The following is a 57,671-nucleotide window of genomic DNA, read 5'->3' on the forward strand; positions in this document are numbered from 1 at the left end:
AAGATTCGCGCCAATATACACTAATGAGTTATTTCTCGGAGACAAACACCGGAGCATCGTTCCTTGGTAGTTATTCGTCCGCACCTCTTCTAGACGACATCTCCGCAATTCAGCGCCTCTACGGCGCCAACATGGCGACTCGCACCGGCGATACAGTCTACGGCTTCAACTCCAACACCGGCGCGGCCTGGTACGGGCCCGGCAGTCAGGATCGAATGATCTTCGCCGTATGGGACGCAGGCGGCGTCGATACGCTTGATTTCTCCGGCTATGCCGGACCCCAGACCATCGATCTTCGACAAGGGCACTTTTCGAGTGTTGTCGGCCTGACAGGCAACGTCTCGATAGCCTTGGGCGCGGTGATCGAAAACGCGATAGGCGGCACGGGCGCCGACACGATATACGGCAATGCGGTCGACAACGTCATCACCGGGAACGGCGGGTCTGACACCATCGACGGCGGACTGGGGACGGACACCGTCGTGTTCTCGGGCGCCCGCAACACCTATCAAATTAACTGGGACGGCCAAGTCGGCACGATTACCGGAAATGGATGGACGTCCACCGTCCGCAATGTCGAGTTCCTGAGATTCTCGGATCAGACCGTCACCCTGACACCCAATGGTCCGCTGACCGTCACCGGTGACGTGACCGACAACCGGATCGACGGCACGAACTTCGCGGACAGCCTGGGCGGCGCGGGCGGCAACGACGTGTTGAACGGCTTCGGCGGCGCCGACTATCTGAACGGCGGATCCGGCAACGACACGCTGGACGGCGGGGATGGCGACGACACGCTGATCGGCGGGACGGGCGACGACACACTGACCGGCGGTGCGGGCTGGGACGTCGCGGATTACACGACGACCTCGTCGGGCTTGAACGCAAACCTCGCGACCGGCGTCGTCACCAGCGGGTTTGATACCGATCGGCTGTCTGGCGTGGAACAGGTGAACGGCACGACGGCGAACGACATCATTCGCGGCGACGCCGGGGCGAACATCATTCGCGGTGGGGGCGGCGCGGACCGCCTTTACGGCGGCGATGGCGACGATCAGCTGTTCGCCGGCGGCGGCGGCGTGAGCGACGCCTCCGACATCTTCAAGGCGCGTTCGCTCGTCAACTCGGGCACTGGCTCTGCGGTCAATCTGGACGACGGCTTCGATCTTGTCACACGCGAAGGCGTGCCCGACAACGTCATGCCGCACGCGACAGTTCTGGCTCAGACCCATGGCGGACTGGAATATTACAGTGTGACGTTGGCCGCCGGAGCAATCCTGCGTGTCGACATCGACAACGCGTCGTTTGACTCGACGGTGCGCATCTTCGACGCCAACGGAACCGAGATCGCCCAGAACGATGACACGCCGGCCTCGAATTCCGAGGGCTCGTCCCAGGATTCATACATCAACATCACCGTACAGACGGCTGGCATCTACTATATCCAGGTCGGACAGTTTGCGAACGGGACAGGCGTGGGTGGTTTCGCGACGTCCAGCCCGCCATCCGGTAATCAATACACGATGCACGTCTCCGTCAGCAGCCACAGCTATGCCAGCGGCGTCGCGACCGGAAGCGTGCTCGATGGCGGCGAGGGCGCGGACATTCTGAACGGCAACTCCGCAAACGACACCCTCTTGGGGGGCAATGGAGACGATCGTCTGTATGGCGGTGGCGGAAACGATACGCTTGACGGTGGAGCAGGCGTGGATACCGCCGTCTATGTCGGCGCGCGCTCGACATACACGATCTCCACGACCAACGGCGTCACAACGGTAACGGGGCCGGACGGCGAGGATCGCGTGACCAACGTCGAGCGATTGCAGTTCGACGACATGACGATTTCGCTGAACGACCCGGGCGTCAACCTCTCCGGCACGGCGGCCGCCGACACGCTCACGGGCTCCGCGTCGGACGATATCCTGTCCGGCCTGGGCGGAAACGACATGCTGAACGGGCTGGACGGCAACGACATCCTGTTTGGCGGCGCGGGAGCCGATCAACTCAACGGCGGCAACGGCATCGATACCGCCTGGTACGAAAACACCGCCGGCGGAGTTCTGGTCGTCGATCTTCTGAACACGTCGCAGAACACGGGCGAAGCGGTAGGAGACACCTACAATTCCATCGAACGGGTCGTTGGCTCGACGGGCGACGACATCATTCGCGGCACCGCCGGCACTGATTATTTCGTCGGACGCGAAGGCAACGACGTCTTCCTGGGCCGTGGCGGCGGTGATCTGTTCGACGGCGGCGCGGGCGTAGACACCGTCTGGTACGATCAGCAAGCTGTCGTTGATCTCGTGTTGTCATCGACAAACAGCGGCGCTGCGGCAGGGGATCGCTACACATCGATTGAACGGGTTGTGGGGTCCAACGCCGACGATGTCATGCGTGGCACCGGCAACACCGACTACTTCGTTGGACGTGACGGCAATGACATCTTCGAAGGCCGCGGCGGCGGCGACTGGTTCGACGGCGGCGAAGGAATCGACACTGTCTGGTACAACACCCAGGCGACGGTCGATTTGCTGGACTCAACCACAAACAGCGGCGCGGCCGCTGGCGACCATTATCAATCGATTGAGCGCATATACGGCTCCGAAGTGGGCAATGACATCATGAGAGGAACCGCCGCCACGGAGTACTTCCTCGGTAGAGCCGGTCACGACATCTTCCAGGGTCGCGGTGGAGGCGACTGGTTCGATGGCGACATAGGCATAGATACCGTCTGGTACGATACGGCCGCGACGGTCGATCTGGCCGGCCTGACTCAAAACGGCGGGGCGGCGACCGGAGATCGCTATGTCTCCATCGAGCGCGTCGTCGGGTCCAATGACGTCGACATCATCCGCGGTACGGACAACGCCGACTATATGCTGGGCCGTGGCGGCGACGACATCTTCCTCGGGCGTGGCGGCGCCGACACCTTCGACGGCGGCGATGGCGTGGATACGGTCTGGTATGATCAGGGTGTGACCGGCGGAACGCTGCTGATCGACCTGATCAGTTCTGGGAGAAACACAGGTGAAGCCGCCGGCGACACCTATGTTTCGATCGAGCGCGTCGTCTCGTCCAACAGCGCTGACTATGTGCTGGGTTCACAGAGCCGCGACTTCATTCTCGCTCGAGATGGTGACGATGTTGTCGAAGGACGTGGAGGCGACGACGTCATCGACGCCGGAGCGGGATCAGACCGGATCGCCGGCGGCCTAGGCGCCGATTTGCTCACCGGCGGAGGGGGTCGTGACGCCTTCGTCTATTTCGCTGCCGCAGAAGGCGGCGATGTCATCACCGACTTCCAATCGGGCGAAGACGTGCTGGAGTTCCGTGGGTTTGGCCTGACGGGCAACGACTGGTTCGTGAACGGCCTGACGGCGACCGGAAACGGGCCCCAGATCCTTTGGGATGCGGCCACAGGACGTGTGCTCTGGGATCCGGACGGCGCGGGCGCAGGAGGTGCGGCTCTGATCGCCACCCTTCAGGCTGGAGCCTCTCTGAAAGCCAGCGACATCATGCGGATCGATCCGGCCTCTTCGATGTCAAGCAAGATGATTTTGAACGAGGACGCACAGACCTTGCCGGGATCGACCGACTTCGACGCGGTTAAGAGCCATGACATGTTCACGTTGCCTGTGGAGTGGATGGTCTCGCCGATCGAGCTCGATCCGTCGCCTGCGTTGTCACATCGTGTGTGGATGCCTGTCGCTGATCATGACTGGATGATGTAAAGGCCGTTTCCCGTCGCAGTTCGCGGCGGCGAAGCAGAGAGATTGCATGGCTCGGGCCTGTATCGACGGTTGGAACCTTTCGTTAGCGAAAGGCTCGGGCATCGCCACTTATGGACGAAATCTGGCTGAGGCCCTCGCGGGCCTTGGCACAGATGTCGAACTCCTGCATGGGCCGACGGCTCCGTCCACCGCCAGCCCGCTGCTCAACGAAATCACGCTGACGGATGCACGCCGTTCGAGCCGAAAAGCCAGCGCCGCCAGGGCTGTTTCGACAATCCTGTCGCGCTTCGGCCGCTCCGCTCGCCTGGTTGAACAGAGCGGTATGATTGTCAGCCGCGACGATGCCTTGCCCATTAGTAGACATTGGGCGGCGCATGACCTCTTCGCCACCGCTAACCGCGCACACAATGTCTATGGAACTTTCACCCCCCTGATCTTCCAGAAGTCCTTAGACGGTTACGGTTCGCCTGACATCATGCATTGGACGACGCCATTGCCGATCCATGCCCTTCGGGCTGCCAATGTGTACACGGTTCACGATCTGATACCGCTGAAGTTGCCGCACACGACCTTGGACGACAAAAGGCGGTATCATGAGTTGATGACGTCGGTTGTGCGCAGGGCCGATCTGTTGCTGGCCGTGTCGGAGACAACTCGTCAAGATCTGATCGCCATGCTCGGCGCTGACGAGCGCAAGGTGATCACCACCTACCAGGCCGTTGCTACGCCGAGGGGTGAACAGAAATCGACAGACGATCTCGCGAATGAATTGGCGACGCTTCATGGCTTGGAACTCAAAGGGTATTTCTTATTCTTTGGCGCCATCGAGCCCAAGAAGAACGTATCGCGTCTGATCCAGGCCTATCTGGATAGTCGCGTGTCCACGCCCCTCGTCGTCGTGGCGGGACGTGACTGGCTAGCGCAAGAAGATCTCGCCCTGCTCAATCACGCTTCGGAAAGCACCAGCGGCGTGAGACGCATCGAGTACCTGCCCGTCGCCCTTCTGCAGAATCTGATCCGTGGCGCGAAGGCGACGCTGTTTCCCTCTCTGTACGAGGGATTTGGCCTGCCGATCCTGGAATCGATGATGGCTGGAACCGCCGTCATCACATCAAACGTCTCTGCTGCGGCAGAAATCGCAGGCGACGCAGCGGTGACTGTTGACCCCCGCAGCATCGAGGCGATCCGCTCCGCCATCATTGCGCTGGATAGCGACCAGGACAAACGCCTCGCCCTAGAGGCTGCAGGACGACGACGCGCAGACGCCTTCTCTGTAGACGCCTATAAAGACCGGTTGAAACTGGCCTACCGCACGCTTGGAATTTCATGACGGCTATCGAAACTCGGCTTGAGCCGGCGTCCTCCGTCGGCATCCTTGTCACGCCAGGCGCCGACAGCGACGCTTGGCTCTCGAAAGCGCGCGCCTTTCAGCAACAGTCAGCCGATCCGATCGTTCAGATCAGCATGTCTGTCGATGAGGCTTTGATGATGGGCGTCGACGACTGGCTTGTGGTGCTCACCGAAGCGCCGAATACCCGGCCTGAGTTTCGCGCAGATCAGGCACGCGACCTGTCGAGGCTATTCTCTCAGTGCGCCGAGAGAGGCGGCAACTGCAAGGTGTTCGGAGAGGGCGCCGATGTTGCGTCCGTCAGGATTGCAGAAGCCGCTCTCATTCGCGACAGTCAGGCGCCGATCGGCCCGACACATGGCCCGCTTCAGTCCCTGGCCGTGTTTCGGGCAGACGCGCCGGCGACGCCGATCGACGTCGCGCTGCTCAGGATGAACGATCGACGCTTGGTCCCTGGCGCGCCCCTTGCGACCTTCGACCTGACGGGAAGACCGGAGGTCCTGGTCTGGGGCCCTCACATTACCCTGCCTCCTGGCAAATGGCGTTTGTCCATCGGCTTCGAGGTCGACCGAGCCGCTTCGGCTCAGAGCCTTGCATTCGAGTGGGGCGATCTGGATGGGCATGAACGCCACGAAGTATCGCTAGGCCGTGCGGGTCGATACGACATTGTCCTGGACAGGGATTGGGACGTCGCGAAGATCGCTGAGTTGCGCGTGTCCGCAGCACATGCTGTGTTTGCTGGCTGTCTGCGAGTGATTTCCGTCTTGATTGGCCGAGCGCCGACCGAACAGCCTCAGGCAGCTCTCAACCAGCTGTAGACATCTATGGCCTCAGCGACGTCATCGAAGAACTTCACCTGCCCGCTTTCGATTATGAGGGCGCTGGAACAGACGCCGGCGACGGAGTTCATATCGTGGGACGCCATTATGAAAGACCTGTCCGCGCGGCGCGTGAATAGCTCATCCGCGCATTTCGCGGCGAAACGCGCGTCTCCAACCGCAATGAGTTCGTCGATTAGATAACAGTCGAAGTCGATCGCGAGGGACAGTCCGAAAGCCAGACGCGCGCGCATACCCGACGAATAGTGTTTCACCGGTTGCTTCAAAGCCAAGCCTAACTCGGCAAAGTTCTCGACCCGTTCGAGCACCGCCTCGTATTCACTGGCGTAAACACGCGAAAGGAATCGGATGTTGTCCAACCCGCTGAGGCTGCCCTGAAAACCGCCACCAAACCCGATGGGCCAAGACGGCCGAACCTTCCAGGTCAACTCGCCTTCGGACATAGGCAACACCCCGCCTAGGATCTTGATGAAGGTCGATTTGCCTTGGCCGTTGCGACCCAAGATCGCCAAGCGGTCGCCCTGCACAAGAGAAAAGTCCAGGTTGCGGAACAGCCAGCGCTCTCCAGCGCCGTGACTAGCGGGAAAAGCCTTTCCTAATCCGCGCACGTCAAGCGCCGTCGGCAGAGGCGCTGAGGTCGCGTCTTCGAGCGGAACGGATGTCATCCCTGATTGTGTTCTCTGAGACCGGCGACGACAAGGTAAGCCGTGCCGTAAAGGATCAGAAGACTGGCGAACACGGTCAATATAGCAAGCAGTCGCTTGGGCTGCGACGCATCGGTTGGCAGATTGGGGCGTACGACACGTTCCAGATAAAGACGCTGGCTACGGGCCTCCGACTCCGAGCGATCCAGCATCGCCCTGGCGGAACCCAGCGCCTTGTCCGCATATTCCCGATCCAATGCGAGGGCTTCGTATGTTTCGAGCTTGGGCGCCAACGAATCAGCCGCCCCCGCCATCTTGGCCTGCTCGGCAGCGATCTGGCGCTCAAAGGCGGCGATCCGGCTGTCGAGCGCGGCAAGTTGTGGACTTTGCGGCGCTTCAGAAGACAGTTGGGACCGTTCCGCGCGAAGGTTTGCCACCGTCCCACGCAGATTGCCGATCAACTCCATATTTTCAACCGCCGCCTTGGCCGGATCCAGCAGGCCTTCTCGGTTTCTGAAAGTCGTCAGACGCACTTGCGCGGCCGTCAGTCGGGCTTCCGCCTCGGCGACGTCACGACGGGCGTCCCGCACAGCGCCTTCATCGGCGCGAGTGTTGAGCTGATTGACAAGGCGCTCACCACCATCGAGCAGCGCGTCGGCCAAAGCCTGGGAGTCTTGCGGTCGGAAAGCTCTGACGCGAAGGGTGCTCAAGCCGGTGGACGAGTCGTATCCCACAGTCACGAACCGCTTCAGACCGTCGTGAAGACTGTCGAACGACTGGCCATCCCAAGGGCGTGGGTACCGCGATAGGGCATCCACGCCAGGACGTGCCAGGATGGCGCGTACATCCAGCTTGCCACGAAGATCCTCCAGCGCGTTGCGAGAGCGTATATACTCATGAACCGCATAGGCGTCCGTCTGGTTGGACGAAAGCCCGACACCTTGCAGGGCGACGCCCAGGCTCGATGGCTGCTCTTGCGACTTGGATCGCACGACGAAGCGAGCTTCCGAGGTGTACTGCGGAGACGCGATCAACAAATAGTAGATTGCGACCAGAACTGTGGGAGCGACCACCACGATGAGAAACGACAAGGGAACTTTTCTCAACAGTCGCTGCCAAGCGGGAGTCGTGTCGGCCTTTTCGGCGTAGTCGCCGACGCCACGGTAGGTCAAAATTGGCTTGTTCATTTCGAGTTCCAGAAACGGTTGCGCCGCTTCATTCCATTTCCAGATGATGCTTGGCGCGCGCCAAAAGCACCAGACCGATAAAGTTCAGGGCGACGGCCCAGGCGAAGGCGTACCCGGCGTCGTAATAGGTCGGGGTGAACTCGCCGAACATGCCGGCGCGGACCATCTCCACCGTGTGCGGGATCGGCACCTTTAATAGGATGTCTCGATAATGTTGGGGCAGCCAGGCCATCATGGTGAAAACGCCGGAAAGCGGAATCATCGCATACTGAAGCACTGGCGAAACGCGTTCGAACAACTCGTAACGCAGCGCCAAGCCGGCGAAGACGAAACTGATCCCGCACCCCATGAAGGCGAGCAGAAACCATCCAGAGTAAAAGAGCAGCAGGTCATGAGGCAAATCCACCTGGCGGATCGCCAGCATCGCCAGATAGACGACGAAGAACGCCATCGTATTGCCGGCGATCTCAAGGCCACACCGCGAAAGATAGAGGTGCATCACTTTGACCGGGCGATGATAGAGCAGGCCGCCGTTCGCCTGCAGCGCATTCATGTTCGCACCGACCAAATGCCGAAGCAGAAGCAGGCACATGTAACCGGTCATGATAAATGGGGCGATCCGCACGCCATGCTCGTAAGCCGGCTTGATCAGCGACCACATGATGATGACGCCGAAGCAGAACAGCAACGGCTCGCCAATCAACCACAACAGCCCCAATCCCTGACGGCCATAACGCGTGACCGTCTCACGCATCATCAGGGCGCCGATGATGCGGATGTGCGACCCAAACGAATTGTCAGTCGCGATCAAGACGCATCTCGCAACTCGAACAAGGCGTCAGGATTCTCGGGCCAGTAACGCAGCGCACGGCGATAATGAACATGGGCGCCTTCGATGTTCCCGGCGAGCTTGGCCGCATGGCCGAGATGCAGATAGGCGTCGCTGTTCAGTGGTTCCTGATCGATCGCTCTTTGGTACATATGCGCAGCTTCGTCGACCTTGCCCTGTTCTTTCAGCGCATGACCGATCTGGATCATCAAGCGCGCATCCCAAGGCCGGTCCTGAAGCAGGCCGCGATACTGCCCCTCCGCAGAGCGCCAGTGTCTAGCGGAGAACGCCTTTTGGGCAGACCGCAACCTCCTGCCATAAAGCCAGCGCTGCAGCTTCGTACCAGCCTTTTGCGATTTGGGGCGCACTGGGCCTGGCTCAGGCAAGGCGAAGCCCAGATCGCCGAGACCGTCCTTGGCCGCGCCGAAGTCGGGGTCCATCGCCAAGGCCCCGCGGAAGATGTCCGCAGCCAGATCGCGTTCGCCGGTATTTTTCAGCAGATGTCCGAGATGCAGGCATGTGTCCACGTCAGATGGCGAAAGGGCGAGGGACCGAAAATAGGCGACCTTCGCTTCTTCGAACTGACCGTTTTCTTTTAGCATGTGTCCGTATTGCTTCCATGCGGACGCTTTTCGGGGCTTCACGGCGAGGTAGGCGGCGTAAGCGTCACGCGCGCCTTGCCAGTCACGTGCGGACTTCGCCCGACGAGCTTCCGCCAACAGTGCAGCGCCGTCCGTCAAGCTTGCTGGTACGCTGGGGATGGCGACCGGGGCCGATGTTTCGCTTTCAGACCCAGAGGTCTCGGCGAACTTCGGCGCTTGGGCGCCGAGCGCCGGCGGTTCTGGCTTCGCTTCGGGCGAAGCGCTCCGTAGCGCCCGTCGATGGCGCGTCGCCGCTGCCTGCAACTCGATCTCAAGCGCGTCGCGCTCAGCACTCAGAGCCTGAATGCGAGTGATGTCCTCAAGACGCCTTCGCTGGATCGCGCTCGTTTTTCTCTGCTCGTTTTGGAGCGCATCGCGAACTTTGCCGAGTTCAGCCATTTCGGCTGCGACAGCATCCAGCGCTTCAATCAAGCCAGAGAACGTCTTTTCCTGACGTTCGCCCAAGGTTTCGACAGCTTTGCTCAGCGCCTCGGTGTCCTGCGCGCTCTTGTTGGCAAGACGCACAAGAGCTTCTCGGGACATGTCAGCATTGTCAGCGATAGCGGCGCTCAAGGTTTCTAGGCGCTCATGTGTCTTCGCGTGAATCGCATCAAAGTTGTTGTATAAGGTCTTAACTTGCTCATCCGCTTTCGTCTGACCAGCGTCGACCGTCGCAGACAGGGATTCGAGACGCTCAAGAGATGCGAGTTGTCTGGCTTCAGCCTGCCCACCAAACGTGTCCAAACGCTCCTGCATCGTGGCGTGCGCCGCATCCACGCTTTCCGACAAGGCTGTTAGACGGTGCTGAGAGGAGGTATGGCGCGTCTCCGCGTCAGCCATCATGTTTTCAAGTGCGCGCAGACGGGTGTCGAGGAGCGCTAGCCGATCGTCCATCTGGCCCAAGGCTATGGACAACCCGGCCTGAGAACCCGCCACGCGACGCATCGTATCCACAGGGGTTGCGCCAGCGGCGGATTTTGTGTCGACCATATTTATCCCGCAAACCTGACGACGCTATTACGCTTCACCGCGCACCTTGGAAAGCTCTGCTTTTGCAGAACTTCCAGGCTTAGCGAGAAGAATGTTCGCCGTTTCCATTCCCAGCAATGAGACGACATCGCAGTCTGACAACTCACCTGTGTTGTCGTCGATCAAGGCAACTTCCGACAGGCCGTGACGCGAGAAATCGCCGAACCAATCCTGCGGCGAGACACCCGTCCGCGCCAAATGACTTGCGGCGAATTCTGCAACGACCAGCAAGTCCGGAGAGTCTCGACAGACACGAGACATGCCCTTTGCGACCTCATTTTCCCAGCCTTCGGCATCGATCTTGATCAGGGAAACGACCTGCCCTGGAGTCACGATGTCATCCAAAGCGAGAACGCAGACCTCGATCTCACCAAACTGAGTTCCGTCCTGCACCGCCAAACTGCCGAGCATGCTATTAGAGCCAAGGAAATAGCTGGAACGCCCCGCTTGAGCGCCGCACGCCACGACATGAAGACTGATGCGGTCACCAAACCCGTTCGAAACGAGGGTTCGACGCGCAGCCTCGGCCGAGCGCGGATTCGGTTCAACGAGAACGACATGACCTTCAGCGCCGACATGGCGGGCCAACTCCACCCCAATCAAGCCGATGTGCGCTCCGACATCGACGACCAGGTCGCCCGCCTTCACTGCCCGCTGTAAAAGCGTTTGAACGCCGGGTTCATGACCGCTGACCCCATCGGCCAAATGCAGAATAGAGCGGAACTCTTCTGCCCCCGCGACGGCCCAACCATTCGAGCGACGGATTGCGACAAAGTCGTCATCCAACGGAACGACTTGCCTCTGAAGGCCAGCCAGGACCATATCCTGCAACTGGGCGATGCGGCTTTCAATCAAAAAAAGCCGTGCGTCCAAAGCAGAACCGTCCGTCGTCATGTCGCAACCTTCCCTGAAATTGCCGCCTCGGAATAGGCCGCCGCCACCTGGCTCCATCCGTAGGTGGCGATACGGTTGAGACAAGCTTTCTGAAGGGTAAGCACCGAGTCGCGATCATGAAGCGTCGCTAGGATCAGACTCCGCAGCTTGCGACTGTCATTCGGATCAAAAACGAACCGGGCCAACTCAGGCTCGTCAGCGACGAGTTCACGCAAGTGCGGCCCATCAGCCATGAGACAGGGCGTTTCCACGCTCACAGCCTCGTAAAACGGGAACGGCCCTAGCCCGCCTTCAAAGATGGACGGGTGCACCGCGACCGCCGCGCAATGATAAAAGGCGGCGTGAACGTCTCGAGGCAGGTCAGTCATGGACGCGACGTCGCCCGCCATCTGATCGTGTTCGAGCTGATTGGGCAGAGGCGTCCAAGTCGCGCCGAAATGCAACGGAGCGGTCATGAACAGCTTCAAGCCGAGCCGGTCTTCTCGCACGAGCGCCCGAACGGCTTCCGCGACGAGCCGGATGTTTTTGGTCACACGATCCTGCGTCGAGACAGCGACATAGTCGACTTCCTCGAAAGGAAAGTCCGCCAGCTGGGACCAGCCACGCTCGCGCGCATGCGACCTCAAAAGGTCGGCGGCCACGGAGCGGCTGGCCTGCGTCGCGCCATGCTTGGCGTAGGGCGCCAAGTGAGAAAGATTGGGCGGCGCGTGCGGCACGACGTGGATCTTGTCTCTCGGCACCCCGAACAACCGCCCGGCCTGATCGTCCGCAACGTGGTTCGAGAAGGTGACGACCCGATCAGAGCCATCCAGCAAGGACTGGACCTGCTGGCGCCACCTGAGGTGATACCCGTTGGGGCCCCAGGCGCCTGCATCAGGGACAGGGAAGGCGACCGGTATCCCGTCGGGGAAGATGGTGGCGACCGGAGCATCCAGCAGCAGAGCGTGACGGAAATATGGGAAAAGCACCATCCATCCGTCGACCCTGACGGAGGCATTGGCGAACCGGGCCTGGCCCTCGAAATCGTCAGCGGCAAGCTTCATTTCTGGCGGAGGAGAATGCAGCACATAGTCCACACCCTCCACGGCTTGCAGCGCGGTCAAATCTTCACGCGCCTCGGCGCGGACGCCATCGGGTAGGACGATGTGAAAGATGTAGGTCTTTCCCTTGGCCACCCCCTCGATCATGAAACCGAGAAGCCGGGTCATACCCTCATTGGCCCAACGTGCGCCGACCGGCCACTCCGTCCAAACGCCGACCGGAATGCGCGAGACGCTCTTGGCCGATTTCAACGTGGCGCTCATGCGGCGCCGGGCCCATCAAAGCCGGCGGCCGCGTCCGCATAGGCTTGGGCGACGGCGGCCCAACCGCGTTTACGTCGACGTTCATACGCCGGCCGCTGAAGGTCCACCGCCGCCTCGGGGTCCTTCAAGACATCGAGAACAAGCGTACGCATCGCGGAAAGGTCGTAAGGATCAAAGGTCAGCGGCTCCAGCTCGGGGGCCGTCTCCATCAACTCTCTGACGTGCGGCCCCACCCCCATGATGCATGGAGTGCCGACACTGACGGCCTCATAGAAGGTCAGGGTGCCGACGATACCTTCATAGAAGGTCGGATGTATGGTGAGAGCAGCGCAATGGAAGAGCGCCGCATGGACGTCGCGCGGCACGTCAGGCATCGAGACGATGTCGTGCTGCATCTGGTGACCCGCGACCAAGCCGGGGAAAAGAGTCCAGTTGGCGCCGTGATGCAGGGGCGCCGTTGTGAACAGCTTCAGATTTTTGCGCTCATCACGCACCAGGCGTCGCACGACCTCGGCCGCTCGACCGACATTCTTCGTGACGCGATCCTGAGTCGCCACCATGACGAAGGGCGTTTCCTCGAACGGGAAGGCGCGCAGATAGTCTAACCCCTTGGTAGCGGCGTAGTCGCGAAGAATATTGGCCGCCAGACGCAACGTCTCAGGCGTCTTCTTGCGATCCTTGATGAACGGCAAAATGGGCGCCAAATCCGGAGGTGCGTGCGGCACGACCCGGATAAGGCTTTCATCCAAACCCAAAAGTTTCACGCCGTGACGACGCGCTACGTGTTTCGAGTGAGCGATGACGGCCTGACCGTCCGAAAGCGTTTCGCGGGCGATCTGCTTCCATTGAACCCACTCGCCTTGCGGGCCCCAATAGTGGTTGTAGTCCCAGCCGATCGGGAAGTCGTAGGGAATCGCATCCGGGAGCAGCACAGCCTTGCGGCCATTCAGAAGACGCGACCCCGTGAAATGGGGGAAGGTGTTGATCCAGCCCGCAACATCGATCTGGCTATTGGCATAGGCCGCCATGGACGCGGCGATGGCGGACTTGCCGGAGATCGGCCCGTTCTGCTTGATCCACTCAGCCTCAAAAGCGGCAGTGGGTTCATCGACGATCCAGTCTACGCCCTCCTTCGCAATCAGTGTGCGCAAGTCGTCTCGCACCGTTTCAGCCATGCCTCGCGGCACAAGCACGCGAAACGTGTAATCGCCCGTTTCCGCCCCGCCCTCGATCAGGAAACCGACGATTCGAGAAATGCCTTCATTGGCCCAGCGCGCGCCAGGAGGCAGCTCGCTCCAGACGCCGATTTCAGTCCGATTGCCTTCACTCACCGGAACGCCTCCAGAGACGTTCGACGACAGACGACCAGTCATCAGCTTCGTCTTTCGGCGACGAGGACGAGCGTGGAGCCGAGTGTTCGCTCGACAGCGCCAGCTTTAGGGCGTCAGCGATCAGGCCCGCTTCCGAATGATCGTAGAAGAACGCCTTCACCCCCAACGCTTCAACAAGCCGTTCTGCCTGCGGATAGCGCAGCCCGACAAAAGGAACGCCGACCTGCGCCGCCCGCAAGACGCCTTCCGGTTCTCCATCCGCCAAGGCGCTGGACCAGACGATTTTCGCTCGCGACAAGACGCGAACCAACTCCCGCTCGTCTGACACCGTCTCGCACGCGATCGACTCGGCGGCGCGACGGGCGCGTGCCGGCGTCGCAGACAAGGTCAGTTGCCCATCTTCGGGATCGAAACCATAGGCCTGTTCGCCGCAGACCGTAATTTGGGCGTCTTCGCCTTCCGACCTCAAGATCCGAATGGCTTCCAAAGCGACCGCTGGGTCGTGGCCAGCGTAGGGCTCAGCCATCCACAATAGATCAATCGGAGCACCGGATGAGTGCTTGGACGAATCACGGAAGTCTAGCTTCAACTGAGGAGACAGGACGATGCGGTCTCGGCGCACCCCCGCATAGCCTGAGATGTCGTCGTTCGTCGCCGCTTGCGAAGAGAATACGCAATCGGCCTGACGCCAGAGACGGAAGGCGTGGTCTTGCCGCCGCCAGAAAATATGATCGAGTCCTGAAGCAAACGCTGTCGGCACATAGCGCTGCGCCAGATCGCGGACATAATAGGCAACGGGTTTCAGGGGAGCGACGGCGCCTTGAGCTGCGTCAGCGCAGATGATCCACGCGTCGCAATCAACAAAGTTCCAGCCCCAGTCCCTGGGAAGCGCAACGTCGGGGATATCATCAAGACTGGCCTTCAGATCCGGGAACATCCGTTCAGCCATTGCGGGTTCGACCCGCTCCCAACCGAGATGGCGGACGACGATACCGTCATCGCCCGTCAGCATTTCGGCTTCTTTCCTGCGCCAATCAGCCTCGGATTCGCGCGGCAATCCGATAGCGACTGTGATCTCGCTGCCGTCAGGCGCGCCGGTTTGGCGCAGAGATCGAGCCAACTCCTTTGCGCGCCAACGCCACCCCAGATCAGGACGCTCGGGAAGAAGTATCGCGATTTTCAAGGGTTGAACCTCGTACAAATGGGACCACCCGAATACGGTCCCCTCTGCAGCAAAGCAACGCCAATTGCCGATCTGGTCTCGCCCGCGCTTGGCGTAGGCGTCGCCAGCAGCTAGTAAGACCCCGCTTTCATGGAGGGCTTGCGTGCCAAGAGCGTTTATCACCGGGATCACGGGTCAGGATGGGGCCTATTTGGCTGAGTTCCTCCTGGACAAGGGCTATCAAGTCTGGGGTCTGGCGCGACGCTCCAGTTCGGGCGGCCTGCATCTGGACCGTCTGGAATGGCTTGGCGTTCTCGACCGGATCAATCTGGTGGAAGGCGACTTGGGCGACCTGTCCAGCCTGATGCGCATCATCGCCGATGTCGATCCTGACGAGGTCTACAACCTGGCGGCCCAGTCCTTCGTCGCCACGTCCTGGCAGCAGCCGCACCTGACCGCCAACGTCACCGGCGTCGGTGTGCTGAACGTGCTGGAAGCCCTGCGTCTGCTCAAGAGCGAAGCCCGTTTCTATCAGGCCTCCTCGTCGGAAATGTTCGGGCTGATCCAGCACGAGAAGCAGAGCGAGACCACGCCCTTCTACCCGCGTTCGCCCTATGCCGTCGCCAAGCTCTACGGCCACTGGATCACAGTGAACTATCGCGAGAGCTTCGGGATGCACGCCAGCTCGGGCATTCTGTTCAACCATGAATCTCCGCTGCGCGGGCAGGAGTTCGTCACCCGCAAGGTCACCGACGGCGTCGCCCGGATCAAACTGGGTCTGGCCAAGGAACTGCGTCTCGGCAACATCGAGGCCAAGCGCGACTGGGGTCATGCGCGCGACTACGTCCGCGCCATGTGGATGATGCTGCAGCAGGAGACCGCCGACGACTACGTCGTTGCAACCGGCCAGACCTGGACCGTCAAACATATGGTGGACATCGCCTTCAAGCACGCTGGCCTGTCCGTCGAAGACCACCTGGTCATCGATCAGGCGCTGTTCCGCCCGGCCGAGGTCGACATTCTTCTGGGCGATCCCGCCAAGGCGGAGCGGCAACTTGGCTGGACGCCGACGATCACTTTGGAAGAGATGATCTGCGAAATGGTCGACGCCGACGTCGCGCGGCTGACCCAGAAGCACCGATAAGGGGCCTCTTATTTCCCGATTGGTGGTCATCGGCGCGGGCGGACACGCCAAGATCGTGGTCGAACTGGCGAGGTCCTGCGGGTTCGAGGTCGTGGGTTGCTTGGACGCCGACGACACGCCTCGGTTCGTTGTCGGCGCGCCTGTGATCGGTAGGGACGACATGGCGTCGTCCCTGCTGTCGAACGGCGTGCGTTTCGCCGCCCTAGGCATCGGGAACAATCGCGTGCGGGAACGTATCGGGGTCGAGTTGGAAGCCCTGGGTTTCAGCCTGCCCGCCTTGATCAGTCCGAACGCCGTAGTGTCGCCGTCCGCCGAGGTCGAGCGCGGCGCCATTGTCATGCCGGGCGCCGTCCTGAACGCCGAATGCCGCATCGGGCCGTTCGGCATCGTCAATACCAGCGCGTCCGTTGATCACGACTGCCGCCTTGGCATTGCGGTCCATATCGCGCCCGGCAGCCGTTTGGCCGGCTCCGTCATCGTCGGCGACCGCGCCATGATCGGCGTGGGCTCGGCCGTCGCACCGGGCGTTTCGATCGGAGCCGACGCCGTCCTAGGCGCCGGCGCCACCGCTATTCACGATATTCCATCTAATACTGTCGCCGTCGGGACCCCCGCCCGCGCAAGAGCAACAAGGTAATCTCATGGACCGCATCGCCGTCGCCGTTCCTCGCCTGTCGGACCGCGAGAAGGCCTACGTCAACGAGGCGCTGGACAGCACCTGGATCTCGTCGCGAGGCCCCTTCATCGAGCGTTTCGAGGCCCAAGTCGCCGAAATGGCCGGGACGAAACACGCAATCGCCTGCAACAACGGCACGACGTCGCTGCATCTGGCGATGGTTGGGCTGGGTCTGGAGGCAGGCGACGAGGTCATCATGCCATCGCTGACCTATATCGCCACCGCCAACTGCGTCCATTACTGCAACGCCACGCCCGTCTTCGTCGACAACGATCCCCGCACCTTCAACATCGATGCCGCCCGGATCGAAGAAGCCATTACGCCCCGGACCAAGGGCATCGTCGTGGTCCACCTTTACGGTCATTCGGCAGACATGGGGCCGATCATGGAGATCGCCGACCGCCACGGCCTGTGGGTGATCGAGGATGCGGCGGAGGCGCACGGCGCCCGCTATCGCGGCCGTCCCGTCGGCGGGATCGGCCAATGCGGCAGCTTCAGCTTCTTCGGCAACAAGATCATCACTACCGGAGAGGGTGGTGCGGTCACCACTAACGATGACGCGCTGGCCGCACGGATGCGCCTGTTGCGCAGCCAGGGCATGAGCGCTGAGCGCCGCTACTGGCACCCGATGGTCGGCTTCAACTATCGCATGACCAACCTGACGGCCGCCATCGGGGTGGCGCAGATGGAGCGGATCGAAGACGCCCTTAAACGCCGCGCCGAGATTGCTGCCGCCTATAATGACGCACTGAGCGGACTGACCGACCTGATCGATCTACCGTTCACGGCGGACGACTGCGTGCATTCCTTCTGGATGTACACGATCCAGCTGAAGCCGAACGGCAAGGTCTCGCGCGACGAAGTGATGGCCCGACTGGATGCGGAAGGGATCGAAACCCGTCCGGTCTTCTATCCGGTAAACGACATGCCGCCCTATTACGATGCGGACGTGGACGCCCCGAACGCGCGCCTCTGCGCCGCCCAGGGCATCAACCTGCCCACCCACGAACTGCTGTCGTCCGACGACATCCTCCGTGTCGCTGAGGCGCTGAAGCGCGCGCTGAACGCCTAAAGGTTCAGCAGCGCCGGGTCACCACCCTGTGCCGCGATATTGACGCTGATCGCCTTCTCGGCCGCATAACGAATCAAGCTGTTGGGGCCGCCGGCCTTCGGGCCGGTGCCTGACAGGCCCTCGCCGCCGAAGGGTTGGACGCCGACGACCGCGCCTGTGATCGAGCGGTTGACGTAGACGTTGCCGGCGGGGACCAGGTCGACGACTTCGGCAGCGAACGCTTCGATGCGGCTGTGGACGCCCAGGGTCAATCCGTAGCCGCGCGCGGCGAGCTTGCCGGCGACCGACTTCAGGTCGGACGGGGCGTAGCGGTAGATGTGCAGGATGGGGCCGAAGACCTCACGCTCCAGGAAGTCGGGCGTGGGGATTTCGGCGATGGTAGGGGCGAACAGGTCGCCCTTTTCGGCGCCCATCGGCAGGGCGGCGCGGGCGATGATCTTCGCCTCTTTTGACAGACGCTCGACGTGGGCTTCGAGGGCCCGGCGGGATTCGGGGTCGATAACGGGGCCGATGTCGGTCTTGGGATCGGCGGGGTCGGCGACGGTCTGGACCGCCAGAGCGCCCTTCAGGCCCTCGATCAGGGCGTCGGCCGAATCCTTGGGCACATAGAGGACGCGTAGGGCCGAGCAGCGCTGGCCGGCCGAGCCGAAGGCCGACTGGATCACGTCGTCGATGACCTGTTCCTTCAACGCCGTGGTGTCGATGAACATGCCGTTCAGGCCACCGGTCTCGGCGATGAAGGGGATAATGGCGCCGGGCCGGGCGGCGATGGCGCGGTTAATGGCGGCGGCTGTGTCGGTGCCGCCGGTGAAGGCGACGCCGTCGATGCCCGGATGGGTGACCAGCGTTGCGCCGACCGTCTCGCCGCGCCCGGGGACCAGGGCCAGCAGGTCGGGGTTCAGACCGGCTTTGTGATACAGGCGTACGGCCTCGGCGGCGATCAGCGGCGTCTGTTCGGCGGGCTTGGCCAGCACGGCGTTGCCGGCGGCGAGGGCCGCGGCGATCTGGCCGGTGAAGATGGCCAGGGGGAAGTTCCACGGCGAGATGCAGGCGAAGACGCCGCGTCCGTGCAGGAACAGCTGGTTGGTCTCGCCGGTCGGGCCCTTCAGCGTTTCCGGGGCGGTGAAGTCGCGCTCGGCCAGCAGGGCGTAATAGCGGCAGAAGTCGGCGGCCTCGCGCACCTCGGCCACGCCGTCGTTCAGGGTCTTGCCCGCCTCGCGGCTGAGCAGGGCGACCAGCCGGTCCAGATCGGCCTCCAGCGCATCGGCCATGGCGCGCAGGACGATGGCGCGCTTGGCGCCGCCCTGGCGGTCCCATTTGACCTGAGCCTCAGCGGCGGCCTGGACCGCGGCGTCGATGTCGGACGTCTCGGCTTCCGAGACATGGCCCAGCACCTGTGATCGGTCGAAGGGATTGGTCACGTCCTGGGCGTCGATGCCGGCCCGCAGCTTGCCGCCGATGATGGGACCGCTGGTCAACTTCTCGCGGTCGACCAGTTCCAGCGCCTTGGCGTGGGCTTCACGGTCGGCGGCCTGGGAGTAGTCGCGGCCGAGGGAGTTCTGACGATCGCCGTACATGTCTTTCGGAACCGGAATCTTGGGGTGACGGTCAGGCGACTGCTCGACCAGGGAAATGGGATCGGCCGCGACAGCCGAGGCGGGCACGCGCTCATCCAGCAGGGCGTGGACGAAGGAGGAATTGGCGCCGTTTTCCAGCAGGCGCCGCACGAGATAGGGCAGAAGTTCCTCATGCCCGCCGACGGGGGCGTATGCGCGGACGATGACGGTCTCATCGGCCCAGGCTTCATGAGCAGCGTCGTAAAGGGCCTCGCCCATGCCGTGCAGGCGCTGGTGCTCGACTACAACGCCGTGATCACGCGCCATGCGGCGGACGGCGGCCAAGGTGTGGGCGTTGTGGCTGGCGAACTGGCTGTAAATCGCCGGCGCGGCCTCGATCATGGCCTTGGCGCAGACGAGGTAGTTCAGGTCGGTCGCCGCCTTGGTCGTATAAACCGGATAGTCGGTGCGGCCGAAGACCTGGGCGCGCTTGATCTCGGTGTCCCAATAGGCGCCCTTGACCAGGCGCACCATCAGCCGGCGGCCCGAGCGACGCGCCAGGTCTGCGACCCGTTCGATCGTCTCCAGGCCGCGCTTCTGATAGGCCTGAACCGCCAGACCCAAGCCGGTCCAGCCGCCCAGGCTGGGTTCGTGCGCCAGCCGGTCCAGCAGTTTCAGCGACAGGGCCAGACGGTCGGCTTCCTCGGCGTCCATCGTATAGTTGATGTCGTATTTCGCCGCGATCTGGGCCAGGCGCAGGATGCGGGGATACAGGGTCGCCCAGACGTCATCCTCGTGCGTCGCCTCATAGCGGGGCGACAGGGCCGACAGTTTCACCGAAACGCCGTGGCCGTGCTCCGGTCCCTGACCCTTGGATGTCTGGCCCACCGCCTCGATGGCGTCGGCGTAGATATTCTCATAGCGGTCGGCGTCGGCCATGGTCCGGGCGCCCTCGCCCAGCATGTCGAAGCTGCACAGCCAGCCTTCCTTGTTCGACCGCTTCAGCGCCGCCTGGATGGTGCGGCCGACCACGAACTGCTCGCCCATGATCTTGACGGCGGTGGCCACCGCCTGGCGGATGACCGGCTCGCCCAGTCGGCCGGCGATCCGCTTGAGGAAGCCGGGCAGATCGGTGCGCGCCTCGTCGTCCACATCGACCAGCTTGCCGGTCAGCATCAGACCCCAGGTCGAGGCGTTGACGAACAGGCTGTCGGACTGGCCCAGGTGCGAAGCCCAGTCGGCGGAACCGATCTTCTCGGCGATCAGCCGATCGCGCGTCTCCTCGTCCGGCACGCGCAGCAGGGCCTCGGCCAGACACATCAGGGCCAGGCCCTCGCGAGTGCCCAGGCTGAATTGCTGAAGGAAGCTTTCGACCACCCCCTGCTTCTTCTGGCTGCGCCGGGCGTGTTCGACCAGGGCGGTGGCCTCCGCGACGACATCCGCGCGTTCGTTCGCATCCAGAGGCATGCGCGCCAGATTGGCGGCGACGGCCTCACGCTCGTCGCGGAACTTGTGCGTATCCAGACCGTCCCAGGCGGCCAGGCTCGAAGGCATGAAGGCGGGCGTGGTCATCGGCGACAAATCCTGTGGATTTCAGCCGTATATGCCGGAGTTCATTGAAGGTGCTTCGTATGATACATGGCTGGACCGAAGTTCATTCGGTGCGAGGCCGTGATTTCCGATGATCGATATCGACGCCGTTGATCGCCGCATCCTGCGGGTGCTTCAGACCGACGCCCGCATCTCCAACGCCGAACTGGCGCGGCGCTGCAATTTGTCGCCCGCCGCCTGTTTCGAACGAGTCAAACGGCTGCGCGAAAAGAAGATCATCACCGGCTACGCCGCCATGATCGACCCGGCTCAGGTTGGCCGGGACCTGCTGATCTTTGTCGAGGTCCTGCTGGACCGCACCACCGGCGACGTCTTCGAAGCCTTCGCCGCCGCCGTTCGTAGTCAGCCGGAGGTGCTTGAGTGCCACATGGTCGCCGGCGGCTTCGACTACCTGATCAAGGCCCGCGTCGGCGACATGGACGCCTACCGCGCCTTCCTCGGCGACGTGCTGGTGCGGATGCCGGGCGTCCGCGAAACCCGAACCTATGCGGTGCTGGAAGAGGTGAAATCGACGACGGTGCTGCCGCTTTAGGCGGACATTGCATTCGAACGGGTGACGCGTGAGAAGGGCTCGTCTAGTAGATACGTCCCGACAACTGCTGCGTTTTTCAGATGCCCCCCATCTATCCGGTAATCATGTGCGGCGGTTCAGGCACTCGGCTTTGGCCCGCTTCTCGCCCGTCGCGACCCAAACAGTTCATCCCGCTGGCCGGAAACCGGTCTCTGTTTCAGGAAACAGTAGCGCGGGTCGCTGGACTTGCCGAGGGTGGCGGGCAGCTTGTGGTGGTCGCCGGTGTCTCACACAGGTCGGCGATCCTGCAACAGCTCGAAGAAGTCGGTATCGACGCCGTCGTGCTGCTGGAGCCGGAAGGTCGGGACTCATCGGCCGCAATGGCTGCCGCAGCGCTGTGGACCTCCGAGCGCAGCCCGACGGCCGTCAATCTCTTCGTCGCATCCGATCATCATATTCCCGACGCCGAGGCGTTTCGAACCTCGGTCGGTGAAGCCGTCGCTGCGGCGTCCGCCGGACGAATCGTCACACTTGGAGTCGTTCCCACGGCGCCCTCGTCCGCCTATGGATATATCGCGCCCTCCAACTCTGGCTTGTCCGAGGTGTCGGCCTTTGTCGAGAAGCCGGATGCAGCCACGGCTGAGCGCTACATTTCAGAAGGCTATCTCTGGAACAGCGGCAACTTCATCGTGCGCGCCGACGTGCTGGCGGCAGAGATCGGGCAGCGCGCCCCTGCCGTAGCGGAAGCTGTGCGGTCGGCCGTGGACCATGCCGTGATGGACGGCCCCTGCCTCACTTTGGGATCGGCCTTTTTGTCCGCACCCAAGATTTCCATCGACTATGCCGTGATGGAAAACACGACGCGCGCATCTGTGCTTCCCGTTCGCTTTGAATGGTCGGATCTCGGCGCGTGGGACTCCGTGCACGCATCAGGGGAAGGCGATGTGGGCCTGCACGTGCTCGAAGACTCTGAAAATTGCCTGATCCGCGCCTGTGATGGCGTGATGGTGGCGGCCATAGGTCTTCGGGACATCGGCATTGTTGTGGAACATGACGCGGTTCTGGTGACGGACTTGAGGAGGAGTCAGGACGTCAAGGCGGTTGTCGAAAGATTGCGCAAGCTCTCGCCGCAGCATCTCGATTTTCCATCGCCTGAACCCCAGGAGACGCTTGAGGCTGGAGCCGCGCGGCTGACCAATTGGTTGAGACAGGCTGCTCTGCCCATGTGGTCCAGTTTGGGACAGGGCGATGACGGCGGCTTTGAAGAGGTGCTGGCGCTCGACGGTCGCAGGGTCGCCACATCACGCCGCGCTCGTGTTCAGGCTCGTCAATTGCAGGTCTACGCAGATGCCGGACGACAGGGTTGGGAAGGCCCCTGGCGATCTGTGACGGCAAAAGGCGTGGATCGCTTGACTGCGGTGTTCCTTCGACCTGACGGCCGCATGCGGACCTTGCTGGCCGCCGACGGCGGCCCATTGGACGAAACGGCGATGATTTACGATCAGGCCTTCCTGATCTTCGCTCTCGCGGTGATCGCCGACGCCAAGGGCGACGCGGCGCTTGAACAACAGGCCGCGGCAGTCCGCGACATTCTGCTGGAGAGCGCTGATGCCGAAGGCGGATTGAAGGAGGCGGGCGACCATCCCTATCAGTCCAACGCCCACATGCATCTCCTCGAAGCCGCCCTTGCCTGGGAAGAAGCGGGTGGAGGTCCGAACTGGTCGAGCCTATCCGACCAGATCGTTCGTCTTGCTCGCACCCATTTTATTGACAAAGACACAGGATGCCTGCGCGAATTCTTTAAGTCCGACTGGTCGCCCGCTGAAGGCAAGGACGGCGCCTTGGTCGAGCCCGGCCATCAGTTCGAATGGGCATGGCTTCTCGCCAGATATGGTCGCAAGCGCCAAGATGCCGAGGCCTTGGCCGATGCTTGGCGTTTGTATGAGGCCGGACTAAGGGGGATCGACACCAAACGCGGTGTCGCCATCGACGCGATGAACATCGATGGCGCCGTGCGTAGCGCGCGCTCGCGTCTTTGGCCCCAGACGGAGTGGTTGAAGGCGTCGCTGATTTTGGCGTCGCTTGCCGATGATGGAAAACGCAAAGTCTGCCTCGAGCAGGCTGCTGCGGCGCTACGGGCTCTGTGGCTTTATCTGACGCCGCAAGGTCTATGGCGTGACAAGCTGCTCGAACAGGGCTCTTTCATCGATGAACCTGCTCCGGCCAGCTCATTCTACCACATCATGGCCGCATACAGTCAAATGAGACAGACCCTGAACGAACTGCGCCTGGTGCAAGCCTCAGAAGTCGATCTGGCCTGATCCGTCACCGAGGCTCGAGCGGATGCCGTCTTGCGACGACCAGATCGCAAGACGGCAGGTTCGTCAGGGCGTCATTGTCGACAAGAACCAACTCGCTTTGCGTGGTTATGCGCCAGAATTTGAACCCGCAGCCGACAAGCTGGTCGACCAGTATTTGCGGGTCTTGGCGTGATCGCATCTGAATGACATCCCACTCGATGCACAAGACGATATCCGGCTGCTGGAGTAAGGTCTTCGCGCCTGCGAGTATGAGGGGCTCGGACCCTTCCGCATCAATGCGCAGCAACCGGATATTGGACAGACCAAGGCTGTCTAGGCGCACCGACTCGACCTCGAGCACCTGGGTGTCGTCGCCCAATGCATCATCCAACACATAGACGTGCCCGCCACCGCCGTATTGGCGCGAAACAGAGAATTTGATCCATCCTTCTGTGTCGCTTACCGCCTGCCGCACGATCCGCACCCATGGCGAATAGCCGTTGAAGCGGACGGAGCGTGTGGCCAAAGCGGCCAATCTAGGGTTGGCTTCGAACGTAAGCACCGAACCTTGCGGCCCGACTTTCTGCGCCATCAACAAGGTGTAGAATCCGACATGACCGCCGACCTCGACCACCTTGTCGCCGGGCTGCAAGAGATCAAGCACGACCTTGGCGATCCAGGCCTCCCACGTTCCCTGCGCGATCAGATGCGGACAGACGCTCTCTTCGAGCGGATCCACGTAGACAAAGGGCCCGGCCATCAACTGCGTCAGAGCGAGACCTTCGCCGAGATAGAAATACGGTCGTTGGGGCTCGATCGTCGGTCGCAGAAATCTGGAAACCGATGTTGGCCATTTCGGCATTTTGGCTATCCAATAAGACGCGGCTCTGAGCCGTAAGATCGCCGAACCCCCGAAGGCGCCCTTTCAGGCCGCTTATCCTATCGAACTTCCCCAAACAACCGCAGCCGTCTCGCCTTCGTCATTCGAACCGTCTAGAAGTTCGCCCCTTATCAACGGCTCAGGGTCCGCCCGCCTCAATGCGCATCGTTCTGGCCACCGACGCCTGGGAGCCGCAGGTCAATGGCGTCGTCCGCACCCTGACCCGCACGGTCGCGGAATGCCGCGGCATGGGCCACGAGGTCGAGGTCATCGAGCCCAGTCTGTTCAAGACCATCCCGTGTCCCACATATCCGGAGATCCGGCTGGCGCTGGGAGCGGAAGAAGAAATCCGCGAGATGCTGCGGGCCTTCGAACCCGAGGCCGTCCATATCGCCACGGAGGGTCCGATCGGCATCGCCACACGACGCATTTGCGTGGAATGGAAGCTGCCGTTCACAACCAGCTATCACACCAAATTCCCCGAATACGTCTCGGCCCGTTTCCCGATCCCGGTTCAGGTCGGCTACGCCTATATGAAGTGGTTCCACAAGCCGTCAGGACGCCTGATGGTGGCGACACCGACCCTGCGCGACGAGCTGGTCGAGCATGGGTTCAAGAATGTCTCCCCTTGGTCGCGGGGCGTGGACACGGATGTGTTCAATCCCGACCTGGAGCGCATCTACGAAGAATTTGGCGGCAAGGACTGGCCGCGGCCCTTCTTTTTGAACGTCGGTCGTGTTGCGGTCGAGAAGAATATCGAGGCCTTCCTGCAGCTCGACCTGCCCGGCACAAAGATCGTCGTGGGCGATGGCCCGGCCCGCGCCGAGCTCGAAGAGAAATATCCGGATGCCAAGTTCCTCGGCGCCAAGTTTGGCGACGATCTGGCCCGCTGTTTCCGCGATGCCGACGTCTTCGTGTTCCCAAGCTGGACCGACACTTTCGGTCTGGTGATTCTGGAAGCCATGGCCGCCGGTACGCCGGTCGCGGCCTATCCGGCTCACGGCCCGATCGACATCATCCCCGGCTCGAACGCCGGCGCGATTGACAAAGACCTCAGGTCCGCCTGCCTGGAATGTCTCGACCTGGATCGCAAAGCCGTCCGAACCTATGCGGAGAAGTTCAGCTGGCGTGCTTCGGCTGAGCAGTTTGTCGAAAACCTGCAACCCTATCCCGAACCAGAGCGCGGCCGCTTCTGGCGTCGCCTTCGGCGCATCGCCCGCATCCGCAAACGCGCCGCAGCCTGACCTAAACCATGGATCGACGCGTCCTGCGACGCGTTTGGCCGAGACATCGAAGGACAGCCAATGCTCAAGCCCCGCCAGGATCTCAAGCCAAACACGGCCGCGTACGAAACGCAGGCCCTCGTCAAGCCGACGGGCTTTCGCGAATATGATGCGCGTTGGATACTGGAGAAGGAAATAAACCTCCTCGGCATTCAGGCGCTGGGCTTGGGCTTGGCGACCTATGTGCATGAAATCGGCGTCGCCCCGAGGATCGTCACCGGCCATGACTTTCGCGGCTACAGCCTCAGCGTCAAACAGGCCCTGATCCTGGGCTTGCTGGAAGGCGGGATGGAGGTTCTGGACGTGGGTCTGGCCCTGTCGCCCATGGCCTATTTCGGTCAGTTCGAACTGGACGCGCCCTGCGTGGCCATGGTCACCGCGAGCCATAACGAGAACGGCTGGACCGGGGTGAAGATGGGAGCGAACAAACCCCTGACCTTCGGCCCTGACGAGATGGGCCGACTGAAAGAAATCGTTCTCAACGGAGAGGGCGTGGCCCGCTCGGGCGGCAAGCTGGTGCGGGTCGAAGACTTCCGCGAAACCTATGTCGCCGACGTGGCCTCAAAGGTGCAGATCAAACGCCCGCTGAAGGTGGTCTGCGCCTGCGGCAACGGCACGGCCGGCGCTTTCGCCCCCGACGCCCTTCGGCGGATGGGGGTCGAGGTGATCGAGATGGACACCGACCTCGACTACACCTTCCCCAAATACAACCCGAACCCCGAAGATCATGCCATGCTGGTGCAGATGGCCCAGCGGGTGAAGGAGACGGGCGCCGATCTGGCCTTGGGCTTCGACGGCGACGGCGACCGCTGCGGCGTTGTGGACGACACAGGCGAGGAAATTTTCGCGGACAAGATCGGCCTGATGTTGGCGCGCGACCTGTCCAAGGTCTATCCGGACAGCACCTTCGTGGTCGATGTGAAGTCGACGGGCCTCTACAAAACCGACGAAATCCTGAAGGCGAATGGGGCCGAGGTCGTCTACTGGAAGACGGGCCACTCCTACATCAAGCGCAAGACCGCCGAACTGGGCGCCCTGGCCGGGTTCGAGAAATCGGGCCACTTCTTCATGGCCGGCGATCTGGGTCACGGCTACGACGACGGTCTGGTCGCGGCTGGCGCGGTGCTGGCCATGCTGGACCGCAATCCTGACAAGAAACTCAGTGAACTGAAGACCGCTCTGCCGGACGCCTGGACCAGCCTGACCATGTCGCCCCACTGCGACGACGAGCTGAAATACGATGTGCTGGAGCGGATCGTGACGGAATATTCCGATCTGGCCGAAGCCGGTGGCGAAATCCTGGGCCGCAAGATCGTCGAGGCCATCACCGTCAACGGCGTTCGCGTACACCTGGAAGACGGCTCATGGGTTCTGGTCCGCGCCTCGTCCAACAAGCCGGAACTGGTCGTCGTGGTCGAGAGCATGCGCTCCGAAGACGACATGCGTGATCTGTTCCGCAAGGAGATCAAGCCTCGCCTGGCCGCCTATCCTGAAATCGGGGCCTTCAACCAGGAAATCTGAAAGATCACAGCGGACTGAACCAATCGCGCCCGTGACCGCTTCCCTCTCGGCTGAGGCCAGGAGGGAAGATTGCCGCGCTATTTTTTCCATACCCAGAATGGCGATTGTGTCCGCGACGAGCAGGGCGAGGAACTGAGGAGCGTTGACGCGGCCCGCGAGGAAGCCGTGGCCGTTCTGGGCGAAATCCTGCGCTACAGGGGCGCGTCCTTCTGGACGACCGGCGCCTTCAGCGTCATCGTCACGGATGCGGAGGGTCAAACCGTGGTCAGCGTGACGGCGGCCGCGTCTGACCAGGCGCCTGAGGGTTGGACGCTGGCGGGAGAGGTTTGATGCACAAGGCCGTCGGCCCCGCCAAGATCACCACATTGGTCGACAAGCTGTCGCTGAGAGACCGTCTCGACGAAGAGGAGATCGCCGCCTTACGAGATGTTCTCGATGCCCCAAAGACAGCGCCCGCCGGGTCCGACATCGTTCGCGAGCACACCCGGCCAATGCACAGCACCCTTCTGATCTCGGGCTTTTCCGCGCGGTATTCCACGTTGGAAGACGGGTCTCGGCAGATCACCGAAATCAATGTGTCGGGCGACTTCATCGACCTGCACAGCCTGTTGATGAAGCAGATGGATCACGGCGTGGTCGCCCTAACCGACTGCGTGATCGCAGAGGCGCCCCACAGCAGTCTGATCGACATCACGGAGCGTCACCCGCATCTGGGCCGACTGCTTTGGCTGGACACCATCATCGACGCCGCCATTCATCGGCAGTGGCTGGTGGCTATGGGCCGACGGAGCGGCCTTGGCCATCTGGCACATCTGGTGTGCGAGCTTTACCTGCGCCTCCAAGCTGTCGGCCAGACAGGCGATCTGTCATTCGATCTTCCGCTGACGCAAACGACGCTGGGCGACGCGCTCGGCCTTTCGACTGTCCATGTCAGCCGTCTGATTTCCGAGCTCCGCAGCGAGGGCGTCGTCGCCTGGGCGGGCGGGCGGATCGATATTCTGGACTGGCGTCGCCTGGCCGAAATCGCCGAGTTCGATCCGACCTATCTTCGTCTGCAATCAGAGCCCGTCTGATGGCTTAACGCATGTTATCGCGAAAAACGGCGATCGGCCCTCTAGACGAGGCATGTCAACGTCGAACCTCGCACACACCTTGTTGTCCGGCCTTGCACTCCAAGGCCTGGACGCAGGCGACGCGTTCTTCGCCGAGGCCGGCGCACGGACCGCACCCACCGACAATGGCCACCCCATCGTCACCTTTGTGCTTTCCGGTGTCGTGGCTCGGATCGGGCTCGACGGCTTCCTTTCAAGGGGGCTCGCCTCCAGCGACGACGTAATCAACTTCGATGCCGTGCTAGGCGGCGGCGAAACCGAATCCGCCCTTTGGTTGACAGCGGGTCGGTTCCTGACAGTATCGGCAGCAAAACTCGCGCAAATACTCCCTCGCGACAGCTTGGTCGAGGCGTCATTGACGGACCTGATGCGTCGCAACAGCGCCCTTCAAGCCGAGCTTTCTCGGCATGCGGCCCTGAAGGTCAGCCAGCGCCTGGCCGCTCTGCTACTCGATGTTCATGACCGAGAAGGGGGCAACGTCCTTGCTCTGCGTCAAACCGAGTTGTCGGACCTGATGGCCGTGCGGCGCGCCAGCATATCGACCGCCTGCACGGAACTGAGCGCCGCCGGGGCGGTGCGGCTCCGGCGCGGCGCAATCCAGATCATCGACCCGGACACGCTACGCCGGCTGGCAGGCGAGCCTCACTCGACCGTGACGGACTTGGCCAGGTTGCGGGGCTGATCGACGTCGGTGCCCTTCTGGACGGCGGTATAATAGGCCAGCAGTTGCACCGGCACCGCATAGACCAGAGGCGCGATCAGCGGGTGGCAGTCGGGGGCGTGGATGCGGCGAATGCCAGCGCCGTGCGGATCGGGGGCCTTTTCCGGCGCGATCATGATGACCGGGCCGCCCCGCGCGGCAACCTCCTGGAGGTTGGACGCGGTCTTTTCGAACACGTCGTCGAGCGGAGCCAGGGCGATGGTCGGGGTCTCTTCGTCGATCAGAGCGATGGGGCCGTGTTTCAACTCTCCGGCGGCATAGCCCTCGGCGTGGATATAGCTGATCTCCTTCAGCTTCAGCGCGCCTTCCATCGCCAGCGGGAACATGGCGCCCCGGCCCAGGAAAAGGACATCGTCGGCCTTTGACAGGTCATGAGTCACGGCGCGGATGCTGTCGCCCATCGTCAGGGCCTCGGCGATCAAGCGCGGGCTTTCGAACAGAGCCTTCACCAGTTCGGCCTCGTGAGCCGCATCGATCCGGCCGCGCGACACGCCAGCCGCCACGGCCAGGGCCAAGAGAGCCGCGACTTGGGCGGTGAACGCCTTGGTGGAGGCGACGCCGATCTCGGGCCCGGCGTGGGTGGGCCACAGGACGGCGGCCTCGCGCGCCATGGAAGACGAATGGACATTGACGACGGCGGCCGTCTGCAACCCTTGCGCCTTGCACCAGGTCAGGCTGGCCAGGGTGTCGGCCGTCTCGCCCGACTGGCTGACGGCGACGGCCAGGGTGGATTTCGACACCGCAGGCGAGCGATAGCGGAACTCCGATGCGATCTCGACGTCGCAGGGCAGGCCGGCCAGGCGCTCGAAGGCGTAACGGCCGATCTGGCCGGCGTAGAAGGCGGTGCCGCAGGCCACGATCTGGATCCGGTCCACGGCGCCGAAGTCGATGGCGTTGGCCTTGGCCTTGCCGGTCACCAAGTCGAGATATTCCGACAGGGTGTGCTGGACGCTGTCGGGCTGCTCATGGATCTCCTTCTCCATGAAGTGGCGATATTCACCCTTCTCGACCAGGGCCGAGGAGGCCGAGACCTGGACCACGGCCCGCTCGACCGCCGCGCCCGTGAGGTCGAACATCTGAGCGCCGGTCTTGGTCACCGCGACATAGTCGCCCTCTTCCAGATAGGAAATCTTCTGCGTGAACGGACCGACGGCCAGCGCGTCCGAGCCCAGATACATCTCGTCCTCGCCCCAGCCGACGACCAGTGGGCTGCCTCTACGGGCGCCCAGGATCAGATCGTCCTCGCCATCGATCAGCACCGCCAGCGCATAGGCGCCGGTCAGCCGATCGAGCACCGACTTGAAGGCCTCCAGAGGCGCCCATCCATGCCCCAGTTCCGCATCCAGCAGATGGGCGATGACCTCGGTGTCGGTCTGGCTCTCGAAGACATGGCCCTCTGCGGCCAGTTCGGCCTTCAGCTCGGCGAAATTCTCGATGATGCCGTTGTGGACCAAGGTGACGCGCCCAGCCTTGTGCGGGTGGGCGTTGGCTGTCGTCGGCGCGCCGTGGGTGGCCCAGCGCGTATGGCCGATGCCGACCATCGCCGTCATCGGATCCTCGGCCAAGACGGCTTCCAGATTGCGTATCTTGCCCTTGGCGCGGCGGCGCTCGACCGAGCCGTCCACGACTGCGGCGACGCCGGCGGAATCATAGCCGCGGTACTCCAGTCGTTTCAGGCTGTCGATCAGCCGGGGAACGACAGGACCATTGCCGGTGACGCCGATGATGCCGCACATGAGCGAAGGCTCCGAGAAGTCAGGAAAAGGGCGCCGCTTTGCACTGGCGGCGATCCGGGGCTAAGCCACACATCAAGCCCCACCGGCCGTCTATGCAATCTTAAGACAGGCCGCATCAAAAAAGGGGTTTCGGAACGTTACCCGAACCAAAGGACCTTGCCTTGGGCGACAGAAAATACTTCGGCACCGACGGCATTCGCGGGCGCGCCAATACCTATCCGATGACGGCCGAGGTCGCGTTGCGCGTCGGTCTGGCCGCCGGGAAACTGTTCCGCACCGACGACGATCGCCGCCATCTGGTGGTGATCGGCAAGGACACCCGCCTGTCCGGCTATACGATCGAGCCCGCCCTGGTCGCCGGGTTTGCTTCGGTGGGCATGGACGTTCGCACCTTCGGGCCCGTGCCGACGCCCGGAGTGGCCATGCTGACCCGCTCGATGCGCGCCGATCTGGGCGTCATGATCTCGGCCTCGCACAACGACTATGCCGATAACGGAATCAAGCTGTTCGGGCCGGACGGCTACAAGCTGTCGGACGAGATCGAACTGAAAATCGAGGCCATGATGGACGAAGGCCTGGATAAGGACTTGGCGCCGTCGAATAAGCTGGGCCGGGTCAAACGCATCGACGACGCCCAGGCCCGCTATATCGAGATCGCCAAACAGGCCTTCCCCAAACGGTTGACGCTGCAAGGGCTGCGCATCGCCGTCGATTGCGCCAACGGCGCCGGCTACAAGGTCGCGCCGACCACTCTTTTCGAACTGGGCGCCGAGGTCTTCCCCGTGGGCGTGACCCCGAACGGCACCAACATCAACGCCGAGTGCGGCTCGACCTATCCGGCGACCCTGGCCGATGCGGTCAAACGCTATCGCGCCGATATTGGCATCGCCCTGGACGGCGACGCCGACCGGCTGATCATCTGCGACGAGATGGGTCGGGTCGTGGACGGCGATCAGATCATGGCCCTGGTCGGGCTGGACTGGGCCAGGCGCGGCCTCCTGACCGGGGGCGGCGTGGTGGCCACCGTCATGTCCAATCTGGGGCTGGAGCGTAAACTGAAGTCCGAAGGCCTGACGCTGGAGCGGACCAAGGTCGGCGACCGCTATGTCATGGAACGGATGCGCGAAGGCGGCTTCAATATCGGCGGCGAGCAGTCGGGCCACATCATCCTGCACGACCACGCCACGACCGGAGACGGCCTGATGGCGGCGCTGCAGGTGCTGGCCGTCCTGGTGGAATCCGGCAAGCCGATGAGCGAACTGGCGCGCCAGTTCGATCCCGTTCCGCAAAAGCTGGAGAACGTCCGTTTCACCGCCGACAAGCCGCTGGAGACCGACACGGTCAAGGCCGCCATCGCCGAGGCCGAAGCGGCCCTGAGCGGTCAGGGACGGCTGCTGGTCCGTCCCTCGGGCACGGAAAAGCTGATCCGCGTCATGGCCGAGGGCGACGACGAGGCGCTGGTCAAGCGGGTGGTGGCCGATGTGGCGGGCGCGGTGCGCTCAGCCTGACCGTCGCTAGTTCCGGCACTCCGCCGGCGGATCACCGTCACCCTGCCATAGCTTACAAGACCGCTCGATCTCACCCTGGATGAGGGCGCAGGGGTTTGAGGCATTGCAGGGAGGGCGGGTCGCGGGGCTGACACGGATGCAGCGTTCAACCAGTCGCGCGGCGGCTGCGGAACCGATGGCGTCGCGACAGTTTTGCACCTCGCCGGCCTTCATGTCCCAAGCTTCCGGTATTGTGGTCCGCGATTGCTCTGGATCAGGCGCTGACGCAGCTTCAGCTGGCGGCTGTGCAGGCGCTGGCTGTGGCTCAGTCTTTTCTGAAACAGGTTTTTGAGCTTGCGTCGATGGCTCAGCGTCCGCCTGCAGCGGCACCGCGTCGATCACATCAGCGTTCGCCACTGGATCGTCGGACGCCGACTTCTGGTTCGGGCCGGCCGGCTGGCAGGCCGCCAGAAAGGCGCAGGCGGCGAGCGAAAGCCATTGAGGTCGACGCATGGGCATATCTCCGGTCAGGATCAACCGGGCGACGATGCCCGGCCGCGCCCCGAGGTGAAACCCCCTTATCGCTTCATCGCCGCCAGGGCCGCCTTCTGCAGGGCGAACAGTTCGGTGCAGCCGATCTCGGCCAGTGAGAAAAGCCGGTCGAACTCGGGGCGCGAGAAACCGCGCTTCTCGCCGGTGGCCTGGACCTCGACGATCTGGCCCGAACCGGTCAGGACGAAATTCGAATCCGCCTCGGCCTCGGAATCCTCTTCGTAATCGAGGTCCAGCACCGGCACGCCGTCACAGACACCGCACGACACAGCCGCTACCTGATCCGTGATCGGATCGGCCTTCAGCACGCCCTCGTCGCGCAGATAATTAAGCGCCAGGCTCATGGCGACCCAGGCGCCGGTGATCGACGCCGTGCGGGTGCCGCCGTCGGCCTGGATGACGTCGCAGTCGATCAGCACCTGACGTTCGCCAAGCGCCTTCAGGTCCACCACGGCGCGCAGGGAGCGACCGATCAATCGCTGAATCTCTTGTGTGCGGCCCGACTGTTTGCCCGCGGCGGCTTCACGACGGCCGCGCGTGTGGGTGGCGCGGGGCAGCATGCCGTATTCGGCGGTCACCCATCCCTGCCCCGAGTTGCGCATCCAGCCCGGCACCTTGTCCTCGATCGATGCGGTCACCAGCACCTTGGTGTTGCCGAAGCTGATCAGGCACGAGCCCTCGGCATAGCGGTTGACGCCGGTCTCGATGGTGACGGGACGCAGTTGATCGTCGGTGCGTTGCGAATGGCGCATGGGAAGGGTCCTTGGAAGTCTGACCTTGGAAGCTGTGGCGGCGGTGCTTATCCTGAAACCGTGAGCCTGTATGCCCCGAAAAACCCGCCGTTCGACGCCGGCCCATCCCCGAATCTGGCCCTCGCGGGTCTGGCGGGGCTGGATGCTCGGGCGCGCGACATCTTCCGTCGTATCGTGGAATCCTATTTGGAGACCGGCGAGCCGGTCGGGTCGCGGACCCTGTCGCTGGGCGGCATCGCCCTGTCGCCCGCCTCGATCCGCAACACCATGCAGGATCTGACCCTCGCGGGCCTTTTGGCGGCGCCCCACACCTCGGCCGGGCGCATCCCGACCCATGCGGGCCTTCGCCTGTTCGTGGACGGCCTGCTTGAGGTCGGCGACCTGACCAAGGAAGAGCGTCGCGAGATCGATGGGCGGCTCGCCGGGCGCGGCCGGAACTTCGAGGCGGCGCTGGATGAAGCCTCGAACCTGCTGTCGGGCCTGGCCGGCGGCGCAGGCGTCGTCTCCAGTCCGGTCCGTGATTCCGGCGTCAAACATGTCGAGTTCGTCGCCCTGGGCGGCGATCAGGCCCTGGCGGTCATCGTCGCTGACGACGGCACGGTCGAAAACCGCATCATGACCCTGTCGGCCGGCGTCACGCCCTCGACTCTAGTCGAGGCCTCCAACTTCCTGAACGCCCGCCTGCGCGGCCGCCCCTTCGCCGACGCCCGGCGCGAGATGACGCAAGAGCTGGAAATCGCACGGCGCGAACTGGACCAGACCGCCGCCCGCCTGGTCGAGGACGGATTCGCTGCGTGGTCCGGCGGGCAGGATCGGGAGCGCGCCCTGATCGTGCGGGGTCGCGCCAACCTGCTTCAGGACCGGGAAGGCCTGGCCGATCTAGAGCGGGTCCGCGTCCTTTTCGATGATCTGGAGCAAAAGGAACAGTTGATCGGCCTGCTGGACGGGGTCGACGCGGCGCAGGGCGTGCGCATTTTCATCGGCGCAGAGACACGGTTGTTTTCACTTTCGGGTTCCGCCGTGATCGCGGCGCCCTATATGAGCGGCCGACAGCGGGTTCTGGGCGCCATCGGCGTGATAGGCCCTGCAAGACTGAACTACGCCCGTGTCATTCCGTTGGTGGACTATACCGCCCGGGTGCTGGGCCGGATGCTGGACGGGAACGACAAGTGAGCGACAAGCCCTTTAACGACGAACTGAACGCCGTGGACGCCGACATGGCCGAAACCAACGCCGAACACGGCCTGGACGCCCATCCGTCAGACGATCTGGCGCCGCTGGACGCCGTGATCGCCGAGCGTGACGAATGGAAGGACCGCGCCCTGCGCGTCGCCGCCGAGATGGAGAATCTCAAGCGCCGCTCGGAGACGCAGCAGAACGACGCCCGCGCCTTCGCCATTCAACGATTCGCCAAGGACCTGCTGGGCGTCGCCGACAATCTGGAACGCGCCCTGATGGCTGCGCCCAAGGACGCCGAGGGCGCAACGGCCGGTCTGGTGACCGGGCTGGAGCTGACGCAGAAGGCTTTGCTGCAGGCCTTCGACGCCAACGGCCTGAAGCGCGTCGCGCCGGAGGCGGGCGAGGCCTTCAACCCGCATCTGCACCAGGCGATGATGGAACAGCCGTCCGAGACCGTGGCCGGCGGATCGGTGATCCAGACCATGCAGTCCGGTTTCGAACTGTTCGGCCGCACCGTCCGCCCCGCCATGGTCGTCGTCGCCGCCAAGGGATCCGGAGCGCAAGCCCCGAAGCCCTATGGCGCCGCCCCCGCCGCCGAGACCCACACCTTCGACGGCAAGGCCTGATCTACGCTTTTATAGTCTTCTCGAACGTCGCCAGCAGCTTGGACCAGCCGTCCTTGGCGTCCGCTTCCGCGTAGCTGGCGCGATAGTCGGCGTGGAAGCCATGCTGGGCGTCGGGATAGATTACGATCTGGCTGCCAGTCTGGCCGGCGCGCGCCAGGGCCTCGCGCATCCGTTCGACGCTGGCCAATGGAATGCCCTGATCCTTGCCGCCGTACAGGCCCAGCACCGGCGCCTTCAGGTCGTCGGCGATATCGACCGGCCAGGGTTGGCCCGACGACACCTGAACCGGGGTCGCATCGGCGGCGGGCGCCAGTCGGCCGTACCACGCCACGCCGGCGCCGATGGCGGCGAAGCGCGCCGCCGCCTGCCACACCACCTTGCCGCCCCAGCAGTAGCCGGTGATGCCGACCTTGCCGTCCTTGGACCACGACTGCTGGCTGGCCCATTCCAGCGTCGCTGACAGGTCGCCCATCACCTGCTCGTAGTTGGCCGCCCCGACGATCTGCATGATCCGCTGCATGTCCGACAGCGGCGCCGGATCCTCGACCCGGACGAAGAAGGCCGGCGCGATCGCGGCATAGCCCTGTTTGGCCAGACGACGGCAGATGTCCTTGATATAGTCGTGAACCCCGAAAATCTCGGACACTACGATCACGACGGGGAAGGGACCGTCTCCGGCCGGACGCGCCACATAGGCCGGCAGCTGGAACCCGTCCGGCGCCGGATAGGCGACCTCGGCCGTCTCCAGTCCGGTCGCGTCGGTGACGATCGGCTTGGCCTCCTTGGCCAGGGCGGCCACCGCATAGCCGCAGAAGAACAGGCCGCCCAGGGCACCCACGGCACGTCGGCTGAGCTTCAGATCATCGGCGGTCTGGCCTTCGGGACGGATCAGGGTGGTCATGGCGCGGCTCCAGAAGCGGGGGATCGGCAGGCCAGCACGAGGCGGTCCCGGCGTCCAGTCAACTTAGACGGAGGCGAATACGACCGGTTTGGCGAAGCAGATGGCTTCCGGGCAGCCGATGTAGCGGCCATAGGGCGGGCATTCGCGATAACCGGCGCGCCCATAGAAGCCGACGGCCGTGGTGTTGACGCGGCGCGTCTCCAGCCGGATTTCCTCATAGCCGAGGCTTTTCGCCCGCGCCTCCAGGGCCGCGAGCACCGCCGAGCCTATCCCCTGGCCCGAAACGGCGGCGTAAATGCGCTTGATTTCGGCGACGCCCGGCTGGAGCGGACGCAGGGCGCCGCAGCCAATGGGCCGACCCTGCTCGTCGCGCGCCAGCAGGAAGGCGGCGCCCGGACCGCGCACATCGTCCGCATCGAACGAGGCCTGGCCGCTGGAGCCTGTGATCGCCGCCAGTCGCTGGGACAGGGCGGCGATCAGGACGCTGGCGTCGGCATGATCCGGGTCGGCGTCCTCGACACGGATCATCCGGGGTCGATCCTCAGTGCCGGAAGACCCGCACGCCGGTGAAGGCCATCGCGATGCCCTTCTCGTCGGCGGCGGCGATGACCTCGGCGTCGCGCATGGAGCCGCCCGGCTGGATCACCGCCGTGGCGCCGGCCGCGACCGCTTCCAGCAGGCCGTCAGCGAAGGGGAAGAAGGCCTCGGAGGCGCAGGCCGAACCCTCGGCAAGCGACTGGGTCAGACCCTTGGCCTCTCCAGCCTCCTTGGCACGAATAGCGGCGATGCGGGCGCTGTCGCGACGGTTCATCTGGCCGGCGCCAATGCCGGCGGTCTGGCCGTCCTTGGCGTAGACGATGGCGTTGGACTTGACGTGTTTGGCCACGGTGAAGGCGAACAGCATGTCCTGAATCTCGGTCGGCGTCGGCTGGCGCTTCGTCACGATCTTCAGATCCGAAGGCTTGATCAGCGACCGGTCGCGGCTCTGGACCAGGAAGCCGCCGGCGACCGAGCGGAACACCTCGCCCGCGCCGTGGGGGTCGGGCAGGCCGTCCGTGATCAGCAGGCGCAGGTTCTTCTTGGCGGCGAAGACGGCCTTGGCTTCGTCGTCGGCGCCGGGGGCGATGACAACCTCGTTGAAGATGCCCGTGATGGCGCGGGCGTCCTCAGCCGTAAGCGGACGGTTGACCGCGATCACGCCGCCGAACGCCGAAACGGCGTCGCATTCCAGCGCGCGGGCGTAGGCTTCGGACAGATCCTTGCCGACTGCCACGCCGCAGGGGTTGGCGTGTTTGACGATGACCACGGCGGGCTGTTCGAACTCGGCCACCAGCTCATAGGCGGCGTCGGCGTCGGCGATATTGTTGTAGCCCAGTTCCTTGCCCTGAACCTGTTCGGCATAGGCCACGCCCGGACGGCGCTCGCCGGTGCGATAGAAGGCGCCCGTCTGATGCGGGTTCTCGCCATAGCGCAGGGTCTGGGCCAGGGCGCCCGCGATGGACTTGCGGGCCGGCGCGGCATCCTCGATCTGACCGGCGAACCAACCATAGACGGCGGCGTCATAGGCGGCGGTGCGGGCGAAGGCGCGGGCGGCCAGGCGCTTGCGCAGGGCCATATCGGTCGAGCCTTCGGCCTTCAGCGCCTCAAGGATCAGGCCGATGCTTTCGCCGTCGACTGCGACGGCGACATAGCCGTGGTTCTTGGAGCCCGAGCGGATCATGGCCGGGCCGCCGATGTCGATATTCTCGACCGCTGCCTCGAACGCGCCGCCGGCCGCGACGGTGCTTTCAAACGGATAAAGGTCGATCCAGACGATATCGATGGCGCCGATCCCGTGGTCCGTCATGGCCTGGGCATGGTCGGCCGCGTCACGCACGCCCAAGAGGCCGCCGTGGACGATGGGGTGCAGGGTCTTGACCCGGCCGTCCATCATCTCGGGGAAGCCGGTCAGATCAGCCACGTCCTTGACCGGAAGACCCAGTTTCTCGATCGCCGCGCGCGTCCCGCCGGTCGAGACCAGTTCGACGCCCAGATCGTGCAGGGTGCGGGCCGCATCCTCCAGCCCGGCCTTGTCGGACAGAGAGATCAGGGCGCGTTGCGGCTTGACCCGGTCGGGGGCGGGCGGAAAGTCGGGAGCGGCGGGCATGGGCGGCGTCCGTGATGGCAGGGGAGGATGGCGCGCCGTCTAGACCCAAACCGCTTCGCCGTCACCCCACGGACGGTTTCAGAGCCTGATCGGCAGAGGTCAAATCGCTACGCGATTTGTCGATGCCGTGAATCGGGCTCTTGCATCAGGTCGGTTCGCCGCTGGCGCCGGCTGGGCTCAGCTTCCAGCGGATCTTGGTCTCGCTGTCGGTGCGGGCCGAGCCGCGCACCACGATCTGCAGCGAACGGCGGGTCAGGCCGGCGTCGATATGGACGCTGGGCTCGATGGCCACATCCGGTCCATCGGTCCTGAACCACCAGCCCCGGCCCGAGGCGCCGCGCAGCAGGATCGACCGCCGGTCGCGCGCCAGCGAGGCCTGAACCCCCGGCTCCAGATGGAAGCGGATGGCGTAGGGCGCCGCAATCTGGCGCACCATCTCCTTGCGGCCTGGCGTGGGGAACAGCCTTTCTTCGGCCCGCAGTTCGTCCAGGCGCTGGTCCAGATACAGCCGGCGCTGATGATTCAGGCCGAACACTTCATTCCAGCCGTCGTGTTCCATCTCCAGCCAGACGGCGCCGTCGCCGTCGCGCAGGTCGGTGGTCACATGGATCGGCGGTCCGACCAGGCGCGGACCCAACAGGTCGCCCTTCCAGCCGCCCAGCGGTTCGTTCAGCGACCGCTCGCCCAGGGTCAGGGTAGAGTGGGCGGGCGTCAGGCGCAGGGCCTGGCGATCCGTCGAGGCCGGCGTCCACCCCGAGCCGGTCACCAGACGATCCTTGCCGCAGGCGATCTCCAGCGCCAGCGGCTGGGCGCAGGCGGCCGCCCCCCAGGCGTCGCGCGCCGGCGGAGCGGTGTCGGCGATGATGGTGAGCAGGGGGCTGGCGATGCGCGTCAGGCCGGCGACCGCACCGGTCGCTGCAGGCGCGTCGTCGCTTCTGGCCATCGCTTCGTCATCGTGGGCGCGGGCGGCCGCGACGCGTTCGAACGTGGAGGGGCCGCCGCCCTGGAAGCTGGCCAGCCGACCGTCGGGCAAGGTCAGCAGGCGCAGGCCCTGTGTCAGCCGGGCGATGGCGGCCGACACGCTCTCGGGCGTCGGTTCGGACAGTTGCGACAGGGCGTCGTCCAGCGTCAGCAGGTCGAGCAGCAGCTCAAGCCCCGCCTCAGGACTGCGCGAGGCGTGGCCGCCGTCAGCCTGCACCGTCGTCTTCAGGGCGCCGTCCAGCCGCGACAGTGCGCGGCGACGCAAGGCCTGCCCTGGCGCACCCGCCAGCACGCAGCCGCCGATGGCCGCCGCCGTCAACCGCTCGGCCCGGCTGGCCAGACCGCCGGGCGGACGCAGCAGTTGTCGGGTCTGGCGCGCCAGACTGTCGGCCAGTTTCAGCCGCTCGGCCTCGGTCGCGACGGCGCCCATCCGCCGTGCGCCGCACGCCAGATTGACGACCCGCCGCGCCAGGATTTCCGGTCCCCAGGCGAAGGGCGACCAACGGGCGAAGGCGTCGGCCCAGGCCAGCGTCAACCGCAGCGCCTCGCGCGCGCCCCGGTCGCCTTGAGCCATCAGGCCCGGCAGCCAGGCGAAGGCGTGAAGTTCGACCGCAAAGGGCCGCGACGGACTGGGCCGATTCCACGGATCGGACGGGGGCTCGACCTCCATCGCGGCGCCGGCCAGCATGAAACGTCCGGCCAGAACATTGCGGCCCGGCGCGGGATCGTGCGGGCGAAAATCGCGCGGCGTGGCGGCGAAAGCCGTCACCTTGCCCCCACCCACCGGAGCCCCAAGCGTCAGGCCGTAGCCGGGCAGACCGTAAAGCTCGATCCACAGCTGCCGCGTCGCCAACCGTCCGGCGATGGCGGGCCACAGGCCGGGTCCGGCGATCGTGTCGCCCGACCGCACGGGCGTGCGCACCGGCGCGCCAGGCAGGCCGGGAATCTGACCCGAGGCGACGTCCAGCGTCGTTTCCTGGCCCCGCGGGGCGAAGGGGCCGAGCGGGCTCACGAGAGGCTCTGAGCAGCCGGCGCGGCCTTCAGGGCGGCGATATTGGTCGCGTAATCGCCCTTGAACACGAACGCGCCGGCGACCAGCGCATCCGCGCCGGCGGCGACGCAGGCGGCGGCGTTGGCGGAGGTCACGCCGCCGTCCACCTGAAGGTGAGCCGACGAACCGGCGCGGTCGAGAATGGCCCGCGCGCCCGCGATCTTCTTCAGCGAACTGTCGATGAACTTCTGACCGCCGAAGCCCGGATTGACCGACATGATCAGCACCAGATCGACCAGATCGACCACCTCTTCAAGGATCGACAGCGGCGTCGCCGGATTGAACACGACGCCCGCCTTGGCGCCCAGCTGGCGAATGCGACCCAGGGTGCGGTGCAGGTGCGGCCCGCTTTCAGGGTGAACGGTCAGGACGTCGGCGCCCGCCTCGCGGAACGCCTCCAGCCAAGGATCGACCGGCGCGACCATCAGGTGCACGTCGAACGGAAGTGTCGTGTGCGGCCGGATCGCCTTCACGATGTCGGGGCCGAGCGTGATGTTCGGCACGAAATGCCCGTCCATCACATCGACGTGAATCCAGTCGGCGCCCGCCGCCTCCAGCGCGCGGACTTCTTCACCCAGCCGCGCGAAATCGCTGGCGAGGATCGACGGGCAGATCAGAGGGGTAACGGCCATGGCCTTCCGGATAAGGCGGGTTGCGGGCAGGAGCAAGGCGCTCCCGCTCAGGACACCCGTTCCAGCCTTGCCGCGAAGAAGCCGTCCAGTCCGCCGTGTTCGGCCCACATGGAGGGCAGTATGCGCAACCAACCTTCGGGCGTCAGCGCCTCGGGCGGAGCGCCTACGGCGGTCGGATCGGCGGCGACGGTGCGGAAGGCAGGATTGCGACGCAGGAAGGCGATGATCTGAGTCTCGCCTTCCTCACGCTCCAGCGAGCAGGTGCAATAGACTAGACGGCCGCCCGGCTTCACGCGTTCGGCGGCGGCGTCGAGCAGGCGGTGCTGGACGTCGGCCAGTTTGGCGACCTCTGCCGGTTTGGTGGCGCGCAGGACCTCCGGATTGCGGCGGAAGGTGCCCGTCGCAGTGCAGGGGGCATCCAGCAGAACGGCGTCGAAGGTGCGGACATCCTCCCAGTCCTCGGCCGGAACGGCGACGACCTCGGCGGTCAGGCCGGTCCGCTCAAGGTTCTGTGTCAGGCGTTTCAGGCGCGGGCCCGAACGGTCGAGCGCAACGACCGACGCGCCGGCGGCCGCCAGTTGCAGCGTCTTGCCTCCGGGCGCGGCGCACATGTCCAGGGCGGTTTCGCCCGGTTTCACATCCAGCAGCCGGCCGGGCACGGCGGCGGCCGCGTCCTGGACCCACCAGTCGCCGTCCTCGAAACCGGGCCAGCCGGCCACATCGCCGCGACGGCCGGTGCGAACCGTGCCCCCGGGCAAGGCTTCCCCCTCGACAGCCGCAGCCACGGCGGCGGGATCGACGCTCGGCTTCAGGCTGAGATCGGTCGCGGGTTCTTCGCGCGCGGCCAGGGCCAGACCCGCCAAGGCAGCTTCGCCATAGGTCGCCTTCCAGCGCGCCGCGATCCAGTCCGGCAGATTGCTCTCGGCCGTCGTCAGGCCGGGGCCTTCGCGCCCCACCCCGCGCAGCACCGCATTGACCAGGTTCTTGTAGGGCCGGGTCTTGGGATCGCGCTCGGCCAGTTTCACCGCCGTCGAAACGGCGGCGAAGGCGGGCGTTTCCAGCACCAGAGTCTGGGCCAGGGCGATGCGCATCAGGGTGCGCACAGCCTCGGGCGGAGACTTCTTCAAGCGGCGATCCAGGATCTGGTCGATCTCGCCCAGACGACGCAGGGCCGCCATGGCCACGGCGCGAGCGAAGGCGCGATCCATCGGCTCAAGCGCGCGGGCGGCGGGCTGAGACAGGGCTTCGTCCAGGCCGTTGCGCTTCTCCAGCGCGGCGTTCAGGAGGATGCCGGCGACGACGCGAGCCTCGACGCCGATGTCGTCCTGCGACGGGCCTTGCGCGGCCTCGGCCGAGGCCGGGCGAGGCCGGCCCTTGGTGGCCATGCGACGACCGCGCGCCTGCGAGCTCTGCCCGCCCCGTCCCTCGGTGCTCATACCGCCACCTGCGCGCCAAGCTCGACCACGCGGCCGGGCGGGATGTGGAAGAAGTCGGTCGGATTGGCGGCGTTGCGCATCAGGAAGATGAACAACTTGTCCTGCCACAGCGGCATGCCCTGACGCGCCGACGGGATCAGCGAACGGCGACCCAGGAAGAAGCTGGTCGACATGATGTCGAACTTCAGCCCCTGTTTGCGGCACAGGCCCAGGGCGCGCGGCACGTTCGGCGTCTCCATGAAGCCGTAGGTGACCGTCACCTTCTTGAAGTCGTCGTTGATCGGCTCCATCCGCACCCGGTCGGCCTCCTTGACGCGCGGGCGCTCGGAGGTGCGCACGGTCAGGATGACATTCTTCTCGTGCAGCACCTTGTTGTGCTTGAGATTGTGCATCAGGGCGACCGGCGCGACGTCGGGATCCGAGGTCAGGAAGATGGCCATGCCCGGCGCACGGTGCGGCGGCCTGGCCTGAAGCATCTCGATCAGGTCGTTCAGCGGCAGGCTGTCCTTGCGCGTCTTGGCCGTCAGGATCTGCGTCCCGCGAACCCAGGTCCACATCACCACGACCAGCAGGGCGCCCAGCACCAGCGGCATCCACGCCCCGTCCGGAATCTTCAGCAGGTTGGACGTCAGGAAGACGCTGTCGATGAAGGCGAACGGAATGAGGGTTCCGGCCACCGCCCACATCGGCCACTTCCAACCCTTGCGGATGACCGAATAGGCCATCAGCGTATTGACCAGCATGGTGCCCGTCACCGCCACGCCATAGGCGGCGGTCAGGTTATGCGAGCTCTGGAACACGACCAGCAGCACCAGCACGCCGACCATCAGGAAGGTGTTGACCGCCGGCACGAAGATCTGGCCAGCCTGGGTCTCGGAGGTGTTCTTGATGTCGATGCGCGGCAGAAGGCCCAGCTGAACCGCCTGCTGCGTCACAGAGAAGGCGCCGGTGATCACGGCCTGGGAGGCGATGACGGTCGCGGCGGTCGCCAGGATCAGCATCGGCCAATAGGCGAACTGCGGCACCATGTTCCAGAACGGGTTCTCGGATGCGGCCGGATTGTCCAGGATCAGGGCGCCCTGGCCCAGGTAGTTCAGCGTCAGGCACGGCAGCACGAAGGCCAGCCAGCCCATCCGGATCGGCGCCTTTCCGAAATGGCCCATGTCGGCATACAGGGCCTCAGCCCCCGTGACGGCCAGGAAGACGCTGCCCAGGATCACGAAGCCCAGGAAGCCGTCATTGAGCAGAAGCATGACGCCATAGTGGGGCGACAGGGCCCGCAGCACGCTGACGTCGTCGAAGATATGATACAGCCCCAGCGCGCCCAGGCTCAGGAACCAGACGGCGGTGATCGGGCCGAAATATTTGGCCAGGCTGGCCGTGCCGCGCGACTGGACCAGGAACAGGGCGATCAGGATGCCGGCCGAGATCGGCACGATGAAGGAATCCAGCCGCCCGGCCAGACCCGGAGCATCCTGCAAACCCTCGACAGCGGACAGGACCGAAATGGCGGGCGTGATGATGCCGTCGCCATAGAACAGGGCCGCGCCGCAGACGCCAAGGATGAAGATCCAGGCGCTGCGCCGACCGACCGCGAACTGCGCCAGCGCCATCAGCGACAGGGTGCCGCCCTCGCCCTTGTTGTCGGCGCGCATCAGGAAGAAGACGTATTTGAACGTCACCACCACCATCAGCGCCCAGAACGCCAGCGAGACGACGCCGATCACGGCCAGATCGCCGCCGACGCCGGAGCGCGCATGGTCGATCGCCTCGCGCAGGGCGTAAAGCGGGCTGGTGCCGATGTCGCCAAACACCACGCCGATCGCGCCGATGGTCAGGGCCCAGAAGCCGCCGTGCTTCGCGGCCTGGCCGCCCGGGATGTGGGATTCCGGACCCGCGGCGTGGGTGGGCTTGTCCGGCGTGTTCGACGCGGGCGAGGGAGCGCTCGCGTCGTGGGGAGTGTCCCCGGCCATGCGTATCCTCCGGGTCTCCGACGCGGCGTCGGTCCCTTCAAAGCGGCGAGCCTTTAGGCTCATTCCACGCGGTCTTCAATCGCGCCGCGATGGATTCGGTTTCGGCGTTCTGCGGCGCGATTTGTGATTCGCCCCCTGAACGCCTATTTTCGCATCAGGAACAGAACCATGTCAGACAGCCAACGCTTCCCCGTCGCCGCCCACGCCCTGGCCTATATGGCTCACAAGGGCGCGTTCGGGCCTGCGCAGGCGATGCCCAGCGGCGTGCTGGCGTCCTCGATCCCGACCAATCCCGTCGTGGTGCGCCGCGTGACCGCGCTCTTGGCAAAGGCCGGGCTGATCGCCACCCGTCCGGGCGCGACCGGCGGCTCCTGGCTGTTGCGTCAGCCCGAGGACATCCGGCTGGATCAGGTGCTGAAGGCGGTGAACGGATGCGCCCACATCGGCTCGCCCCCCGCCGGCGCCAAGGGTTGTCCGATCAGCGAACATATCCCGCGCCAGGTGGCCAAGGCCCTGACCGCCGCCGACGAGGCCGCGACCGAGGCTTTGTCCAAGATCACCATCGCCGACCTTCTGGCCGACAACCCGATCGCGCTGGCGGCCTTTGCGCCGCACAAGTCCTGCCCCGTCGCGGCCTGATCGCGCCGTGAATCGAACCGTTCTGATCACCGGCGCGTCTGCCGGCATCGGCGCGGCCCTGGCCCGGACCTATGCGGCCGAGGACTGGAATGTGATCCTGACAGCGCGTCGCCAAGCCCCGTTGCAGGCTCTGGCTGACGACTTGAACGTCGCCCACGGCGTGACCACGACCGTGATCCCCGAAGACCTGTCCGATCCCGCAGCGCCCGAGCGGTTGGTCGCCGCAATCGCCGCGCGCGGCCTGACCGTCGACGGCTTGGTCAACAATGCGGGATTCAGCCGGGTCACCGGCTTTCTGGATACCGACCTGAGCGCTCATCGCGCCATGATCCAGGTCATGCTGACCGCGCCGGTCGAGCTTTCGCGCCTGTTGCTGCCCGATATGATCCAGCACGGCTTCGGCCGAGTGCTTAACGTCGCCTCGCTGGCCGGCCAGATGCCCGCGACGGGAGGCGACACCCTGTACGGGCCGATCAAGAGCTTCCTGATCAAGGCTTCGCAGGGCCTGCATCTGGAGACGCAGGGAACCGGCGTTCACGTGACGGTGCTGAACCCCGGCTACACCCTGACCGAGTTCCACGACGTCAACGGTTCGCGCGAGCAGGTCTCCAGCGCCTATCCGGCCTGGATGTGGATGGACGCCGTGCGCGTGGCGCGCATCGGCCATGACGCCTGCGAGGCCAACCGTCCCAGCGTCACCCCCGGCGTCATGAACAACGTCATGGCCGGACTGGCCCGCTTCCTGCCCGATGGCCTGGCGCTCCGCATGGTGGCGAACCATGCGAAGCGGCTGGACCGGATCTGATTAGATGTGGATGGCGTGCCCGAGGGCGCGCAGGCTGGCCTCGTGGAAGGCCTCGCCCAACGTCGGGTGGACGTGAATCGTCCCGGCGACGTCTTCCAGCACGGCACCCATCTCCAGCATCTGGGCGAAGCTGTTGGACAGTTCCGACACATGCTGGCCCACCGCCTGGATGCCCAGGATGCGATGATCGCCCTTGTTCGCGATCACCCGCACGAAGCCGCCATCCTCACCCGCCTCGATGGCCATGGCGCGACCGATCGCGGCGAAGGGGAAGACCGACTGGATCACATCGTCGCGGCCCGCGACCTCGTTCGGGCCCAGACCGGCCGAGACGATTTCCGGCTCGGTGAAACAGACCGCGGCGATGGTGACGGGGTCGAAGATGCGGTCATGGCCGGCGATGATTTCGGCGACCACTTCGCCCTGGGCCGAACCCTTGTGGGCCAGCATGGGTTCGCCGGTCAGGTCGCCGACCGCCCAGACGTTCTTCATCGAGGTGGCGCAGCGCTGGTCGATCTTCACGAACGGACCGGCCATGGTCACGCCCATGTTTTCCAGACCCCAGCCTTGCGTACGCGGACGCCGACCGACCGTGACCAGCACCTTGTCGGCGTCCAGTTGCAGCGGCTCGCCATCCTTGGTCGTGATCGACAGCTTTCCGTCGCCGAAGCCCCCGGCGCGCGCCCCCAGATGCAGCTCGACGCCATGCTTCTCCAGCCACTTGGAGACCGGATCGGTCAGGGCCTTGCCGTAGAGCGGCAGGATACGGTCGGCCATTTCGACGATGGCTACTTCGGCGCCCAGCTTGCGATAGGCGATGCCCAGTTCCAGCCCGATATAGCCGCCGCCCACGACGACCAGCTTCTTGGGAACCTCCGACAGGCTCAGCGCCTCGGTCGAGGAAATGACGTCGCCGCCGAACGGCAGGAAGGGCAGTTCGACCGGCTCGGATCCCGTCGCCAGGATGACGTGTTCGGCGGTGATGCGGATATCGCCTTCGTCGGTTTTCACCACGCAGGTCTTGGCGTCGGCGAACTCGGCCCAGCCCTTGATGACCTTGACCTTGGCCTTCTTCAGCAGGGCCGCGACGCCGGCGTTCAGCTTACGGACGATGCCGTCCTTCCACGCGACCGTCTGCGACAAGTCGATGGCCGGCGCCGCCGCCGTGATGCCCAGGGTTCCGCCGCCGGCCGCCTTTGTCACCGTCTCGAACTTGCCTGCCGCATGGATGATGGCCTTGGACGGAATGCAGCCGACGTTCAGGCAGGTGCCGCCCAGCCCATCGCCGCCGTCCACCAACATGGTGTCGAGGCCAAGCTGGCCGCAACGGATACCCGCGACATAGCCGCCGGTACCTGCGCCGACGATGAGCACTTTGGTTTTCAGATTTTGAGTCATTTTGGTCTCGATAGAGGCTGGCCAGCTCTTGCTGCGCGCCAGTCGCTCATAAAGCTTTCGATATACTCCGCGTCAGCCTTCACAACGTAGAGCCAACGCCTGTCCGCCTCTGCTTTAGGGCTCGCCATCACAATAACCCTCGAGCCATTTCGCGGCTCACCTTCGTCATCCATGAGGAAAAGCCAGTTCGTGCAGGCTCCCGCCTCATATGACATTCGGAACGGCTGCGGGGACACCGGACCCCAAACAGCCAAGGTCGGCCTCACAGTGAAATCGACATTGTCACCGTACTGGTCATGCCAAACTGTGTTTTCGATCCTCGCTTCATAGACGCTTGTCACGGCGCGAAGGTCGCGCGCTCGGGCCTGGAACTGATCACCCGGGGCCGGCACGCAAGCTAGAACCGGTGCGCCGGTGATCGCAGATGTCAATGCCAACACGCCCAGAAGCCGGTGCATGGCCTCACCCCATCCACAGCGTCGCCGGGTTTTCCAGAAGCCCCTTGATCCGCTGCACGAACACCGCCGCGTCGTGACCGTCGACGATGCGGTGGTCGAAGCTGGAGGACAGGTTCATCATCTTGCGCACGACCATCTGGCCGTCCTTGACCACGACCCGTTCGGCGATCTTGTTCGGACCAACGATGGCGACCTCGGGGTGGTTGATGATCGGGGTGTGGACCACCCCGCCCAGCGTGCCCAGCGAGGTGATGGTGATGGTCGAACCCGACAGTTCCTCGCGCTTGGCCGAACCTTCCTTGGCGGCGCCCGACACACGCGCGATTTCCAGAGCCGTATCGTAGGGGTCGCGCGCCTCGGCATGGCGGACCACCGGCACCATCAGGCCATTCGGGGTCTGGGCGGCGATGCCCAGATGGACCGGGGCGTGTTGGGTCAGGACGCCGGCTTCGTCGTCATAGGTGGCGTTGATCTGGGGCTGGTCGCGCAGGGCGACGACGATGGCGCGGGCGATGAAGGGCAGGACGTTCAGCTTGGGCTGATCCTTGGACTTCGTCGCGTTCAGGTGGGCGCGCAACTCCTCCACCGCCGTCATGTCGATTTCCTCGACATAGGTGATGTGGGGAATGCGGCGCACGCTCTCGGCCATCTTCTCCGCAATCTTGCGGCGCAGGCCGATGATCTTGACCTCGGTGGTCCCTTGCGCCTTCGCATAGGTCGAGCCGACGCCGGACGGCGCCGACGCGGGTTGGGAACCGCCGCGCGCGATAAAGCCGTCCAGATCCTCGTGCGTGATCCGACCCGCCGGGCCGGAACCGGGCACGAAGGTCAGATCGACGCCCAGGTCCCGCGCGCGATTGCGCACGGCCGGCGAGGCCGACGGACGTTCGCCGGGCGCGCGGCCGGTCAGGGCGGGAACAGGCTTGGACGGCGCAGTCGCTGAAGGCGCCCTTTGAGCCGTCGAAACCGCGGCGGAAGCCGCCGTCGCATTCTCCGCCGGCTTCGGGGCCGGTTTCGGCGCCGCGACGGGCGTCGAGACATTGCCCCGACCCTCGACATCGAACGCGACCAGCGGTCCGCCGACCGGCACCGACTTGCCCGCCTCGCCGTACAGCGCGACGACCGTTCCGGCGACCGGCGAGGTGATTTCGACCGTGGCCTTGTCGGTCATGATATCGGCGATGATCTGGTCTTCCTCGACCGCATCCCCGACCTTGACGTGCCAGCCGACCAGCTCGGCCTCGGCCGTGCCTTCACCGACGTCAGGCAGTTTGAAGACATAGTTGCCGGATGTCGGCGCCTCGACAGCGGGGGCTGCCGGCGTCTCGACCTTCGGCGCTTCGGCGACCACGGGCGCGGGGTCCGGTTTGGCGACGGCAGGGGCGGCAGGCGTCGGGGCGTCATCGGCATTGCCCGCCCCCTCGACCTCGAACTCCACCAGAGGACCGCGCACCGGCACCATGGCGCCGGGTTCGCCGTGCAGGGCGACGACCTTGCCGCTGACCGGGGCGGTGATCTCGACCGTGGCCTTGTCGGTCATGACGTCGGCGACGATCTGGTCCTCGGCGACGACATCGCCGACCTTGACGTGCCATCCGACCAGTTCGGCCTCGGCGGTGCCTTCGCCCACGTCGGGCAGTTTGAAGACGAAACGACCCATGTCAGCGACCTCCCGTCATGACGCTCTTCAAGGCGTCTGCGACCCGTTGCGGCCCGGGGAAATATTCCCATTCGAAAGCGTGCGGATAGGGCGTGTCCCAACCGGTGACGCGCGCGATCGGCGCCTCCAACGAATAGAAGCAGCGCTCCTGCACCAGGGCCGACAGTTCGCCGCCGAAGCCCGAGGTCTTGGGCGCCTCATGCACGATGACGCAGCGGCCGGTCTTCTTCACCGAGGCCTCGATGGCTTCGATGTCCAGCGGCACGAGCGAGCGCAGGTCGATGACCTCGGCGTCCACGCCCGCGTGTTCCGCGCCGGCCAGGGCGACCCAGACCATGGTCCCATAGGCCAGGATGGTGACGTCGTTTCCTTCGCGCATCACGCGCGCCTTGCCGATCGGCTCGACATATTTGCCGGTTGGGACCTGTGCCAGATCCTGGGCCTTCCACGGGCTGACCGGCTTCTCATGCCAGCCGTCGAACGGCCCATTATAGAGCCGCTTCGGCTCGAAGAAGACGACCGGATCGTCGTCCTCGATGGCGGCGGTCAGCAGGCCCTTCGCGTCATAGGGGTTGGACGGAATGACGACCTTCAGGCCCGCGATATGGGTGAACAGGCTTTCAGGCGACTGGCTGTGGGTCTGACCGCCGAAGATGCCGCCGCCATAGGGGCTGCGCACCGTGATCGGCGAGGTGAACTGACCGCCCGAGCGGTAGCGCATCTTGGCCGCTTCCGAGACGATCTGGTCGTAGGCCGGGTAGATGTAGTCGGCGAACTGGATCTCGACGACGGGACGCAGCCCATAGGCGCCCATGCCGATGGCGGCGGCGACGATGCCGCATTCCGAGATCGGGGCGTCGAAGCTGCGGGTCAGGCCGTGCTTCTGCTGCAGCTTGTCGGTGACGCGGAAGACGCCGCCGAAATAGCCGGCGTCCTCGCCGAACGACAGGACGTTGGCGTCTTCGGCCATCTTGACGTCGATGGCCGAGTTCAGCGCCTGGATCATGTTCATGGGGACCACGCCCGCGCCCGTCGCTTCCGAGGCGGGGGCGGCGTTCTGGTCGACCATGTCGGGCTCGACGCCGTCGTTGCGATCGGCGTCGGTGAAGGTGGTTTGCTCGCTCATGGTCAGACCCCTACCTCGCGGCGCTGTTCGATCAGCCGCCAGTCTTCGGTCGCATAGACCTCTTCGAACATCGTCTTCACGCTGGGACGCGACTGGCCCAGGGTGCCGATGGCTTCGGATTCCTTGCCCGCGGCGCGGACCTGTTCGACAGCGTCCTTTAACGCCTCGGCGTGACGCTCGTCGTCCCATTCGCCGATGACGGTCAGATGCTGGCGCAGACGTTCGATCGGATCGCCCAGCGGCCATTTCTCATGCTCGTCGCCAGGGCGATAGCGGCTGGGGTCGTCGGAAGTCGAGTGCGGGGCGCCGCGATAGGTGAACAGCTCGATCACCGTCGCCCCCTGGTTCGACCGCGCCCGTTCCTCGGCCCACTGGGTCGCGGCCCAGACCGCCAGGAAGTCGTTGCCGTCCACCCGCAAGGCCGGCAGGCCATAGCCGATGGCCTTGGAGGCGAAGGTGGTCTCAAGCCCGCCGGCGATGCCCTGGAAGGAGCTGATGGCCCACTGGTTGTTGACGACGTTCAGAATGACCGGGGCGCGATAGACGGAGGCGAAGGTCAGGGCGTTGTGGAAATCACCTTCAGCCGTGGCGCCGTCGCCGATCCAGCTGATGGCGATCTTGTCGTCGCCCTTGTAGGCGCTGGCCATGGCCCAGCCCACGGCTTGCGGCACCTGGGTGCCCAGATTGCCGCTGATCGTGAAGAAGCCATAGTCCTTGGCCGAATACATGATCGGCAGCTGGCGGCCTTTGATCGGATCTTCGGCGTTCGAATAGATCTGGTTCATCATCGCGACCAGCGGATAACCGCGCGCGATCAAAAGCCCCTGCTGGCGATAGGTCGGGAAGCCCATGTCCTCGCGGCTCAGGATCATGCCCTGCGCGACCGCAATAGCCTCTTCGCCGGTGCACTTCATATAGAAGCTGGTCTTGCCCTGGCGGTGGGCGCGGTGCATCCGGTCGTCGAAGGCGCGCGTCAGGATCATGGCCTTCAAGCCCCGGCGCATCGTCTCGGGATCCAGGCGCGGGTTCCACGGACCGACGGCAGCGCCCTCATCGTCCAGCACCCGAATCAGGCGGAAGGCGAGATCGCGCATCTGATAGGGCGTCGATCCGACCTCGGGCCGTTCGACGACACCGGCAGGGTCCATCTGCAGGTGGCTGAAGTCCGGCGTATCGCCGGGACGGCCGGACGGCTCCGGCACGCGCAAGGACAGGGGCTGGCTGTTCTTTTTGTTCATTTTATCGTTCATGCGGGCGTCCATATCCGTTCTGGGGTCCGTCCGTGTTTCCTCTGGACGTGTGATAACACGACCCCTAAGCAGGTGCTCGCTCAATTTGACCTTGCGCAATCCCGATATCGGGTATTTTATTTCGCGATAAGCATAATCGGAGAAACGCATTGGCCGACGAACTCGACCCCATCGACGCCCGCATCCTGGATATCCTGCAACAAGACGCCGGGCTGTCGGTCGCAGAGGTCGCCGATCGCGTCGGACTGTCGGCCTCGCCCTGCTGGCGGCGGATCAAGCGGCTGGAAGACTCCGGCCTGATCACCAAGCGCGTCACCCTGCTGAATGCTCAGCTGCTGGGCTTGGACTTCGAGGTCTACGCCATCGTCAAACTGATGCTGCCGTCGGCGGACAATCTCAATGTCTTCGAGGCCGCCGTGGCCAAATGGCCGGAAGTGGTCCAGTGCGCCACCATCACGGGGCGCGAGGACTATGTGCTACGCATCATCACCTCGGACATGCACGCCTTCGACCTGTTCCTGCGCGAGAAGCTGCTGGCCCTCGGCATCGTCTCGGACTGCGAAAGCCACATCGTCACGCGCGGTGTGAAGAATGTGACCGCTCTGCCTCTTGGCATCATCACGCCTCACGTCGGATAACGTCGCTCAGGCGGCGCGGGCCGCACTGGGAGCCGACACATGATCGAACTGGTGATCGACGCACGCCGCAAGGACCTGGGCGGGTTCGAGGTCGGGCGCGTCCTGCCCTTCCATTCGCGCCGGATGGTCGGGCCCTTCATCTTTCTGGATCAGATGGGACCGGCGGAGTTCGCGCCGGGAGCCACGGCCATCGACGTGCGACCCCACCCGCATATCGGCCTGTCGACCCTGACCTATCTGTTCGAGGGCGAGATCATGCACCACGACAATCTCGGCTACGATCAGGCGATCCGGCCGGGCGAGGTCAACTGGATGACCGCCGGCAAGGGCATCGTCCATTCCGAGCGCACCGATCCGCTGAAGAAGAGCAACGGCGGGCCGATGCACGGCATGCAGGCCTGGGTCGCCCTGCCCGACGAAGCCGAAGAGATGGACCCGGCCTTCCACCACTTGGGCGAGGACGCCCAGCCGGCCTACGAGAACGGCGGCCTGTTCGCGCGACTGGTGGCCGGTGAGGCTTACGGCGCCAAGGCAGCCGTCCCGGTGTCGTCGCCGCTGTTCTACATCCACTGGGAGCTTCAGCCCGGCGTGCGAACCGCCCCGCCGTCCGGCAAGGGCGCCGGAGGCATGAGCGAGCGCGCGCTCTATGTGGCCAAGGGCTCCATCGAGGTCGGCGATCGCACCTTCCACGAGGGCCAGATGATCGTGCTGGAGCCGACAGCCGAGCCGACGGTCAAGGCTCTGACCCAGTCGACCGTCATGGTGCTGGGGGGCGAGCCGGTGGGTGAACGGCTGATCTGGTGGAATTTCGTGGCCTCCAGCCAGGCCCGCATTGATCAGGCCAAGGCCGACTGGAAGGCAGGCCGGATGACGCTGCCGGACGCCGACGATCTGGAGTTCATCCCCCTGCCTGACGAACCCGCAAAGGCGCAGGCGGAGCCTGCGCCAGTGACGCCCAAGCCGACAGATCCGGTCTAGCGGGCAGGCAGAAGGTGACGCGACGAGGTCGGATCGCTACATGCGGCCTATGAACTTCGATTTCGACGCCCAGGTCACCGCCGCCCTGTTCGACAACACCGGCGCTGTCTTCGCCCTCGGCGACGGCTCGGTCCGGTTCGAGGACCGCACACGGGTGGAGGCGCACGACGGCGCCGTGCTGTGCGCCTGCGTTCATCCGTCCGGCGACGGGATCGTCACAGGCGGCGATGACGGCAAGGTCGTCTGGACCCGTCGCGACGAGGACCCGGTCGTTCTCGCCACGGCCAAGAACCAGTGGATCGACGCCATCGACGCCTCGCCGGCCTCGGGTCTGATCGCCTTTTCCTTCGGCCGCACCCTGTCGGTGATCGACCCCAAGGAGGTGGGCTTCCGCCGCGACTTCCAGCATGAGCGCACCGTCTCCGGCGTCGCCTTTGAGCCCAAGGGCCGGCGCATCGCCACCTCGACCTATGGCGGGGCGGCGCTGTGGTATGCGCGGATCGAAAAGCAGCAGCCGGTTAAGCTCGCCTGGGCCGGATCGCATACCGGCGTCGCCTTTTCGCCCGACGGCGCCTTCGTCGTCACGACCATGCAGGACAATCAGATGCACGGCTGGCGCATCAAGGACGCCAAGAATCTGCGCATGGGCGGCTATCCAGGCAAGGTCCGGTCGATGGCCTTTCTGGCCAACGGGCAGCTTATGGCGACCTCGGGCGCGCAGGGCGCGGTCCTGTGGCCCTTCATCGGATCGAACGGGCCGATGGGGCGCGAGGCGACCGAGATCGGCTATGACGACACGACCCTGGTCAATCTGGTCTCGGCCCGCGCCGATCAGGGCCTGCTAGCCGCCGGCCTGACCGACGGTCGGGTCTGGGTGGCGCATCCGGCCGCCCAGGGTCTGAACTTCGTCAAGGCTGAGAAGGGTCCGGCCATCGTCGCCCTGTCGCTCAGCCCCGCCGTCGACAAGGTGGCGTGGGCCGACGAAGACGGCGCCGCCGGAGTTTTGATCCTCTGATGGCGACGGGCCGCAAGAGCTGGCGTCGCGTGGTGCTGACCGCGGTTCTGATCCTAGCCCTGATCCCGGTCGCGGGCGTGCTGATCGTCGCCATCGTCCCGCCGCCGCCCACCATACTGATGCTGCGCCAACTCGCGAGGGGCGACGGCATGGACTATCAGTGGCGCGGTCTGAACCAGATTTCTCCCAACCTGGTGAACGCCGCCATCGCCGCCGAGGACGCCCGGTTCTGCAGCCACCACGGCTTCGACATGGAGGCGATCCAGAAGGCCCTGGACCACAACGCCGAGGGCGGGCGCCTGCGTGGCGGCTCGACCATCAGCCAGCAGACGGCCAAGAATGTCTTCCTCTGGCCCGGCCGCGACTGGATCCGAAAAGGTCTGGAGGCGGGCTACACCGTCCTGATCGAGGCCGTGTGGTCCAAGCGCCGGATCATGGAGGTCTATCTGAACGTGGTGGAATGGGCGCCCGGCGTCTATGGCGCCCAGGCCGCGTCGCGACACTGGTTCGGCAAGGACGCCCGCGACCTGAGCCCGCGTGAGGCGGCGCGTCTGGCCGCCATCCTGCCGGCTCCGCGCCGTTACGAAGCCGCCGCGCCCGGCCCCTATGTGCGTCGGCGCGCCGCACGCGTTCAGGCAGCCATGGGCACGGTGCGCAATGAAGGTCTGAACACCTGCGTCGTCGGTCGCTGAACCGTCACGCTTGACGGACGACCGGGCCTGACCTCTCCTGCCCGCGCTGTTCAGGAGATCCATCATGAAGCGTCAGATGATGACCGCCGTCGCGGTCTGCGCCCTCGCCTTCGCCGCCGGCTGCGCCAGCACCAGCGAACCCGCCGCCGGCGCGCCAGGCGTCGAACAGACGGCCTCGACGACGCCTGCGCCGGCCGTCAGCGGCATGCGCGACGACTATCCCATCACCGCCGAGGGCGCGACCGCCTTCATCGCCGACGCCGAAACCAAATGGGCCGAGGTCAGCGAATATGTCGCCCGCATCCAGTGGGCGCGCGCCACCAACATCACCTTCGACACCATGTGGCTGGAGTCCAAGGCCAACGCCGAGGCGACCGAGCTTCAGGTCCAGCTGGCCAATCAAGCGGCCAAGTTCAACGACGTCCAGGTTGATCCGGTCGTGCGGCGCAAGCTGAACCTGCTGCGGCTCAGCCTGGTCTTGCCGGCGCCCAATCGTCCCGGCGCGGCCGAGGAATTGGCCCAGATCACGACGCGGCTGGATTCGACCTATTCGACCGGCAAGTTCGACTTCAAGGGCAAGCCGATCACGTTGGACGAAGCCTCGCTGATCCTGGCCGACAGCCGCGATCCCGCCGAGACCAAGGCGCTTTATGAAGGCTGGCGCACCATCTCGCCGGTCATGCGCGACGACTACGCCCGCATGGTCGAGATCGCCAATGAGGGCTCGCGTGAGTTGGGCTTCGCCGACACCGGCGCCCTGTGGCGGTCAGGCTACGACATGCCCGCCGACGATTTCGCCGCCGAGACCGACCGGCTGTGGGCCCAGGTGAAGCCCTTCTACGAGAACCTGCACTGCTATGTGCGCGCCAGGCTGAACGCCAAATACGGCGACGCGGTCCAGCCCGACCACGGCCCGATCCGCGCCGATCTGTTGGGCAATATGTGGTCCCAACAGTGGGGCAACATCTTTGATGTGGTTGCCCCGCCCAGCGGCGGCGCCTCAAGCTACGACCTCACCGAACTGCTGAAGGCCGCCGACTACGACGCGACCAACATGGTCAAGACGGGCGAGGGCTTCTACGTCTCGCTGGGCCTCGACCCGCTGCCTCAGACCTTCTGGGAACGCAGCCAGATCACCCGCCCGCGCGACCGCGAAGTCGTCTGTCACGCCTCGGCCTGGGACCTGGACAACGCCGACGACATCCGCATCAAGATGTGCACCAACGTCAACGGCGACGACTTCTACACCGTCCACCACGAACTGGGTCACAACTACTATCAGCGCGCCTACAAGAACCAGCCGATGCTGTTCCGCAATGGCGCCAACGACGGCTTCCATGAGGCCATCGGCGACTTCGTCGGCCTGTCGGCCCTGACCCCCACCTATCTGAACCAGATCGGCCTGTTGAAGACCACGCCGGGCGCGGAGGAAGATATTCCCTTCCTGCTCAAGATGGCCTTGGACAAGATCGCCTTCCTGCCGTTCGGCCTGATGGTCGACAGGTGGCGCTGGGACGTCTTCTCGGGTGAGACGGCGCCGGCCGCCTACAACACCGCCTGGACCGCCGACATGCTGCAGTACCAAGGCCTGGTGCCGCCGGGTCCGCGTCCGGCCAACGCCTTCGATCCGGGCGCCAAATACCATGTGCCCGGCAACACGCCCTATACGCGCTACTTCCTGGCGGCCATCTATCAGTTCCAGTTCCAGCGGGCCGCCTGCAAACAGGCCGGCTGGACCGGGCCGCTGCATCGCTGCTCCGTCTATGGGAACAAGGATGTCGGCGCCCGCTTCAACGCCATGCTGCAGATGGGCCAGTCGCGGCCTTGGCAGGAGGCGATGAAGGCCTTCACCGGCGACGACGGCAACGACGCCTCGGCCATCGCCGACTATTTCGCCCCATTGAACGTCTGGCTCCAGGAACAGAACCGCGGTCACCAGTGCGGATGGAGCGCCGCCTGATCACGCGGCGGCGTTAACCGTCCCCTTCACAATTCCCTTAACCGCCCGATGGCAAACTGAACGCTAATCGGGCGGTCCGCGTCCATTGGGATGGGCATGGTGAAGGTTTCCAATCGGATCGGCAGGGCGGTGAAGGCTCTGCGCATGTTCACGTCGCGCCTCTCGTTGGACCGCGGCGGCAATGTCGTAATGATCTTCGCCCTGGTGATGCCGGCGCTGATCATGCTGACCCTGGGCGGCATCGACATTAACCGCGTGACGACGGCGAAGGCCC

At 64.6% G+C, this 57,671-nt stretch carries 48 protein-coding genes (2 of these 48 running past the window's edge); 24 read left to right on the forward strand and 24 right to left on the reverse strand.

Annotated features, from left to right (window positions below; translation table 11 throughout):
- The 3 genes in view from Q9R14_RS12665 to Q9R14_RS12675 are tightly spaced (at most 46 nt apart) and all read left to right on the forward strand, a layout consistent with a single transcriptional unit that may run on beyond the window.
- Positions 1-3,731 carry the 3' portion of a M10 family metallopeptidase C-terminal domain-containing protein gene (locus Q9R14_RS12665; protein WP_306002608.1) on the forward strand. It extends 613 nt beyond the left edge of the window, so 3,731 of the gene's 4,344 nt are visible here — the last part of the coding sequence; its start codon lies off the left edge, out of view; the stop codon is at positions 3,729-3,731.
- 46 nt (positions 3,732-3,777) lie between these two features.
- Entirely contained in the window at positions 3,778-5,061 is a 1,284-nt protein-coding gene (locus tag Q9R14_RS12670) for a glycosyltransferase family 1 protein (protein ID WP_306002609.1), read from the forward strand.
- Positions 5,058-5,897, forward strand: a complete 840-nt coding sequence (locus tag Q9R14_RS12675; protein ID WP_306002610.1) for a hypothetical protein — start codon at positions 5,058-5,060, stop codon at positions 5,895-5,897. The genes Q9R14_RS12670 and Q9R14_RS12675 overlap by 4 nt, the downstream gene beginning before the upstream one ends.
- On the opposite strand, the gene Q9R14_RS12680 is transcribed toward Q9R14_RS12675, so the two are convergent.
- Genes Q9R14_RS12680 through Q9R14_RS12715 form a run of 8 tightly spaced genes read right to left on the reverse strand, consistent with a single transcriptional unit; the run spans position 5,873 to position 14,960 of the window.
- Complete coding sequence (locus Q9R14_RS12680) at positions 5,873-6,583, reverse strand: ABC transporter ATP-binding protein (protein WP_306002611.1); 711 nt, start codon at positions 6,581-6,583, stop codon at positions 5,873-5,875. The two genes, Q9R14_RS12675 and Q9R14_RS12680, sit on opposite strands and share 25 nt — an antisense overlap.
- Positions 6,580-7,749 (reverse strand): Wzz/FepE/Etk N-terminal domain-containing protein, encoded by a 1,170-nt coding sequence (locus Q9R14_RS12685; protein ID WP_306002612.1) that lies wholly within the window; start codon positions 7,747-7,749, stop codon positions 6,580-6,582. Before Q9R14_RS12685 ends, Q9R14_RS12680 begins: the two co-directional genes overlap by 4 nt.
- Before the next feature lie 28 nt (positions 7,750-7,777).
- Positions 7,778-8,560 carry an ABC transporter permease gene (locus Q9R14_RS12690; protein ID WP_306002613.1) on the reverse strand — a complete coding sequence of 261 codons (783 nt, stop codon included), beginning with the start codon at positions 8,558-8,560 and terminating at the stop codon, positions 7,778-7,780.
- Positions 8,557-10,209 carry a tetratricopeptide repeat protein gene (locus Q9R14_RS12695; RefSeq protein WP_306002614.1) on the reverse strand — a complete coding sequence of 551 codons (1,653 nt, stop codon included), beginning with the start codon at positions 10,207-10,209 and terminating at the stop codon, positions 8,557-8,559. The genes Q9R14_RS12690 and Q9R14_RS12695 overlap by 4 nt, the downstream gene beginning before the upstream one ends.
- A 27-nt stretch (positions 10,210-10,236) precedes the next feature.
- Positions 10,237-11,142, reverse strand: a complete 906-nt coding sequence (locus Q9R14_RS12700; protein WP_306002615.1) for an FkbM family methyltransferase — start codon at positions 11,140-11,142, stop codon at positions 10,237-10,239.
- A complete protein-coding gene (locus tag Q9R14_RS12705; RefSeq protein WP_306002616.1) occupies positions 11,139-12,446 on the reverse strand; it encodes a glycosyltransferase in 1,308 nt (435 codons plus the stop codon). Before Q9R14_RS12705 ends, Q9R14_RS12700 begins: the two co-directional genes overlap by 4 nt.
- Positions 12,443-13,819, reverse strand: a complete 1,377-nt coding sequence (locus tag Q9R14_RS12710; protein WP_306002617.1) for a hypothetical protein — start codon at positions 13,817-13,819, stop codon at positions 12,443-12,445. The genes Q9R14_RS12705 and Q9R14_RS12710 overlap by 4 nt, the downstream gene beginning before the upstream one ends.
- Positions 13,770-14,960 (reverse strand): hypothetical protein, encoded by a 1,191-nt coding sequence (locus tag Q9R14_RS12715; protein WP_306002618.1) that lies wholly within the window; start codon positions 14,958-14,960, stop codon positions 13,770-13,772. The genes Q9R14_RS12710 and Q9R14_RS12715 overlap by 50 nt, the downstream gene beginning before the upstream one ends.
- A gap of 142 nt (positions 14,961-15,102) precedes the next feature.
- Here Q9R14_RS12715 and gmd point away from each other — a divergent pair, with 142 nt between their 5' ends.
- From gmd to Q9R14_RS12730, 3 genes are read left to right on the forward strand one after another with little or no spacing between them, the layout of a single operon-like run.
- Entirely contained in the window at positions 15,103-16,083 is a 981-nt protein-coding gene (gene gmd, locus Q9R14_RS12720) for a GDP-mannose 4,6-dehydratase (RefSeq protein ID WP_371929723.1), read from the forward strand.
- Between the two features lie 22 nt (positions 16,084-16,105).
- Positions 16,106-16,720 (forward strand): acetyltransferase, encoded by a 615-nt coding sequence (locus tag Q9R14_RS12725; RefSeq protein WP_306004151.1) that lies wholly within the window; start codon positions 16,106-16,108, stop codon positions 16,718-16,720.
- 4 nt (positions 16,721-16,724) lie between these two features.
- Complete coding sequence (locus tag Q9R14_RS12730; protein WP_306002620.1) at positions 16,725-17,831, forward strand: DegT/DnrJ/EryC1/StrS family aminotransferase; 1,107 nt, start codon at positions 16,725-16,727, stop codon at positions 17,829-17,831.
- Here the strand turns inward: Q9R14_RS12730 and putA are convergent.
- The gene (gene putA / locus Q9R14_RS12735) at positions 17,828-20,959 is read right to left on the reverse strand and encodes a bifunctional proline dehydrogenase/L-glutamate gamma-semialdehyde dehydrogenase PutA (RefSeq protein ID WP_306002621.1); all 3,132 of its coding nucleotides are present in this window, start codon (positions 20,957-20,959) and stop codon (positions 17,828-17,830) included. The genes Q9R14_RS12730 and putA overlap by 4 nt on opposite strands.
- Positions 20,960-21,068: 109 nt before the next feature.
- On the opposite strand from putA, the gene Q9R14_RS12740 reads away from it, so the two are divergent.
- Both Q9R14_RS12740 and Q9R14_RS12745 read left to right on the forward strand, forming a co-directional pair.
- Complete coding sequence (locus Q9R14_RS12740; RefSeq protein ID WP_039243792.1) at positions 21,069-21,530, forward strand: Lrp/AsnC ligand binding domain-containing protein; 462 nt, start codon at positions 21,069-21,071, stop codon at positions 21,528-21,530.
- 80 nt (positions 21,531-21,610) lie between these two features.
- Positions 21,611-23,830, forward strand: a complete 2,220-nt coding sequence (locus Q9R14_RS12745; RefSeq protein ID WP_306002622.1) for an AGE family epimerase/isomerase — start codon at positions 21,611-21,613, stop codon at positions 23,828-23,830.
- Between the two features lie 4 nt (positions 23,831-23,834).
- On the opposite strand, the gene Q9R14_RS12750 is transcribed toward Q9R14_RS12745, so the two are convergent.
- Positions 23,835-24,671 (reverse strand): FkbM family methyltransferase, encoded by an 837-nt coding sequence (locus Q9R14_RS12750; protein WP_306002623.1) that lies wholly within the window; start codon positions 24,669-24,671, stop codon positions 23,835-23,837.
- A 176-nt stretch (positions 24,672-24,847) separates the two neighbouring features.
- Here Q9R14_RS12750 and Q9R14_RS12755 point away from each other — a divergent pair, with 176 nt between their 5' ends.
- The 5 genes from Q9R14_RS12755 (at position 24,848) to Q9R14_RS12775 (ending at position 29,287) form a co-directional block, all read left to right on the forward strand.
- Positions 24,848-25,933 carry a glycosyltransferase family 1 protein gene (locus Q9R14_RS12755; RefSeq protein ID WP_306002624.1) on the forward strand — a complete coding sequence of 362 codons (1,086 nt, stop codon included), beginning with the start codon at positions 24,848-24,850 and terminating at the stop codon, positions 25,931-25,933.
- A 60-nt stretch (positions 25,934-25,993) separates the two neighbouring features.
- On the forward strand, positions 25,994-27,493 hold the full coding sequence (locus Q9R14_RS12760; RefSeq protein ID WP_306002625.1) for a phosphomannomutase/phosphoglucomutase: 1,500 nt from the start codon (positions 25,994-25,996) through the stop codon (positions 27,491-27,493).
- Positions 27,494-27,562: 69 nt separating this feature from the next.
- On the forward strand, positions 27,563-27,823 hold the full coding sequence (locus Q9R14_RS12765) for a hypothetical protein (protein WP_306002626.1): 261 nt from the start codon (positions 27,563-27,565) through the stop codon (positions 27,821-27,823).
- Complete coding sequence (locus tag Q9R14_RS12770) at positions 27,823-28,566, forward strand: Crp/Fnr family transcriptional regulator (protein WP_306002627.1); 744 nt, start codon at positions 27,823-27,825, stop codon at positions 28,564-28,566. The genes Q9R14_RS12765 and Q9R14_RS12770 overlap by 1 nt, the downstream gene beginning before the upstream one ends.
- 52 nt (positions 28,567-28,618) lie before the next feature.
- Positions 28,619-29,287, forward strand: coding sequence for a helix-turn-helix domain-containing protein (locus Q9R14_RS12775; RefSeq protein WP_306002628.1), 669 nt, complete (start codon positions 28,619-28,621; stop codon positions 29,285-29,287).
- Here Q9R14_RS12775 and glmS read toward each other — a convergent pair.
- On the reverse strand, positions 29,248-31,062 hold the full coding sequence (glmS, locus tag Q9R14_RS12780; protein WP_306002629.1) for a glutamine--fructose-6-phosphate transaminase (isomerizing): 1,815 nt from the start codon (positions 31,060-31,062) through the stop codon (positions 29,248-29,250). The two genes, Q9R14_RS12775 and glmS, sit on opposite strands and share 40 nt — an antisense overlap.
- Positions 31,063-31,223: 161 nt before the next feature.
- On the opposite strand from glmS, the gene glmM reads away from it, so the two are divergent.
- Positions 31,224-32,570: a phosphoglucosamine mutase gene (glmM, locus tag Q9R14_RS12785; protein ID WP_306002630.1), complete on the forward strand. Its 1,347-nt coding sequence runs from the start codon at positions 31,224-31,226 to the stop codon at positions 32,568-32,570.
- Between the two features lie 557 nt (positions 32,571-33,127).
- Here glmM and rph read toward each other — a convergent pair.
- Positions 33,128-33,853 carry a ribonuclease PH gene (gene rph, locus Q9R14_RS12790; RefSeq protein ID WP_306002631.1) on the reverse strand — a complete coding sequence of 242 codons (726 nt, stop codon included), beginning with the start codon at positions 33,851-33,853 and terminating at the stop codon, positions 33,128-33,130.
- A 114-nt stretch (positions 33,854-33,967) separates the two neighbouring features.
- Between rph and hrcA the strand changes: the two genes are divergently transcribed.
- Together hrcA and grpE are read left to right on the forward strand one after the other, a co-directional pair.
- Positions 33,968-35,026 (forward strand): heat-inducible transcriptional repressor HrcA, encoded by a 1,059-nt coding sequence (gene hrcA / locus Q9R14_RS12795; RefSeq protein WP_306004152.1) that lies wholly within the window; start codon positions 33,968-33,970, stop codon positions 35,024-35,026.
- A gap of 44 nt (positions 35,027-35,070) precedes the next feature.
- Positions 35,071-35,658 (forward strand): nucleotide exchange factor GrpE, encoded by a 588-nt coding sequence (gene grpE, locus Q9R14_RS12800; RefSeq protein ID WP_371929790.1) that lies wholly within the window; start codon positions 35,071-35,073, stop codon positions 35,656-35,658.
- A gap of 1 nt (position 35,659) precedes the next feature.
- On the opposite strand, the gene Q9R14_RS12805 is transcribed toward grpE, so the two are convergent.
- The 7 genes from Q9R14_RS12805 to Q9R14_RS12835 form a co-directional block, all read right to left on the reverse strand.
- Positions 35,660-36,559 (reverse strand): dienelactone hydrolase family protein, encoded by a 900-nt coding sequence (locus tag Q9R14_RS12805; RefSeq protein WP_306002633.1) that lies wholly within the window; start codon positions 36,557-36,559, stop codon positions 35,660-35,662.
- A 63-nt stretch (positions 36,560-36,622) separates the two neighbouring features.
- On the reverse strand, positions 36,623-37,087 hold the full coding sequence (locus Q9R14_RS12810; protein ID WP_306002634.1) for a GNAT family N-acetyltransferase: 465 nt from the start codon (positions 37,085-37,087) through the stop codon (positions 36,623-36,625).
- Positions 37,088-37,100: 13 nt separating this feature from the next.
- The gene (gene purH / locus Q9R14_RS12815; protein WP_306002635.1) at positions 37,101-38,705 is read right to left on the reverse strand and encodes a bifunctional phosphoribosylaminoimidazolecarboxamide formyltransferase/IMP cyclohydrolase; all 1,605 of its coding nucleotides are present in this window, start codon (positions 38,703-38,705) and stop codon (positions 37,101-37,103) included.
- A gap of 145 nt (positions 38,706-38,850) precedes the next feature.
- Entirely contained in the window at positions 38,851-40,698 is a 1,848-nt protein-coding gene (locus Q9R14_RS12820) for a heparinase II/III family protein (RefSeq protein ID WP_306002636.1), read from the reverse strand.
- Positions 40,695-41,369, reverse strand: a complete 675-nt coding sequence (gene rpe / locus Q9R14_RS12825) for a ribulose-phosphate 3-epimerase (RefSeq protein ID WP_306002637.1) — start codon at positions 41,367-41,369, stop codon at positions 40,695-40,697. Before rpe ends, Q9R14_RS12820 begins: the two co-directional genes overlap by 4 nt.
- Before the next feature lie 47 nt (positions 41,370-41,416).
- Complete coding sequence (locus Q9R14_RS12830; protein ID WP_371929724.1) at positions 41,417-42,805, reverse strand: RsmB/NOP family class I SAM-dependent RNA methyltransferase; 1,389 nt, start codon at positions 42,803-42,805, stop codon at positions 41,417-41,419.
- On the reverse strand, positions 42,802-44,778 hold the full coding sequence (locus tag Q9R14_RS12835) for a potassium transporter Kup (protein ID WP_306002638.1): 1,977 nt from the start codon (positions 44,776-44,778) through the stop codon (positions 42,802-42,804). The genes Q9R14_RS12830 and Q9R14_RS12835 overlap by 4 nt, the downstream gene beginning before the upstream one ends.
- Before the next feature lie 168 nt (positions 44,779-44,946).
- Between Q9R14_RS12835 and Q9R14_RS12840 the strand changes: the two genes are divergently transcribed.
- Together Q9R14_RS12840 and Q9R14_RS12845 are read left to right on the forward strand one after the other, a co-directional pair.
- Entirely contained in the window at positions 44,947-45,417 is a 471-nt protein-coding gene (locus Q9R14_RS12840) for an Rrf2 family transcriptional regulator (RefSeq protein WP_055807840.1), read from the forward strand.
- Positions 45,418-45,424: 7 nt separating this feature from the next.
- Complete coding sequence (locus Q9R14_RS12845; RefSeq protein WP_306002639.1) at positions 45,425-46,222, forward strand: SDR family oxidoreductase; 798 nt, start codon at positions 45,425-45,427, stop codon at positions 46,220-46,222.
- On the opposite strand, the gene lpdA is transcribed toward Q9R14_RS12845, so the two are convergent.
- From lpdA to Q9R14_RS12870, 5 genes are read right to left on the reverse strand one after another with little or no spacing between them, the layout of a single operon-like run.
- A complete protein-coding gene (gene lpdA / locus Q9R14_RS12850; RefSeq protein ID WP_306002640.1) occupies positions 46,223-47,620 on the reverse strand; it encodes a dihydrolipoyl dehydrogenase in 1,398 nt (465 codons plus the stop codon).
- The gene (locus Q9R14_RS12855; protein WP_306002641.1) at positions 47,617-48,078 is read right to left on the reverse strand and encodes a hypothetical protein; all 462 of its coding nucleotides are present in this window, start codon (positions 48,076-48,078) and stop codon (positions 47,617-47,619) included. Before Q9R14_RS12855 ends, lpdA begins: the two co-directional genes overlap by 4 nt.
- Before the next feature lie 4 nt (positions 48,079-48,082).
- Positions 48,083-49,738: a 2-oxo acid dehydrogenase subunit E2 gene (locus Q9R14_RS12860; RefSeq protein WP_306002642.1), complete on the reverse strand. Its 1,656-nt coding sequence runs from the start codon at positions 49,736-49,738 to the stop codon at positions 48,083-48,085.
- Between the two features lies 1 nt (position 49,739).
- Entirely contained in the window at positions 49,740-50,807 is a 1,068-nt protein-coding gene (locus Q9R14_RS12865; RefSeq protein WP_081600497.1) for an alpha-ketoacid dehydrogenase subunit beta, read from the reverse strand.
- Positions 50,808-50,866: 59 nt separating this feature from the next.
- Positions 50,867-52,102, reverse strand: coding sequence for a thiamine pyrophosphate-dependent enzyme (locus Q9R14_RS12870; protein ID WP_200932916.1), 1,236 nt, complete (start codon positions 52,100-52,102; stop codon positions 50,867-50,869).
- Between the two features lie 161 nt (positions 52,103-52,263).
- Here Q9R14_RS12870 and Q9R14_RS12875 point away from each other — a divergent pair, with 161 nt between their 5' ends.
- The 6 genes from Q9R14_RS12875 to Q9R14_RS12900 form a co-directional block, all read left to right on the forward strand.
- The gene (locus tag Q9R14_RS12875; protein ID WP_055754211.1) at positions 52,264-52,752 is read left to right on the forward strand and encodes an Lrp/AsnC family transcriptional regulator; all 489 of its coding nucleotides are present in this window, start codon (positions 52,264-52,266) and stop codon (positions 52,750-52,752) included.
- Between the two features lie 39 nt (positions 52,753-52,791).
- The gene (locus Q9R14_RS12880; protein WP_306002643.1) at positions 52,792-53,730 is read left to right on the forward strand and encodes a pirin family protein; all 939 of its coding nucleotides are present in this window, start codon (positions 52,792-52,794) and stop codon (positions 53,728-53,730) included.
- 49 nt (positions 53,731-53,779) lie between these two features.
- The gene (locus Q9R14_RS12885; protein WP_184280026.1) at positions 53,780-54,745 is read left to right on the forward strand and encodes a WD40 repeat domain-containing protein; all 966 of its coding nucleotides are present in this window, start codon (positions 53,780-53,782) and stop codon (positions 54,743-54,745) included.
- Entirely contained in the window at positions 54,745-55,437 is a 693-nt protein-coding gene (gene mtgA, locus Q9R14_RS12890; protein WP_306002644.1) for a monofunctional biosynthetic peptidoglycan transglycosylase, read from the forward strand. The genes Q9R14_RS12885 and mtgA overlap by 1 nt, the downstream gene beginning before the upstream one ends.
- Before the next feature lie 64 nt (positions 55,438-55,501).
- The gene (locus Q9R14_RS12895) at positions 55,502-57,397 is read left to right on the forward strand and encodes a M2 family metallopeptidase (RefSeq protein ID WP_306002645.1); all 1,896 of its coding nucleotides are present in this window, start codon (positions 55,502-55,504) and stop codon (positions 57,395-57,397) included.
- Positions 57,398-57,496: 99 nt separating this feature from the next.
- Positions 57,497-57,671, forward strand: the 5' portion of a protein-coding gene (locus tag Q9R14_RS12900; RefSeq protein WP_306002646.1) for a TadE/TadG family type IV pilus assembly protein. It continues 1,739 nt past the right edge of the window; 175 of the gene's 1,914 nt are visible here — the first part of the coding sequence; it begins with the start codon at positions 57,497-57,499; its stop codon lies beyond the right edge, outside the window.

It is taken from the genome of Brevundimonas sp. C43 (genome assembly GCF_030732185.1).
Classification (GTDB): domain Bacteria; phylum Pseudomonadota; class Alphaproteobacteria; order Caulobacterales; family Caulobacteraceae; genus Brevundimonas; species Brevundimonas diminuta_C.

Bases quoted from the DNA above. Each gene is read 5' to 3' on its own strand.
- Q9R14_RS12670 (WP_306002609.1), top strand. From the start codon at position 3,778: ATGGCTCGGGCCTGTATCGACGGTTGGAACCTTTCGTTAGCGAAAGGC.
- Q9R14_RS12675 (WP_306002610.1), top strand. From the start codon at position 5,058: ATGACGGCTATCGAAACTCGGCTTGAGCCGGCGTCCTCCGTCGGCATC.
- Q9R14_RS12680 (WP_306002611.1), bottom strand. From the start codon at position 6,583: ATGACATCCGTTCCGCTCGAAGACGCGACCTCAGCGCCTCTGCCGACG.
- Q9R14_RS12685 (WP_306002612.1), bottom strand. From the start codon at position 7,749: ATGAACAAGCCAATTTTGACCTACCGTGGCGTCGGCGACTACGCCGAA.
- Q9R14_RS12695 (WP_306002614.1), bottom strand. From the start codon at position 10,209: ATGGTCGACACAAAATCCGCCGCTGGCGCAACCCCTGTGGATACGATG.
- Q9R14_RS12700 (WP_306002615.1), bottom strand. From the start codon at position 11,142: ATGACGACGGACGGTTCTGCTTTGGACGCACGGCTTTTTTTGATTGAA.
- Q9R14_RS12705 (WP_306002616.1), bottom strand. From the start codon at position 12,446: ATGAGCGCCACGTTGAAATCGGCCAAGAGCGTCTCGCGCATTCCGGTC.
- Q9R14_RS12710 (WP_306002617.1), bottom strand. From the start codon at position 13,819: ATGACTGGTCGTCTGTCGTCGAACGTCTCTGGAGGCGTTCCGGTGAGT.
- Q9R14_RS12730 (WP_306002620.1), top strand. From the start codon at position 16,725: ATGGACCGCATCGCCGTCGCCGTTCCTCGCCTGTCGGACCGCGAGAAG.
- putA (WP_306002621.1), bottom strand. From the start codon at position 20,959: ATGACCACGCCCGCCTTCATGCCTTCGAGCCTGGCCGCCTGGGACGGT.
- Q9R14_RS12740 (WP_039243792.1), top strand. From the start codon at position 21,069: ATGATCGATATCGACGCCGTTGATCGCCGCATCCTGCGGGTGCTTCAG.
- Q9R14_RS12745 (WP_306002622.1), top strand. From the start codon at position 21,611: ATGCCCCCCATCTATCCGGTAATCATGTGCGGCGGTTCAGGCACTCGG.
- Q9R14_RS12750 (WP_306002623.1), bottom strand. From the start codon at position 24,671: ATGCCGAAATGGCCAACATCGGTTTCCAGATTTCTGCGACCGACGATC.
- Q9R14_RS12755 (WP_306002624.1), top strand. From the start codon at position 24,848: ATGCGCATCGTTCTGGCCACCGACGCCTGGGAGCCGCAGGTCAATGGC.
- Q9R14_RS12760 (WP_306002625.1), top strand. From the start codon at position 25,994: ATGCTCAAGCCCCGCCAGGATCTCAAGCCAAACACGGCCGCGTACGAA.
- Q9R14_RS12770 (WP_306002627.1), top strand. From the start codon at position 27,823: ATGCACAAGGCCGTCGGCCCCGCCAAGATCACCACATTGGTCGACAAG.
- Q9R14_RS12775 (WP_306002628.1), top strand. From the start codon at position 28,619: ATGTCAACGTCGAACCTCGCACACACCTTGTTGTCCGGCCTTGCACTC.
- glmS (WP_306002629.1), bottom strand. From the start codon at position 31,062: ATGTGCGGCATCATCGGCGTCACCGGCAATGGTCCTGTCGTTCCCCGG.
- rph (WP_306002631.1), bottom strand. From the start codon at position 33,853: ATGCGCCATTCGCAACGCACCGACGATCAACTGCGTCCCGTCACCATC.
- grpE (WP_371929790.1), top strand. From the start codon at position 35,071: ATGGCCGAAACCAACGCCGAACACGGCCTGGACGCCCATCCGTCAGAC.
- Q9R14_RS12805 (WP_306002633.1), bottom strand. From the start codon at position 36,559: ATGACCACCCTGATCCGTCCCGAAGGCCAGACCGCCGATGATCTGAAG.
- Q9R14_RS12810 (WP_306002634.1), bottom strand. From the start codon at position 37,087: ATGATCCGTGTCGAGGACGCCGACCCGGATCATGCCGACGCCAGCGTC.
- purH (WP_306002635.1), bottom strand. From the start codon at position 38,705: ATGCCCGCCGCTCCCGACTTTCCGCCCGCCCCCGACCGGGTCAAGCCG.
- rpe (WP_306002637.1), bottom strand. From the start codon at position 41,369: ATGGCCGTTACCCCTCTGATCTGCCCGTCGATCCTCGCCAGCGATTTC.
- Q9R14_RS12830 (WP_371929724.1), bottom strand. From the start codon at position 42,805: ATGAGCACCGAGGGACGGGGCGGGCAGAGCTCGCAGGCGCGCGGTCGT.
- Q9R14_RS12835 (WP_306002638.1), bottom strand. From the start codon at position 44,778: ATGGCCGGGGACACTCCCCACGACGCGAGCGCTCCCTCGCCCGCGTCG.
- Q9R14_RS12840 (WP_055807840.1), top strand. From the start codon at position 44,947: ATGTCAGACAGCCAACGCTTCCCCGTCGCCGCCCACGCCCTGGCCTAT.
- lpdA (WP_306002640.1), bottom strand. From the start codon at position 47,620: ATGACTCAAAATCTGAAAACCAAAGTGCTCATCGTCGGCGCAGGTACC.
- Q9R14_RS12855 (WP_306002641.1), bottom strand. From the start codon at position 48,078: ATGCACCGGCTTCTGGGCGTGTTGGCATTGACATCTGCGATCACCGGC.
- Q9R14_RS12860 (WP_306002642.1), bottom strand. From the start codon at position 49,738: ATGGGTCGTTTCGTCTTCAAACTGCCCGACGTGGGCGAAGGCACCGCC.
- Q9R14_RS12865 (WP_081600497.1), bottom strand. From the start codon at position 50,807: ATGGTCGACCAGAACGCCGCCCCCGCCTCGGAAGCGACGGGCGCGGGC.
- Q9R14_RS12870 (WP_200932916.1), bottom strand. From the start codon at position 52,102: ATGAACAAAAAGAACAGCCAGCCCCTGTCCTTGCGCGTGCCGGAGCCG.
- Q9R14_RS12880 (WP_306002643.1), top strand. From the start codon at position 52,792: ATGATCGAACTGGTGATCGACGCACGCCGCAAGGACCTGGGCGGGTTC.
- Q9R14_RS12885 (WP_184280026.1), top strand. From the start codon at position 53,780: ATGAACTTCGATTTCGACGCCCAGGTCACCGCCGCCCTGTTCGACAAC.
- mtgA (WP_306002644.1), top strand. From the start codon at position 54,745: ATGGCGACGGGCCGCAAGAGCTGGCGTCGCGTGGTGCTGACCGCGGTT.
- Q9R14_RS12895 (WP_306002645.1), top strand. From the start codon at position 55,502: ATGAAGCGTCAGATGATGACCGCCGTCGCGGTCTGCGCCCTCGCCTTC.